Below are 54,943 nucleotides of genomic sequence, written 5' to 3'. Positions count from 1 at the left end.
CACGATGCGGGCCCCGTCCCGCTGGCCGAGCATGGCCGCCCGCAGCCGTCCGGCCAGCACGCTGATCCGGGTCTGCCAGTCCGCCTGCGGGAGCGGCCCGAGCGCGGCGGCGAGCACCGCGTCGGCCATCGCGTCCACCAGGGCGCCCTTGTCGCTGAACAGCCGGTACAGCGCGGGCGGTTGGGTCGCCAGAGCGTCGGAAAGCCGCCGCATGGTCAGCGACTCCAGACCACCGTGATTGACCAGGGCCAGCGCCGCGTCCACCACGGTGTCCGGCCGGACCGGCCCCTTGCGCGCCCCGGCGCCTCCACTCTCCCGCATTGACATGTTAACGACGTTATCACTAACGTCCACGCCAGCTTGTTAACACCGTTACTACCCATCGCTCACTGCCTACCACTCACCACTGCTCTCTTCGCCAGTTCACGAGAAGCAGCCCGTCAGAAGGAGGAGGAATGGCGACCCCGACCGCGCCCGCCACCGACCCACCGGCCCCCGGAACCGGACCGCAGGAGACCCCGGTGATCGTGCGGCAACTCCGCTGGGAGGCCACCGGAGTGGTCTCGGTGCTGCTGGCCAGGCCGGACGGCGGACCACTGCCCGCCTGGCAGCCCGGCGCCCACGTGGAACTGGTGCTGCCCACCGGCATCGCCCGGCAGTACTCACTGTGCGGCTCCCCCGACGACCCGTCCGGCTACCGCATCGCGGTACGGCGCGATCCCGCGAGCCGTGGCGGATCGGAGTACGTGCACTCCTTCCTGCGGCCCGGCCAGCCCCTGCGGATCCGCGGCCCCCGCAACCACTTCCCCTTCGAGCCGGCCGACTCGTACCTGTTCATCGCGGGCGGCATCGGCATCACCCCGCTCCTGCCGATGGTGCGCCGGGCCGCCGCGTCGGGCGCGAGGTGGCAACTCGCCTACGGCGGACGGTCCGCCGCCTCCATGGCGTTCCGCGACAAGCTGACGCCCCACCGCGACGCCGTCCGCCTCTACCCGGGTGACGAGTCCGGCCGCATACCCCTGGACGCGCTACTTGCTGAGGTTCGCCCCCGCACGGCCGTCTACGCCTGCGGCCCCGAACCCCTGCTGACCGCCGTGACCGACGGCACCGCACACCTGCCTCCCGAGGCCGTGCACATGGAACGGTTCAAGCCACGGACCAGGAAAGACACCCGCAACACCTCGGTGGAGGTGGTCTGCGCCAGGTCCGGCCGCACCGTCGACGTACCCGCGGAGCGCAGCGTGCTGGACGCGCTCACCGCCGCGGGCCTGCCGGTGACCGGCTCGTGCCGCCAGGGAGTGTGCGGCACCTGCGAGACCCGGGTGCTCGACGGCGTACCCGACCACCGCGACGACATCCTCTCCGAGGTGGACCGGGAAAAGGGCGACCGCATGTACCTCTGCGTCTCCCGGGCACGCACCCCCAGGCTGGTCCTCGATGTCTGATCCCACCCCCGCCACCGCCACCCCTGCCGCCGGCACAGGGGACGCAGCCGACGCATGGGACGCACAGGCCATGTGGGACGCCCGCACCCCCGCCCCCGAACACACCGCAGCCGACGCCTACCGCCCCATCGACATGGCACGCGTCCGCGAAATCATCGGCTACCCCGAACTCTTCATCACGGAGAAAAAGGAACCCTTCCTCGGCGACTTCATGCGCCGCTTCATCGCCCACAGCACGTTCTTCTGCCTGGCCACCGCCGACGACAGCGGAGGCGTGGACGCCAGCCCCAAGGGCGACCCGCCGGGCACGGTCCGCATCCTGGACCCCTGGACGCTGGCCCTCCCCGACCGTCCGGGCAACCGCACCGCCGACACCTTCGAGAACATCACCCGCAACCCGGCCGTGGGCATGGTCTTCTTCGTCCCCGGCGTACGGGAGACGTTCCGGGTGAACGGCGACGCGTTCCTCACCGACGACCCCGACCTGCTGGAACGCCTCGGAGCCGAGGGCAAACCGGCCGTCCTCGCCACGATCGTGAAGGTACGCGAGGCGTTCTTCCAGTGCGGCAAGGCCGTGATCCGCGCCGGCCTCTGGTCCGACGACCCCCGAAACCTGGCCGACTCCCTCACCGTCGGCACCAACTTCTACAACCAGGTAACCGCCCAAATGGCAGAAAAAATGGCCACCCACTTCGGCACCGGTCTCGGCTCCCTCGGCACGATCGTGGAAGAGCGTTACCGGGATGATCTGTTTTGATGGGAGTGGGGGTGGGGGGCTGGGCGGAGGGCTGCCCCACCCAGCCCAGGCAGCCAAGGGGGCAAAATGTGGTCGGGCAGACACGACAGTTACCTCGAAGCAACCGGAAAAGCGATCGCTGAGGAGATCCAGCGAAACCGCTCCGAACAGCGCGCCAGAGCCGCCAAATACGGCAGAGAGCAAGCGGAACAAAGCCGCAGGATCGCCCGCGCGACCGAAGCCGCCGAACTGGAACGCCTCGCGGTCCTCGGGCAGATCACACAGGCCGAATACAAGGCCCGCTTGGCGTCCCTGGAAGAAGGCGCCAATGAAGGAACCGGATAGCCCCAGGTCGATCATCTGCATCCCGTCCGTTTCCCTTGGCCAGGCCCGGATCGCGTTTTACCAGGCCCGGATCGCGCCAGTGTCTTGGTCGGCCGGTGCCACAGCCCGCGGCTTGCGGGCCTTTCCCGTACGGCGGCCGACCTTGAAGAACGGGCCCACGACCTCCATCAGCTTGTCGTAACTCTCCGGGTCGAGGCCGGTTTCGTACGCCACGCCAGCAGCGATGCGAGGGTACAGCGTGCTTCAACACGAAGCTCAGCGCGGAAGGCAGGTCTTCTGCCAATCCACCGACGACATGCTGAGAGCTGCCTCGGCAAGGGCCTGAGCCGAACCGGTCTTCAGCTTGCTGATGCTGCTGTCGATCCAAGGCTGCACGGTCGAGATGCCTTACTCACGGTATTCGACGGCCTGGATGAGGCATTCGAGCTTATCGGCATCGTGAGCGCAGACGACTTCGAGCGAATCGCCATGCTCATATTCCTGCACAATGCGCTTGGCCCCGGCCTGAACTGCCGGGTGGGCGGCGGAGACCTGATCCGCGGTGACCGTCTCGTTGGAAGCCGCATCCAAGTAGCGCCGACCGATGTGCGGGATGTCGCTCACCCGGGTTGACTGAAGGCCGAACTGTCGGGATCCATCACCAGTCGTTGGGTTCTCTTCCTCGCTTTCGATGAGGTTGGAGTCGTCGATCTGGAAGCCATACGGACCCAGGCCGCAGCGGCGCAAGTTCTCATTCTCCCTGCGCCCTACTGAAGGTCACAAATTCCTCCCAGGCCGATCGTGGGAAAGCCAGGGTGGCACCTTGACGGCGCTTGGAGTCCCGAACCAAGATCTTGACCGGGTGGTTATCAGCAACTTCGATGCAGCTTTCCGACCTTGTGTAGGTACTTGTGTGCCAGTTCGGCTCTTCAGCCATGTTTTCCTCCCGTCAGCGGTTGAAGTGATCGATAGCAGTCAGAATGAGTTCTCTGGCGGTACGCCCGTAGACCGCAGCACGCCGATGAAGCTCGAATGCCTTCATATAGGTCTCGATTTCCCCCGGTTGTGTCACGGACATCTCGGCGGAGTACGTCTCCACCATGACGAGCTTGTCGTCAAACATCGCAAATCCGTGCCCGGCCCAAATTTCGAGAGGTGCGGAGCGCGGGACGATACCCAGACTGAGCCGGGGAAGCGACAACGCGCCCATCAGCCGGTCGAGTTGCGCCCTCATGACCTCTGAACCACCGTGATTTGAGTACAGGGCCTGCTCACCGAGGAGTACGTTGAAGATCCGGTCTCCTTTGTAGAGGTATCCCTGCCGTTCGAGGCGCTTTGCCACAGCCGCATCGGTATCGCTCGGAGTCCCGTACAAGTTGGCCACCTCGCCGAAGACGGCCCCGGCATACTCAGCGGTCTGGACGGTGCCCCAAATGATATTGGGCTCCCAGATCCTGAAGACCTTGGTCTTTCGGTAGAGCGGCAGAGACTTCTTCTGACGGTTTTCAGATCCGGCCTGGAGCTGTCGGCGCCATTCTGACCACAGTTCGTTGATGTGGCGGACAGTCGCAATGAGGTCGCTGACGTCGGCCTCGCGCCCGGTCGTCTGACACCAGAGGCGTATGTCGTTCTCACTCGCGTTCTGCTTCCCGTTCTCGATACGCGAGACCTTCGACTCCTGCCAGTGGAGGGCACGGGCGAGCGCCCGGCCGCTCGCGAATCCGGCGTCCTTCCGAAAGCCGCGCAACCGGGCGCCCAACGCCTCACGCGTTTCCTGTGCTTGCGTACTCACCGAGGGATCAGAAACTTGTACTCGGTGTGAGGGATGGCAATGTCCCAGAGCAAGTTCCGGACGCGAACGCACTCGGCGACGGTGGCGGGTTCCTCGACCACCTCTGATCCCAGAACTCGGCCGTCCTCGCCGAAGTGCCCCACGGCCAGGAGGTGGTCACCCAGGAGCCACCAGTCGTTGCCACCCAACGGGAAGCCGATGTCGCTCGGCACCTGGTGGCGGGGAAGCCATCGGATGTCCTCGCCCGCCTTCAGGTTCTCCGCAGTGACCGCATGTTCCCACTGGATGTAGGGGCTGTGCGGCTCACTGACCACGCGGACTCGTCGCACCGCACACCCGGCTGCCACGACCCGCCGCACGAGTTGACCCCAGGTTCCGAACCATGAGAGATCGTTTGGCTCGCCCCGCTGCCAACTCGTGAACGGCGATTCTTCGTGCGGGACGGTGTAGTCGTCCCTCAGCTCCAGGTGGAAGGCGTCGTGCGCGAACCTCTCAATGAGCTGGTTGCGCTCGGCGCTGGAGATCAGCTCCACGTGGGTCCTCCAGTAGGGCAGTGATCGCGGCCTTGGGGACCTCGACCACAGTCTCGTAGTCCGGGATCGACATCTTCGACAGGGCCTCGGGGTCTGCCACCTCCAGGCCCTGAACGACGAACGTACCTTCTGGCGTCAGGATCATGAGCGGGTCCTCAAGACGCCTGATCTCCCCGGTCGGCAGGCCGTCCTTCGTCAGGTGCTCGAACAGTTCCGTCGGGACCTCCACAGCGGTCTGCCCCTCCGGGATGTCGAGCTGCATCAGCAGGTCGTTCGCGAAGATCCGCCACCCCTGCACCAGGTAGGTGTCCCGGTCGGTTGCGTAGAGGGTGGGGCAGTCCCCACTCGCGGAGTTCTTACCAAGGAACCGTAGCTTCATGGTCGTTCTCCTGTCGGATACCTTGCGCCACTTTGCGCGACACATCGATGGTCGACCTCACGCTCAGAGCCGTCAATCAACTTGCTGCAAACTCGCGCAATCTTCTTGGGAGTTCGTGTTGCCCAGGTCTACGTTCGTCTCCGCATCCTTGTAATGCCGCCGCTGTCCCGGGTCCTTCGGGCCAGGCTCCGGCAGCTCTGGAGGAGCCGGAGCCGACCCCGCCTCCAGGGCCGGGCGTTCCACCCCCCGGAGGGACAACCATGACCACGGCCGCGACGAGATCAGCCTCAACCGGCGTTCCGGCCTACAGCCAGACATACCCGCGTACGGCGCGATCCTCCGGACCCGCTCGTCGACTGGTGTCAACAGCCCTTCACACATGGACCCTTGACGCTTTCCTGGACGACGCCTCGTTGATCGTCGCCGAACTGGTGGCCAACGCGGTGCAGCACGGCAGTGGCCACTCACTGCGGGTCAGCATCAAACGCGTCGCCGCGCCTCGGGTGCGCATCGCCGTGACCGACAAGTCGCTTCAACTGCCCGTCATTCGGCGTCCGCGCGCCGATGATCCATCGGGCCGAGGAATCCTGCTGATTGACAGCTTGTCGGCCCACTGGGGCACCGACACCCGGTGCTGGGGAAAGGTCGTCTGGTCGGAACTCCTCATGACTGACGAGCACTTGTGACCGCCGACTTGCGCGGCACGCAGTGCGCGTGACCAGGAACTCACACCCCCCCTCAGGGACCTCGATCACGACCAACGACAAGGACACTGTGAACGTTCCGGAAAATGCTCGGCCGACCACCTCCCGACCTGGAGTTGGTGACGAGGTGGAATATCTGCCGGGCTTCCACGCGATTGTCACGGACATTCGCGAAGGCACCCTCTACCTGCGGGCCGGTCCGCGTGAATGGCCGGTTGAAAACACAGGTGCACTACGAGTCAAACGGCCCCGCACACAACGGATCGCGGAACGTGACATCTGGTGACCGACACGCGAGCGATTCCTCGCCGGTAGTTCAACCGGCGGGTCACCAGCAATGCCCTTTACAGGATGACGAGTTGATGCATATCCCACCCCCTCAGAGACTCCCCGAGCTGTTGCACCCACGCGAACCCTTCATCACCCCGGAGGACCTGACCCGCGCCGTTTCCGACCCTTCCTACGCCTCACGTTTCGTTGACCTCCTCATCGCGACAGGCCGAATGAAGGCTGTCTGCGGTGAGGAGCCTCCTCTCGCTCCGGAGCAGGAAGCTGCCGCACGCGCCATCATGGGAGGTCCTGGCGCTGACGAATACGCAGGCCCCTCTCGCTGCGCCCTATGGCCCCGCCATCCCAGGTCGCATTACGCGGCTCTGCGCCACCTCGACCCGCACACCTTGTGGATCAAGTGGCGGTATCCGATAGGCCAGTTGCTGATCCTGCCCGACTGCGACGCCGTGAACGACGGACAGGTCTGTACCCACTGGCTGCGCCATCCCGGCCCGCACAACTACCCTGGACAAGGGCCGTAGCGCTTTCCGAGACTCCGGCCCGAGAATCGGACGTGTCGGTGCCGGTTGTACTCGCCCGGACAGCTACAGCACGAGAAGGGAGGAAAGGAAGGCCGCTGGTACGGGCAAGACCCCGGCCAACCACCCACCCCACAAACTCCGGAAGGGAGAAGAGATGACCGTGAATGTCCACAACGACGGCGGCGACAAGCTCCCCGGCGAGCCTTACCCCGGCCCTCACCAGCCCCCGACCCCCGACGGCGGCCCCGGCACCCCCAACCCGCCCAAGGCCGCCTGACAGTGACCGCCCACGCGAACCAGGACCGCCCCGGCCTCAACGAGCTGGGGCGCGCTCTCATGGTCTCCGGCGCCCTCTCATCCGACTGGGCCCCCGCCTACGCCGCCGTGCCCCGATCCGCCGTCCTGCCCGACCTCATCTGGCCGTTCGACATGGCGGCCGGCACCAGCGTCCCCGTGTCCAAGGCCGAGGACCCCGACACGTGGCAGCAGTACGCGGACGCGGACGTCCCGATCGTCACCCAGTGGGACGACGGTGCGAACCCCGGCACCGAACCGGGCCATGTCCCCACCAGCTCCGCGTCCATGCCGTCCGTCGTCTTCCGCATGCTCCAGGACCTGGACCTCCACCCCGGACACAAGGTGCTGGAAATCGGCGCCGCCACCCTGTGGAACTCACTCCTCATGGCCCACCGCGCCGGGCCCGGCAACGTCACCGCCATGGAGGTGGACGAAGCCCTGGCCGCAGCGGCACGCACCACAGCAGGACGGTTCGGCGACGCCGTCCAGGTCGTCCACGGCGACGGATTGCAGGGTCACCCGGCAGGGGCGCCGTACGACCGGATCATGGCAACGTGCGGCCTGCGCGCCATCCCCTTCACGTGGGTGGAGCAGTGCCGGCCCGGCGGCCTCATCGTCGCGCCGTGGGGGACGAACTACAGCCACGTCGACGCCGTGGCCCGGCTGGTCGTGGCACCCGACGGCAACAGCGCATCCGGAAGGTTCACCGGGCCCGTGGAGTTCATGAAGCTCCGCGCCCAGCGCCTACAGGTCGGTGCACACTCCGACTACGTCACCGGCAGCGTGGCCGACGGCGACGAAACCTCCACAACGATCACGGAGGAACAGTTCGTCGGCCACCAATTCGGCCCCCAGCGCTTCGCCATCGGCCTCCGCGTCCCCCAGTGCTTCCACGTCGTGGCGGCCAAGGAGGACGGCGCACGCCCGGTCTGGTTCTACAGCCTCACCGACCGCTCCTGGGCCTGCGCCATGTTCCGCGACGGCGACACCGCGCGGGTCTGGCAGCACGGCCCCCGCCGCCTCTGGGACGACGCCGCACACACCTACCACTGGTGGGTCCGCCAAGGACACCCCGACCAAACCCGGTTCGGCCTCACCGTCACCCCCGACGGCGAACGCGTCTGGCTGGACGACCCGGCCAACTCCTGGGCGCTCTAACCGAACCCGCCCGCTACGACTTCCCGTACCGAGGCTGCCTGATTCACACGTCGATCCAACTCGCAGGGCGCAAGGCTCGCGCCCGTACTTGAACCAGAGTCTGAGTCCCGGCCACTGGCACCAGGGACGCGTGTGGTTGAGCTGATAACCGTTGTGAAGCGTTGGCGTTCACGCCCTTGGCAGCGCATGATGGAGATAGCGCTCTCACCCGCATGGACGCAGGAGAATGACAGCCTTCTCGGCTCTCATGTCCGTCCCAACACAAGTGGATGGTTGATGCCGATTCGAGTAGTGCATTACTCAGACACTCAAGTGGACGCATCACGGAACGAGGGATACCGTGGCTGTACTCAAGCTTTCACTCTTTTCGAACAACTTTCCCGAATTCTTCATCATCGATCACACCGGCCTTGCTGACATCGCCAAGATCGAAAACGAAGAGGATCGCCGTAACGCCACGTTCCAGTGGACCGGCCCCAGCCTGAATTTCGGCGAAAGAGGAATGCTGGTACGAGCAGTTGCGCCGGTGGGCTTCTGTCTGCGCATCGCGACGTTCGACAACTTCCGCATACACAGCAAATTCTTCACCGGAATCACGGACCCTCAGGTCAAAGCCGAAGTCATCGAGGAATCCACTTACGTCCTCGAACAGGCGGAAATCGACCCGAATCAAGCCTCGTTCCGTTCCGTGAAGTTCCCAGATCGATTCATCCGGCACAGGAACTTCGAACTCTTTGCCGAGCCGGTGGTAACCCCTCCCGAGCTGCAGTCCGCATGTTTCAGGATTGCCCAGCCACTCCACCCGGCCGATTTTTAGCCATGCCGGTGAGGTATCGCGGGTGCGCGGCGACAGCCGCGACCACCCGCTGAGGGGGTCGCCGCGTCACCGCACATCCCCCGCCCCACCCAGCACATCCAGCAACGCATCCACCAGCTCCCGGTCCCGTTCCTGGGTAAGGCAGTTGCGGGCCGCGGCCGGTGGTAGCCATATCACCCGGTCCACCTCGCGGTTGGGGATGAAGTTGCCGCCAGTGGCCTCGGCTGCCCAATAACGGACTTCTTTGGGACGACCGTCGACCAGGTACCGGACGGTAGGTAGTTCCGGCCCCAGCTCGCAGGTCATGCCGGTTTCTTCCAGGGTTTCGCGTACCGCTGCTTCCCTGAAGCCCTCGCCCCGCTTCAGCTTGCCTTTCGGGAGGGACCAGTCGCCGTACTTGGGACGGTGTACGAGGGCGATCTGCGGGCCGTCGCCGTCCGGGACGCGGCGCCAGAGTACGCAGCCCGCGGCGCGTATCGGCCGTGGGGGCGATACCGGCGCCACCGGCGGGCTCTGCGGCGCCACCGCGTCGTGCCGCGCGCCGCCCGTCACGTCGTGCCGCGCGCCGTCCGTTACGCCGTGCCGCGCACCGCCCGTCACGTCATGCCTCCCGTCGTGCGTCACGTGTCGCTCCTCTGCTGGGCCGGTCGGTGCGGGCTGCGGGACGGTCGCGTCAGCTCCACCGGCTCTCCGGGGCGGGGGCCGGCAGCCACAGGCGGCCGAAGGTGAAGCGGGCCGCTGCCACGTCGTGCCGCTGGTCGGCGTGGAGCACGCCCAGGGCGTAGGCGGTGGCGGGCGCGATGCGGGGGGTGCGGGCGGCGGAGGCCGCTGCCGTGGCGGCCTCGGCGGCGTCGCGGTGGTGTTCCAGGGCGCGGCCGGCCTCGGCGAGGCGGAGGTCGGTCCGGTCGGGCGCCACGACTTCCTGGGCGTAGCGGCTGAGCCGTACCAGCGCCCTCACCTGGTGCCAGGGGGTGTCGTGGCGGTGCTCGGCGCCGAGCGCGTCGGCGGGGTACGGGTGGCCGGCGCGGGCGAGCGGCAGGGCGGCGACGGCCTCGGTCAGCTGGTGGTGCGCGTGGTCGGCGAGCGGGTGGAGGGTCTCGGCGGCCGGGCCTGCCGCCGCCGCCCGGTCGAGCGGCGCCTCGGATGCCAGGACCGCCACGGCGTCGGCGAGGGCGTGGAAGCGGGCGGAGCCGAGTGCCTGGAGCGCCGCGGAGTGCGCGCGGGTGCGGGCGAGGGTGAGCTGCCGGTCGAGCAGCGCGGCGGCCCGCGCGGCACCAGCGGACAGCACGCTCTCGGCGTCCGGATCTGCGGCCTGCGCCGTGACGGCGGGACCGGAGGCGAACGGGCCGGTGGAGGCAGGAGGGCCGGTGGAGGCGGAGGAGTTGGTGGATGCGGACGGGCCGGCGGGTGCGGGGACGCCCGGCGCGATGGCCCCACCGGTGCGCCCGCCGCGCCCCGCGCTCCCCGTACGGTCGCCACCGCCCGCACGCTCGCCCCGCTCCGTCCCCCGCCCCCGCCCGGTGCGTTCCGTGGCGGCGGTCGTGCGGGTGCCGCGTTCGGGGCGGCCGGTGAGACGTTGCAGGGCGGCCATCAGGCGGTCGCGGCGCCTGGCGCAGGCGTGTTCGCGGGCCAGGGTGCCGGACAACCAGCCGAGTTCGGCGCGCAGTTGGTCGGCCCAGGTCTCCTCGGTCAGCGGGCGGAAGGTGTAGAGGGTGGCGCTGATCCGGCGGGCGGCGGCGCGCAGTTGCCTGGCGGCTGCCTCCGCGCCCTCCGCGTCGGAGCCGCTCTCGCGGTGCAGGCGGAGGCTGCGCAGGAACTCCGCGGACTGGCGGTGCAGGTAGGCGGCGAGTACGTCGCCGGCCGTGGCGTTCGCGGGCAGCGCGTCCCCCGGGGCGAACGCCCCACCGTGCTCGCGCGTCCCCCCGGCGCCGTACCGTCCCCCGGCCCCCTGTGGCCCCCCTGAGCCGAACGGTCCCACTGGTTCCTGCCATCCCCCCGTGTCCTGCGGGCCCCCCGGCCCGTCCACCACCGCGGCGCGGGCGCCGGGCGCCCCGCCGGGTCCGTATCCGTTGCCGGAGCCGGGCTCGTATCCGTTACCGATGCCGTTGCCGATGAGACCTGTCGGCCCCCCGGCCGGCAGGTCATGTCGCTGGGCCACGCCGGCGCCTCCGCGCGTCAATGAGCATTTCCTGTACGTTGCGCAGCGGCGCGCCCTCCGCGTCCACCGCGTGCCGGGTCCAGTTGCCGTCCGGGCCCAGGTGCCAGGAGGAAGTGGAGTCCGACATCCCGGTCTCCAGCAGCCGGTTGAGTGCGACGCGGTGCGCCGGGTCGCTCACCCGCACCAGCGCCTCGATCCGCCGGTCCAGATTCCGGTGCATCATGTCGGCGCTGCCCAGCCACACCTCGGGCTCGCCGCCGTTGCCGAAGGCGAAGACCCGGGAGTGCTCCAGGAAGCGGCCGAGGATGCTGCGGACCCGGATGTTCTCGCTGAGGCCGACGACCCCCGGTCGCAGGGCGCAGATGCCGCGCACCCAGACGTCGACCGGCACACCCGCCTGCGAGGCGCGGTAGAGCGCGTCGATGACGGCCTCGTCGACCATGGAGTTGACCTTGATGCGGACGTAGGCGGGGCGGCCTGACCGGTGGTGGGCGGTCTCCTTGGCGATGCGCTGCAGCAGCCCCTCCCGCAGCGACCTGGGCGCGACGAGCAGCCGGCGGTAGGTGCCCCGCCGCGAGTAGCCGCTGAGCCGGTTGAAGAGGTCGGAGAGGTCGGCTCCGACCTGCGGGTCGGCGGTCAGCAGCCCGAGGTCTTCGTAGAGCCTGGCGGTCTTGGGGTGGTAGTTGCCGGTGCCGACGTGGGCGTAGCGGCGCAGGATCTCGCCTTCCTGGCGGACGACCAGCGACAGCTTGGAGTGTGTCTTGAGGCCCACCAGTCCGTAGACGACGTGACAGCCGGCCTCCTCCAGCTTGCGGGCCCACTTGATGTTCGCCTGCTCGTCGAAGCGCGCCTTGATCTCGACGAGGACGAGGACCTGCTTGCCGGATTCCGCGGCGTCTATCAGGGCGTCGACGATCGGCGAGTCACCCGAGGTGCGGTAGAGCGTCTGCTTGATCGCGAGGACGTCGGGGTCGGCGGCGGCCTGCTCCAGGAACGCCTGCACGGAGGTGGAGAAGGAGTCGTAGGGGTGGTGCAGGAGGACGTCACGGGCCCGCACCGCGGCGAAGATGTCGGGGGCGGAAGCCGACTCCACCTCGGCGAGGTCACGGTGCGTCCCGGCCACGAACTTGGGGTATTTCAGCTCGGGCCGCTCCAGCGCGCCGATGCCGAACAGGCCGGTCAGGTCGAGGGGACCTGGCAGCGGGTAGACCTCGGCCTCGGAGACCTTCAGTTCCTGCACGAGCAGGTCGAGGACGGACGGGTCCATGGACTCCTCGACCTCCAGCCGCACCGGCGGCCCGAAGCGCCGCCGCATCAGCTCCTTTTCGAGCGCCTGGAGGAGGTTCTCCGCGTCGTCCTCCTCCACCTCCAGGTCTTCGTTGCGGGTGACCCGGAACATGTGGTGCGCCCGCACCTCCATCCCCGGGAACAGCTCCTCCAGGTGGGCGGCGATGACGTCCTCGATGGGGACGTAGCGCTGCGGGGACGCCTCCAGGAAGCGGGAGAGCAGCGGCGGCACCTTGACCCGCGCGAAGTGGTCGTGGCCGCTGACCGGGTTGCGGACGACGACGGCGAGGTTCAGCGACAGGCCGGAGATGTACGGGAAGGGGTGCGCCGGGTCCACGGCCAGCGGCGTGAGGACCGGGAAGATCTGCTGGCGGAAGAGGGTGAACAGGCGGGCCTGCTCCTTCTCGGTCAGCTCGGGCCAGCGGATGAGGTGGATCCCCTGGTCGGCCAGCTCGGGGGCGACGTCCTGCTGGTAGCAGGCGGCGTGCCGGGCCATGAGCTCGCGCGAGCGGGTCCAGATCAGGTCAAGGACCTCGCGCGGCTGGAGGCCGGACGCGGACCGGGTGGCGACACCGGTGGCTATCCGGCGCTTGAGTCCGGCGACCCTGACCATGAAGAACTCGTCCAGATTGCTGGCGAATATGGCCAGGAAATTCGCCCGTTCCAGGAGCGGGGTGGCCGGGTCCTCGGCCAGCTCGAGCACCCGCTCGTTGAACGCCAGCCAGCTGCGCTCGCGGTCCAGGAAGCGCCCGACGGGCAGTTCCTCGCCGTCCGCGCCGGGCACCCCGGTCTCTTCGTACGCGTCGGCGTCGGAGTCGAGGTCGGGTTCCAGCTCCGGTACCGTCGCGGCGACCGCGTTCGGGCGGTGGGCCGCGATGGACCCCACGGACGGCTGTGCCGAAACCCCGTTGACCTGCGACGACGCCGTGGAGGGCGCCGGGTCCTGCCCCTCGGTCCTGGTCTGGGCCTGAACGCTCGGCTGCTGGTTCATGTCCTCATTCTTCCGCGTCTGGGCGATTTCAGGCGCGTCGGACGGAGGCGGCGCTACACGGAGCCGCGGGTGGGGGACGTTCGGCACAGCGGGCTGCATCCGCCGATGCTCGCAAGCGAGTTTGAATGATCGGTAACGCGAACGTGGCGACGAGGCAAGCGGGGGGCTACCGGCAGGCGGCCGGGGCGGGAATCGGCAGGCAGAAGGCCGGGCCGGGGGCAAACACCCCCGGCCCGGCCTTCTCGTCCCCGCGGGGCCGGGCGGGTGACACCGCCGTCCCCGGCGCCCGGTGGCGCCCCTCCCGTCAGCCGTGCCTGCGCTTCATGACGCGGAAGGCGATCAACGTCAGTGCCACGGCCAGCACCAGCACGATGCCCGCCTCGGTCCAGGCCAGCTGCCAGTGGTGCGACACCGGGTGCTGGTCGACGTAGCTCGCCACGATGCCGCGGTCGTGCAGGCAGGATTCGTAGTCGGGGCCCGCTTTGCAGGCATCGCTGGACAGCCGGGATCCGGCGGCGTTGAGGCTCCCCTGGCCCAACGGCCAGGAATTGTCCGGGAGTTGCTGCGACTCCCCGCCCTTGAAGACCGCGGTGGCCGGCGCCATCAGGTACGGCCGGACCAGCTGGAGCACCGTGTTGACGACCACCATCACGCCGAGCGTCACGGCCATCGACATCACCGTCCGCCGCAGCAGCAGCCCCGCCAGCGTGCCGACGGCCAGGCCGAGCAGGCACTGTGCGACGGGTACCGGTCCGAGCGCGGCGTAGCCGGTCGTGGAGTACCAGTACGAGCCGGTCACCTCGTCGCCGCCGACCTGCCACATCCACAGGAAGACCGCCGCGAGCGCCGCGGAGGTGACCACCGCTGCGGCGGCCGGCAGCGCGATCTTCGCGGCCAGCCAGCGCAGTGCGCCGACCGACTGCGTCAGGACGAGCTTGTGGGTGCCCGCCTCGAACTCGCGGGCCATCAGCGGCGCTCCGACGAAGATGCCGATCAGGACGGGCAGCGTCAGCAGCCCCATCTCGGCGAGCCGGAACGGTGAGCCGTAGGAGGCGCGGAAGGCGTCCACCGCCTCCTGGGTGCCTTCACAGTGCGGGTCGAGGGAGATCGCCGAGCAGCCCGCGATGTGGTGCTCGTCGATGAAGCCGCTCATCTGGCCGCGCAGCACCGCCATATAGACGCAGCCCGCCACCAGCACGGTGAGCAACACCGCGAAAACCAGGCGGTGTTGGCGCCACACGAGCCATACCAGCCCGCCTGTCCGCGCCCTGCCCGCCCCCTGCGCGAGCTGCCCGCTCCCGGTCGCCCCAAGATCTGCCGTCGTACTCATGCCGCTGCTCCCTTACCCCTGCGCCCGCAGTTGTCACTGCCGCCGCCGTGGTCGAGGTGACCACTCGTGTCGCTCATGTCGCTCGCATTGCTCGTGTTGCCTGTGCCGCTCGTACCGCTCGCGTTGCCCGCACCTCTCGTGCCGATGCGCTGCCGCTGACTGTCGCCGTCCCCCCGGAGCCGCTGACCGTTGCGCGGCATCCCGGGGATGCCCGGCTTGTGCCGCAACCGCGTTCCCCACGGCCCGGCGCCAGGACCGGCCTCGGCGGGCGCGTGGGGCCTGCACGGGATCGGCTCGGCGCTCGGCGCGATCAGCGCTGGCACGCCTGGCGCCCGCAGATACGCGAGCAGCAGCTCTTCCAGGGAGGGCTCGACGGCCTCCCACGGCCCGTTCACCGGCCCCTGCCGCCGCACCATGGCCGTGAACTGACGGCCACTCACCTGCGCCTCGACGACGGCATGCGCGGCGATCCGGGACGGCAGCCCGGCCCCGGGACCGTTCAACTCGCCCATCAACAGACTGTGCGCACCGATGACGTCATCCACCTCACCCGCGAGTCGCACCCGCCCCTCCCCCAGCACCAACAGGTAGTCGCAGACCCCGTCCAGCTCGGCGAGCAGGTGCGAGGACATCACGATCGTGGTGCCGTGCTCGGCGGCCTGGGCCATCAGCAGGGCCGTGATCTGGTGCCGCACCAGCGGGTCGAGGTCCGCCAACGGCTCGTCGAGCAGGAGGATTTCGGGGCACCTGGCCAGGGTGAGGGCGAGCGCCACGCGGGTCCGCTGCCCTCCGGACAGACTGCCGACGCGGGCGTCCAGCGGCACCCGCCCCTCGCGCACGACCTGTTCGGCGCGCTCCTGGCACCAGCCGACGGGGTTCAGCGCGCGGCCCATCCGCAGCGTCTCGTCGACCGTCAGCCGCGGATAGAGCGGCTTGTCCTGGGTGAGGTACCCGATGCCCGTGCGCCCGGCGGGCTTGACGGGGTCGGCGCCGAAGACCCGCACGGCCCCTTCGGCGGGCCGGGCCAGGCCCGAGAACAGCGACAACAGCGTGCTCTTGCCCGCGCCGTTGGGCCCGGCGAGCGCGCAGATGCGGCCGGCCGGCAGCCGGAAGGTGCAGTCACGCAGTGCCCAGCGGCGGCGGTACCGCTTGCCGAGGCCGACCGCCTCGATCGCGGTGCGCCCCGAGGCCCGACCGGTCGGAACACCCATCGGCCGCATCCCCTCCCCAGCCATTCCACTAATTAAGTAGTGAAAGGGTGGGGGAAGTGGGCTGCGCCTGTCAACCTGCGCCGCATACGCTGCCCCGATGCCCGCCTCTCCCGCGCCCGCGCTCCCACCACTCCCCTACACGCCCGCCCACCCCCTGCGCACCGAACGCCTGGACCTGCGGCCCGTCACGCTCGACGACACCACCGCGATCCACGCCTACCGGTCCCTGCCCGAGGTCTGCCGCTACCTCTACTCGAACCCCATCGACGAGACGACGGCCCACGAGGCGGTCACCGCACAGGCGGCCCGCACCACCCTGCGGACCAGCGGCGACGTCCTCCAACTCGCCGTCGCGGTCCGCGAAACGGGCCACCTGATAGGCGACGTCACCTTCGTCCTGACCAGCACCACGCACCGCCAGGGCGGCATCGGCTACGTCTTCCACCCCGCCCACTCCGGCCACGGCTACGCCACCGAAGCCGCCCGAGCCCTCCTCAAAATCGGCTTCGAAGACCTCCGACTCCACCGCATCCAGGCCGAATTGGACGGCCGCAACACCGCATCGGCCCGCCCCCTGGAACGCCTCGGCATGCGCCGCGAGGGCCACCTGCGCGAGAACGAATTCCTCGACGGCGAATGGACCGACGAGGTCATCTACGCGCTGCTGGCCGACGAGTGGCGGGCGCTGCGGGCCCCGGAGGACCGGCGGCCACCCGCCCCATCGGCGCCCTGATCCCCTCCTCGGCTCACCTGGCCCAGGTCGGGCTCGCCCAGCGGGCACTCAGACCGGACGCCCCTCCGGTACGCCTCGCCCGCGCAGGCGGTCCATCTCGCGCCATTCCGGGCGTAGTCCGGCCAGGTTCGTCGTGAGGAAGTACGCGGCGCCACCGGCCAGCAGCACCGGCCCGAGCCCGACGGAGGTCACCGCCGCCCCGGCGATCAGCCCGCCGAGCGGAATGCCGGACCAGGCCAGCGAATCGCCCAGCGCATTGACCCGGCCCAGCAGTTGGCGGGGAACCCGCTCGAAGGATATGGCCCCCAGGATCGGGTTGAGGAAGCCCCCGCCGAACCCGCTGACGGCGAACACGGCGAGCACCGCCCACATCGGCGCGTGCAAGGCAAGGACCAGGAATCTCGGCGCCCCGGCGAGCAGGAACCCGGCGAAGAACACCACCCGTCGCCGCATTCTGTGCGCGACCGCCGCAGCCACCAGGCTCCCGGCAATCGCCGCGGCTCCCCCCACGCTGCTGTTCAGCCCGATAACCGCCGGCCCGTTACCGGATTCCTTCGCCCACACGGGCACGAGAACCGTACTGAACGCCGCATCCAGCAGGTTGGTGACCCCGATCGTCACGATGACGGTGAGCAGCAGCGGCTCGCTGCACAGAAAGGCGAATCCTTCGCCGAACCGCTGCCAGTACCCCGTATCCAACTCGCCCTGAGGCAATACCTGTTCTGTGACCGGCCGCCCATGCCCCGCGGCAGCGTCACCGCGATGATCAGCGATCCCAGCACGAAGCACCCCGCGGTGACAGCAAGGCCCGTCAGAGGGCCGAGCAGCGCCACCAGAGAACCACCAGCCGCTGGCCCAATGGTGGCGGCGAGCCGCTCGGTCACACCGGACAGGCCGGTGGCCCGCTCCAGCGGTACCCGGCTGCGTTCGGCCGCCTCCGGCACCATCACTTCCTTGGCCAGGTCACCGGGACCGCGTGCCGCGCCGATCAGCGCGACCAAGGGCAGCAGAAGGGGAAGGGAGAGCAGGTCCAGGGCGTGGAGCAGAGGTACGGTGCCGACGGCGGTCGCGCTGGCCAAGTCCGTGGACCAGGAGATGCCCCGGGGGCCGGCCCGGTCCACCAGCGGACCGGTTAACGCCTTGACCGCCACATAGGGCGCCATCTCACAAAAGGCCACCAGCCCGGTCTGGGTGGCGCTGCCGGTGGCGACCAGCACGAACCAGGGCAGTGCTACCGCCGAGATCCGGGTGCCGGTCAACGACACCGCTATCGCCGCGAGCACCCCGCCCAGCGGCCGTAAGGACCGCCGGGCGGCTGTCCCCCCGACGCCCGCGGCTTCTTTCGTCACGAGGTCTCCGCTCCATTCGCTTCGGCAGGACCCGACTCGCCCTCCGACGCGGAGCGCGCCGCCAACTCGGGCAGGACGTGCGTAATGACGGAAACCCTCTCGGCACCCTCGGGAGCCTCGGCCGCCCCCTGCGGCGTATCGCGCCGGTAGCGGGTGATGACCGCCCTCAGCTCCTCCTGCAGGGCCGCAGCCTCGGCGGGAGTGAGCCGCAGGGGCCAGTCGCTCATGTCGAACGTGTCGCGCCAGGTACGGGGCATCGTCTGCAGCTCGTTGAGCGCTCGCTGGGTGCGCAAGGTGTAAGTGGCGGCGACCGACTGCAAATAGGCCATCGTGGCCTCGGGCTCCCGCTCCGCAAGGTCCGGGTCGTTCAACCAGGTCGACTGATGGACCGAACGCCACCAGCGCTCCCGCGCGTTCCCGCGCTCCGCATCCTCCTCGACGAAACCTGCCGCGCCCAGCTGACGCAGGTGGTAGCTGGCCGTACCGGAATTGACGCCCAGCCGCTCGGCGAGCCGGGTGGCCGTAGACGGCCCGTGCTTCCGCAGCAGCCCGACCAACTGCACGCGCACCGGGTGCGCCAGGGCACGCAGCCCCTTCGCATCCAGGGCTGCTGCGTCCGCCTCGGTGTCCGGGTTGTACGGGCCCTCACTTGATTCACTCATGTCTCGCACCGTAAACCGCAAACAGTTCTTTGCGAAGACTTATTCGCGAAGAACTGTTTGCAATCGGTCCTGACCTTCGGGAGGAACCACTCATTGCCGTCGAAAAAGCGCCCACCCGGCACAGGATTCCGCCGGATCGTACGGTCAGACCCACCAACTTGTGGACATCCAGGGCGCGTTGGGGAATACAGCAGGAAACAGCCAGCCCCTCACCACGCCACCCGCAAACGGCTGAGCAGCACGCGCCGGGCATCGCCGAGCAGGCCGCAGGGCGAGGGGCGGACCTGGCGGATGATGCCGTGGCGGGGGAGCGCGGCGCCTTGGCGTTCCACGCCGCTCATGACCGGGTCGCAGCCCGCCAGGACGAGCCCGTAGACGAACTGTGTCGCGTCGTCCGCGTCTTCGAGGGCGGCGCGGGCCGCTGTCAGGGCGGTACGGGCCTTGGTCCGCATATGAGTGAGCAGGGCCCGCACGCCGCGGGTGTCACGGCCGGTCTCCAGGTCGGTGCGGCTGGCACCGAAGCGCAGCAGGTCGGTCTCGGGAATGGTGAGGAAGCCGCGCCGCAGGTCAGCGGCCAGGTCGGCCAGATCGTCCACCCGCTGGGCGGCATCCATGACCAGCCGTACCTGGCACTCGGGCACGGGCTCGGTGGCTGCCAGCCATACGGCGCACTGCATGCGTGCCGCCGGCATGCTGATGTGGTCGATGGTGTCGTCGTGGTCCTGTTCCGTGGCGTAGCCGGTGGTCCACAGCCGTTCGGCCTGGCCCACCAGGTAGTCCTCCACGTCGCGGTGCACGACGCTCCGGACGTCGACGGTGTGCAGGAACGCGCGCAGGAACGGCTGGTCGGTCTGCCCGGTGAGCAGCCCCCGGCGGACCTGTCCGGCCCAGGCGTGGAACCGCGACGGATCGCACTGCCGCACCGGCACGTCCACCAGGCAGTCGGCATACAGGGCGAAGGCCGACAGGGCGTAGAAGTGCGGTTGCCATGCCGGGGGGAACAGCAGGCGGATGACGGAGTAGAAGGCCGGATATCTGCGTGCCGTCAGGCGGGCGGCGGCGGTGTAGTCCTCGCGCAGAGCGCCGGACGGCACGCCGGCGACGCTCATCGTGAGCCGCCAAGGCGTGGCGTGCGAGGTCAGCGAACGGAACGTCGGCAGGGGCAACGCCCGGCCGGCGCGGGCCGGTTCACCGTACGGAGATCCGGACGAAGATCCGGACGGACATACGGGCGGCGTCATGACCATCGGTCCGGTCGCCGTTCGCCGGCCGTCTTGAGCCGGTCCAGCAGGCTGAGGCCCACGTGGGCGGCCAACTCACCGGGCAGGCTGAGCAGATCCGTCAGGCTGGGCAGGCCGTACAGGCCGGGTGTGGTGGGGGTGATGCGGTCGGGGGGATCGGAGAGTGGGGTGCCCGGCGGGGTATCGGCGTCCGCCGGTCCCGGCTGTTCGGGGATCAGGCCGCCGAAGCGGCGCTGGCGTTGCTGGTAGAGGTCCAGGGTGTGCCGGAAGTGCCCGGAGCGGAAGTCCGGCCACAGGACGTCGAGAAAGATGAGTTCGGCGTAGGCGCAGTGCCACAGCAGGAAGTTGGACAGCCGGTGTTCGCCTCCGGTGCGGATGAGAAGGTCGACGTCCGGGAGTTCGGGCCGGCAGAGGTGACGGGCGAAGGTCTCGGCGGTGATCTCGTCGGCGGGGGTTTGCTGTGCGGCCAGGGCGCGCGAGGCGTCGACGATGTCCTGGCGCCCGCCGTAGTCGAACGCGAGCGTCAGGTGCAGGGTGCTGTTGTCGCACGTCAGCTCCTCGGCGTCCCGCAACGCGGCCATCGTCGGCGCGGGGATGCGGGAGTCGGCCCGGCTCAGGATCCGGATCCGTACGCCCTGCCGGTGCAGACGCGACGCCTGCCGACTGATGATCTGCTGCGGGAGGACGTTCACCAGGAAGTGCACTTCCTCCTCCGGACGTGACCAGTTCTCGGTGGAGAAGGCGAACAGCGTCAGCCACTCGACGCCTTCGCTCAAGGCGCTGTCCACAGCCGAGTTGATGGCGAGCCTGGCCGCCAGATGGCCGTGCGTACGGTCGAGCCCGCGACGCTTGGCCCAGCGACCGTTGCCGTCCATGATGCAGGCGACGTGCCGAGGGGGAGTCTTCGACGCCATCCACGCTCCAGAGGTCACTTACCGCATTCACATGAATACGAAGAGGTGCATTCCCTGGGCAAGTCCGCCGCACTCCTTGCCCTCCCGCCTCTTCCGGGGGATGTCGCTCAGGGGCTGCGGCGGGCGGGAGTCCGAAGCCGGGAGGCCGTCACCCGGCCTCCGCCCCCAGGTCGACCACCGTGCAACGCCGCAGCTCCACGACGAGTTGGGAGGCCAGGAACCACGCCGCGTGCGGATGGCCGTAGGGCAGGTACCCGTCATCCGAAGCGGCCGACAGCGCCGTGCCGCGCGGCGCGTGGAAGCCGCCGAAGACGCCGCGCGGGCGGGGCTTTCGCACGCGGACGGCGACCGGCTCGGACAGGTGCGGGCAGTGCCGGACGGCGAGCGCGGCGCACGGCACGCAAACCGGCGGCTTGGTCCCGTACTTGCCCTCGGGCCAGCCCGGCGACCACTCGTCACCGTCGGGCCGCGGCAGGAGGAACAGCCACCCCCGCGACGTCCGCCCGGCCGGCCCGCCGCAGACCTGACACAGCCCTTCCAGCAACGCCCGCCGCTGCCGAACCGGGTGCACCTTACGGAAGTTGGGCTTCCCCTCCCCCGGCGCCTCGACGAGCCGACTCCACAGCACACCGTGCGCGTCCCGGTCGCCGGGCGTCTCGTCGCGGTAGCCGAGCCCCGCCCCGTCACGTCGAACGGTGAGCGACCTGACGCTGACCCGCTCCTCGCTCCAGGCGGTGATGTACGGGACGGGCACCTTGCCCTGCCGGTCGGAATGCAGCATGCCGTGGGCCTCCTCTTCACGTCGCACTCCCGGGTGAAGTCGCCTCGGGATGTGCTTAGTTGGGCACCATGGCAACGCGACGGGCAATGGAATGGCGTCACTTAAACGGCAATGCTGAAAGCGCTGACCTGCCGTAATGCTGACCGAGATCACTAGAACCAGAGGTCGCAGCATTGGACGAGATGACACCGCTGGAACGTTTGAATCCACTCCAGCGCTTCGGACTTGACGTCAAAAGGGTCCGCCTGGGCCGCAAGCTCACACAGAAGCAGTTAGGTACGGCTGTGGGTTACTCCTACGCGTACGTCAGCATGGTGGAGTCCGGGAAGGTGATGCCGAGCAAGAAGTTCGCCGAAGGATGCGACCGGGCGTTCGGCACCAACGGGCTCTTCGCGGGCATGTTGCGGAGGATCGACGAGGGGGACCATCCCTCGTGGTTCGTTCCGTACCTCAACTTGGAGCGCAAGGCGTCGCGAATCCTGGCCTACGAGACGAACCTCGTAGCAGGCATCATGCAGACAGAGGACTACGCACGGGCCGTCTTCCGCGTATCCAACCCCCAGGCGACGCCAGAAGGCATCGAGGACAAAGTCGCGGCACGCCTACGGCGACGTGAGGCGCTTGAGCAGGATGCCCCGCCGTTCCTGTGGGTCATCCTTCACGAAGCATGCCTGCGAACCGTCGTTGGTGGACCCGAGGTCATGGCCGGGCAGCTCGACTACCTGCTGAAAATGGCCCCATCGCATCGCATCAGAATCCAGGTCATGCCGTTTGCCGCAGGCATCCCCGCCACTTCCACGATGCCCTTCATCGTGTTGCGCTTCCCGGATTCCCCCACCGTGTTGTACACGGAGACCCGGGTAGGAGGCAGGATGCACGACTCCGCACAAACGGTCGAAGCTGCCCTGGATGACTATGATCTGCTCAGAGCACATGCGTTGTCCCCAGACCTGTCGCTGGCCCTGATCAAGACTCTGCTGAAGGAGTACCACGCATGATCCCCGACTTGGATCTCGTCACCGTCGAGTGGGCCAAGTCCTCCTACAGCGAGGGCAATGGCGGGGCCTGCATCGAGTTCTCCCCCGCCCTCACCCAAGCCCACGGCATCGTCCCCGTCCGGGACAGCAAGAACCCCGCCGGGCCCGCGCTCACCTTCCCGGCCAGCGGCTGGACTTCGTTCGTATCCGCCGTCAAGGGCGGGGAGTTCAGCGCCCGCTGACCGTGGCTACGGGCGGTGCGACGGGACCGGTCGGAGTCTGGGCCAGCGGGCGAGCATGCGGTGGCGCAGGTCCGTGCTGAGCCTGCTCAAGGCGCTCAGGTCGGGGCGGTCGGCAGTCAGGCGGCCGACGACGCCGAGTCGGTGGACGACCCGTTGGCGGGCGGTCGCGGTGCCCCACTTCCAGTCGCGGTGCGGGATGCGGGCCAGGTGGTCGGTGGCTCCACGGTGGGCCTTCTGGACCAGGGCGTCGCCCCGGAGCAGCCAGCCGGCGCACGCGTCGGCGAGGTCGTCGTGGAGTTCGGTGCCGGTCGCGGTGTGCCAGGCCGTGCGGTAGGCGGTCTCCGCCCGTTCCAGCAGCGGGTCGGCTGCGGTGGTGACGCACCAGCATGTGGGGAAGCCGATGCGCAGGTAGGCGAGTTCCATCAACCCACTGCCCAGTGACGCCTGTTCGAAGTCGATGAACCTGATGCCGTGGGCGGTGTGCAGGTCGTTGCCGGGGCAGGGATCGCCGTGGAGGAGGGCGTGTCCGGGTGCCTGGCCGAGGCGGTGCACGAGGTCGTCGAGCTGGCCGGACAGGCCGGGCGGGGCGGGGACCTCAAGTGCGTCGGCCAGGCCGGTGAAGGAGGCGACGTCCGCCGCGTCCGGGCCCTGCCAGCGGGGAAGTGTTCCGGCGTCCTCCGGGCGGGCGGTGGCGTGCAGTCTGGCCAGTGCCGCCGCGTAGCCGACGATCCAGTCGGCGGGCGGGCGTTGGTCGTCCAAGTGCTCCAGGACCAGCAGCCGTTCGCCGGGGTCGGTGGCGAGGAGGGCGGGTGCCACGGGGACGTCGGCGCGGGCGGCGAGCCGCAGGGCGGTCACCTCGCGGGCGTACCGCTCATCGGCGTCGGGACCGTCGACGAACTGCTTCACCACCGCCGGCGTCCCGGCCAGTTCCACGCGCCACACACGGGAGCGCGGACTGCTGTCCAGACGCCGGGCGCGCCCGGGGGCGCCCAGCTCTGCCCGTAGCTCGTCCCCGAAGGGCGGTTGTGACCGCATGGGCGCATCCTTCCATGGGAGTGGCCAACTCGGCGGCTGTGGGAGGGGAACAGCGAACGGCCCCGTGATCATGGATCGCAGTGCGCAGTGCGCAGAGCGCGGATCACGGGGCCGTCCGCCGGACCGGCACGGTGCTCGGCCGCTCCGTCGCTCACGTCTCCGAGCGGTACATCAGGTCCGTCTCGTGGGTGAGGAAGCCGAGGCGTTCGTAGACCGTGACGGCGGCCGTGTTGTCGGCGTCGACGTAGAGCATGGCCGTCGGCAGGCCCTGCGCGGCCAGGTGGCGCAGACCGATGGCGGTCAGGGCCTTGCCGAGGCCGCCGCCCTGCGCGCCCGGCCGTACGCCGAGTACGTAGACCTCGCCGATGCCCTCGTCGGCGTGCACCTTGGTCCAGTGGAAGCCGACCAGCCGGCCGTCCCGCTCGGCGAGGAAGAAGCCCTTCGGGTCGAACCAGCTCTCGGCCTTGCGGGCGTCCAGGTCGCGCTGGGTGAGGGAGCCCTGCTCGGGGTGGTGGGCGAACGCCTCGGCGTTCACCGCGAGCCAGGCCGCGTCATCGGCGCCCGGCTGGAAGGGGCGGATGGTCACGCCCTCGGGGAGGCGGGGTTCGGGCAGGTCCAGGTTGGTCAGGGGGCGGCGCATCTGCCGCAGCTCGCGGAACATCGTCAGGCCGAGGGTCTGGGCGAGGTGCCGGGCGGACGGGTGGCCGCCGTGCGCCCACACCCGCAGCCGCCTGCCGGACTGCTCCATCAGCTCGCCGCCGAGCGCCCGGCCGTGCCCACGGCCGCGGTGCGCCGGGTGCACGACCAGCTCGGCGGCCGGGGCCTCCACCGGGTCGGTGTCCTCCAGCTGCCCGTAGCCGACCAGTTCCTCGCCGTCGTCCGCCGGCACGTACACCAGCACGTGCCGTACGCCCTCCCTGGCCCCGCCGCGCAGTTGCAGCCGCCCCTGTTCGGACACGGCGGGCTGCCCGTCCGTCCGTGCGGCCTGCTCGATCAGTGCGAGGGCCGTGGCGGCCTCCTCCGGCGCCAGCTCGGCGGCCACCTGAATCCTGCGGCCGGTGCGGCCCGTCTCCTGTGCAGCGTCAGTCATGCTTCGAAGCGTACGGCGCCGGGGCGGGACACCGGGTGCCGACCGGGCAGCGCCACGGCCGTCGGCAGGCAACCGGCGGGCCGCCCGGCGCCCGGACCGCATCGACTCCCGGCCATCGGCCCGTCATCTTCCGGCCCCTGTTGCGCTACGCGCGTTGACCGTAGGCTGCCGTCCGCCCGGACTCGTCCCACGCGTCCCACGGACACGTACGGCCCGTCCCACGGACACGTACGGCCCGTCCCACGGACTCGTACGACGCATCCCACGGACACGTACGACGCGCACGGGCCGGCCGCCTCGCCCGCACGCACGGCGCCGCCACCCGACCGGCCCACGAAGGGGACCACATGCCAGCGACATCTCAACGGCGGCGCCGCATCCGCGGATTGACGGCCGGGGGCGCGGTGCTGGCCGCCGCCGTCGGCGTCACCGCGGCGGCCGTACCGGCCGGCGCGGGCCCGCGCACCGACCACCGCACGGACCACCGCGCCGACCGGTCGCATGGCCGCACCGTCGATGTCCAGCTGCTCTCCTTCAACGACTTCCACGGCAACCTCGAACCGCCGCAGGGATCGTCGGGGACGGTGGAGGAGGCGCAGCCGGACGGCGGCAGGAAGACGGTCGCGGCGGGCGGCGTCGAGCACCTCGCGCAGGCGCTGCGCACGGCCCGTAAGGGGCACCCGTACTCCGTCACCGCGGCGGCCGGCGACATGATCGGGGCCAGCCCGCTGCTCTCCGGGCTCTTCCACGACGAGCCGACCGTCGAGGCGATGAACAAGCTCGGCCTGGACGTCACCTCCGTCGGGAACCACGAATTCGACGAGGGCCGGGCCGAGTTGACCCGGATGCAGCGGGGCGGCTGCCACCCGAAGGACGGCTGCTTCGAGGACGGCAAGACCTTCAAGGGCGCCGATTTCCCGTACCTGACGGCCAACGTCACCGACGACAAAACGGGCAAGCCGCTGCTCAAGCCGTACACCGTCTGGAAGCACAAGGGCGTCAAGATCGGCTTCATCGGGGTGACCCTGAAGGGAACCCCCAACATCGTGAACGCCGAGGGAGTCAAGGGACTGAAGTTCCACGACGAGGTCGCCACGATCGACAAGTACGCCAAGGTCCTCGAACACCAGGGCGTGAAGTCGGTCGTCGCGCTCATCCACGAGGGCGGGATGCCCGCCTCCACCTCGTACAACTACGACTGCGACAGCCCGGGGCCAGGCGACGGCATCTCCGGGCCGATCACCGAGATCGCCAAGAAGGTCACCCCGAAGGTCGACGCACTGGTCACCGGACACACCCACCAGGCGTACGCCTGCACCATCCCCGACCCTTCCGGGACTCCCCGTACGGTTACGTCGGCCGCCTCCTTCGGCCGGCTCTACACCGACACCACGCTGACGTACGACCGCAGGACCCACGACATCGTGCGCACCCGCGTGCACGTGCCGGGCGCGGCCAACCACGTCGTGGACCGCAACCGGCCCAAGGCCGCGGACATGACGTCCCTGATCGCCCGCTGGAACAAGCTGGCCGCGCCGGTCGCCGGGCGGCCCGTCGGCCACATCTCCGCCGACATCGCGGGCCGCGGCGCGAACGCCCCCGAGTCACCCCTGGGCGACGTCGTCGCCGACGCCCAGCTGGCGGCCACCGCGGACACCGGCAAGGGCGGGGCGCAGCTCGCGCTGATGAACCCCGGCGGCATCCGCTCCGACCTCGCGTACGCGGCGTCCGGTGGTGAGGGTGACGGGGTGGTCACCTACGGGGAGGCGTTCACCGTCCAGCCGTTCACCAACATGATGCACGTCGTCGACCTCACCGGCGCCCGACTGATCGCCGGGCTCCAGCAGCAGGTCAGCGGCCCGAACGAGGGCTCGCCGAAGATCCTCCAGGTGTCCGAAGGGCTCACCTACACGCTGGACATGACCAAGTCGGGTGCCGCCCGCGTGGTCAAGGACTCGGTGAAGCTGAACGGCAAGGCCATCGACCCGGCCGCGACCTATCGCGTCGCCATGAACGAATTCCTGGCCGGCGGCGGCGACGGATTCCCCGCGTTCAAGGACGGCAGGAACCCTCACGTCGGCCCGTCGGACCTGGACGCCTTCACCGCCTACCTGACCGCGCACTCGACGGCCCAGAAGCCCCTGGACCCGCCCAAGGCGGACCGCATCACGGTGGTGAAGTAGGGAAAAGCGCAACCCCTTTCCGTCTTCCATCTTTCCCCGCGCGCAGGGGGAAGACGGAAGGCGGAAAGGCGGAACCGGAAAGGCGGAACCGGAAATCCGGCATGGGAAATACGGTACGGGGTACGGGGTACGCGACGTCCGGAAAATTTCGGCCAAGTCGACGCGACAATCTTCGCTTAACTCGCTTACCGCCGGTAGGACTTGCGTGCGAGGGTCCTGCGCATGGTGGGATGTGCGGATGCGAACCCCCACACGCATATCTTCACCCTCGGCGCACCGGGCGTCCGCGACACCAGCGGCGCCCTCGGCAGCCCTGCCCTCGTCCGACGCCCCGGAGCCCGCCGCACCGGGCCCCGACGACGAGTCGACCCGGGACACCCGCGAGTTCGCACCGGTCAACCCGTACGCGGACCTCGCCGCACTCGCCGACCCCGAGCCGGAGCCCGAGCCGGCCCCCGCCCCCACCGGGAGCCCCCTCGGCGAGCGCCGCAGATACCTCAACGAGCGTGACGACAGCGACGACCCGCTCGGCCTCGGCCTGCGCTCCGACGACGAGCGCGACGAGGAGTGGGTGGCGCCCAACCACCGCCGCACGAAGCGCGGCATCAGCCGCTTCGCCGCCGTGCCGCTCACCCTGAAGCTGCTGGTCGCCGTGCTGGTGTGCGCGGCGTTCCTCACCCTTTCCGACCGGTTCGCCGTCCTTTATGCGCAGAACAAGGCCGAGCAGCAGATCAAGAAAGCGATGCACCTCACAGCGGCACCGGAAGTCGAAATCAAGGGCTTCCCGTTCCTCACCCAGGTCGCCGACAAACACCTCGACCAGGTCGACGTCACCATTCCCGATGTGGCCGCCGACCGCGTCTCGCTGGCGAAATTCGAGGCGAGCGCCCGCGATATACAGCTGGACGGCGATCTGCCCAGTTCCATCAAGGGCGCCACGATCGGTTCCATGCATGGCAGTGTGCTGCTCGCTTTCGAGGACATGAATCGCGAACTGGGCGCATCGCAGGTGAAATTCAGCGAAATGGGGCCGAACGCGGTCCGCGCCGTCGGACAACTGCCGATCGCCGGGCACGAATTGCGCGTCCACGCCCAGGCCCGCATTCAGCAGGCGGGCGACCGCGGTGTCTCCACCCAGATCAGCAAGATGCGCCTGGACATCGGCGACGTCGCCGTCTACCGGCCGGGCACCGGCAAGGAAGAGGGCCTGCGGCTGACCCACAAGGCCGCCGACGAGCTGAGCCGGCAGGCCGCCAAGGTGAAGGCGATGCTGAGCGTCCCGGCCATCGCGGACCGCATCGGCATCCCGCAGGAGTACATCGACCAGGCCCTGCACAGCGAGGAGAAGCTGCACGAGCTGACCGGCGCACCGCGGTTCGTCGAGAAGCTCATGAAGGTCAACCTCGTCGACGTGGTCGTCGACCACCCCTGGCTGCTCCAGAAGGTCGGCATCGACCCGAAGGTGCTAGGCGCCCTGACCGGCCTGACCAAGCCGCAACTCGCCGACCAGCTGTCCCTCTCGTTCCGGCTGCCCAAGACACCGGGCGACGTCCGCCTCCGCCACATCTCCGTACAGGAGGACGGCATCCGCGCCGAACTGACCGGCTCCGACCTGCCGTTCGGCGACGCAGCGAAGAAGGCGGAACGGCAGCAGGGCGAGGACGAGCGGGCGAAGAAGGGCTGAGGGGCGCCGGGCGCCCTTTCTGCCGGCGGGGGGCGGCGATTGCCTCCATACCTCCGAAGGCAAAAAACACTCCAGCGTCCTCCCCGCCCGCCACTACGGTGCTCCCCATGGCTACCGACACCGATACCGCGACAGCGACCGCGACCGCGACCGCGATCAGGAACGTTCTGGAGAGGGAGTGCCCGGGGGTCCGCGTCACGTCGGTCCGTTCGCTCGACAAGGGCTACACCAGCAAGCAGTGGGTGGCCGCGACCGACGAGGGACGGCTGCTGGTCAAGGTGCCGCAGCGGGAGCGGGATCCCGAGCACCTGCGGCGGCTCGTCTCCAGTGCGCAGGTGGCGGCCGAGCACGGCGTCCCGGTGGTGCGGTACCGGCGGCTGGTGCCGCACGAGGCGGCCCTGGGCGGGCCGGTGCTCATCCAGGAGTACCAGGAGGGCGACGCGGCGGGCGAGGTGTGGGAATCCCTCGACGAGGATCAGCGGATGGTCCTGATCCGGGACCTCGGCGAGGTCACGGGGCGGTTGCACGCCATCGTCGGGCCCCGCTTCGGGGACGTGCTGGGCGGCGGGAAGGCGGCGACGCTTGAGGAGTCGGTCGAGGCCGAGGTGGAAGCGCTGCTTCCGCAGGCCGATCCCGGGCTGATCGGGCCTGCCGATGCCCTCCGGTCCGCGCTCGCCGCCGCCGTGGCGCGGCTGGCGGACGCGGCGAACGTCCCGGCCCTCACCCACGGCGACCTGTGGCTGCCGAACCTCCTGGTACGCGACGGCCGGATCAGCTGTGTCCTCGACTTCGAACACGCCACGTACGCGGACCGGTTCCGCGACTTCGGCAAGCTCGACGAGCACCTCTTCGACGCGTTCCCGGCCGGCCGCGACGTCTTCCTCGCGTCCTACGCCGCCGCGTGCCCGCTGCCGGACGACTGGGAGCTGCGCGTCGGCATCGGGCACGTGCTGCACGCGCTGAACATGCACGTCTACTTCCTGCGCTGGACCCCGCAGTGGGCGCCGCAGTACGCCCGGCAGGTGCGGGAGTGGCTCACGGAAAACGCGTGAGCCGGTCCTTCAGCCACCGGGCGCAGCGCCGCCTCCGCAGCCGGTCTACGACTCCCCCGGCAGATCGGGCGGCGGCGCCGGGGCCCCCGGAAGGGTGAGGACCGCTTCGGTGCCGCCGCCCGGTGCGGCGCGCAGCAGGACGCCGCCGCCCGCCTGCTCCGCCGTGCGGGCCACGATCGACAGGCCGAGGCCGCTGCCCGGCAGGCTGCGGGCGGACGGGGAGCGCCAGAACCGCGCGAAGACGTGCGGCAGTTCGTCATCCGCGATGCCGGGACCGTGGTCGCGTACGGTCAGTTCGCCCGCCGCGAGACGGACCTCGACGGTGCCGCCCGCGGGGCTGAACTTCACCGCGTTGTCGAGCAGGTTGACCACCGCGCGCTCCAGGGCCGCCGGTTCCGCGCGCACGTACCAGGGGTCGAGCGAAGCCGTCACGGTCAGCGAAGGGCCGCGCAGCCTGGCCCGCTCCAGCGCCGTGCCCACGGTCTCGTGCAGCGCCACGACCCGCACGGAGCCCGCGCTGCCGGGGCCCGCGTCGGGCGTGCGGGACAGTTCCTGGAGGTCGCCGATCAGCGCCGCCAGCTCCCCCATCTGCGCCTTGACCGAGCCGAGCAGCGCCTCCTTGTCGGCGGCCGGGATCTGCCGCCCGGACCGCTCGCTGCGCACCAGCAGGTCGATGTTCATCCGCAGCGAGGTCAGCGGGGTACGCAGTTCGTGGCCCGCGTCCGCGATCAGCTGCCGCTGGAGTTCGCGGGAGGCGGCGAGCGCGGCCGTCATGGAGTTGAAGGAGCGCGAGAGCCTGGCGATCTCGTCCTCGCCGTCCGCGGGGATGCGGATGGTCAAGTCCTCGGTGCGCGCGACGTGTTCGACGGCCTCGGTCAGCCGGTCGACGGGTTTGAGGCCGGCCCGCGCGACCCAGAGGCCCGCGGTGGCCGCGCCCAGCACGCCGACCCCGGCGACGATCAGCAGCACCAGCGCGAGCTGGTTGAGCGGCTGGGTGACCTGGTCCATGGGCGCGGCGACGGAAATCGCCAGCCGGTTGCCGCGCGCGTCGGTGATCGGCCCCGGGTAGCGCACCGTCGACACCCGCATCTCGGTGCCGTTGGCGGAGCGGGTGGTGTGCACCGTGCCGACCAGCCGGCCGTCGGCGACCGCGACGTCGGCCCGCTGGGCGGGGATCACGTCCTTCGCCGGCGAGGTGCAGACGTCGCCCGATGTCGATACCAGCTGGATGGTGTACGGCGTCGGCTGGAAAGTCACCCGGCCCTCAGCCGTGCCCGAGCAGGAGAACTTCAGCGCCTGGACATAGTCCTGGCCGACGTCGACGCTGCGCAGCGACGTGTCGAGCTGTTCGGTGAGCCGGTCGCGGGTGATCAGCCAGCAGGCGGCGGCCGACAGGGCGACCGCGACGGCGACCGCGACGGCGGTGAGCATCGCCAGCCGCGAGCGCAGCGGCAGCAGCCGGTAGCGGCGGACGGCCCGGTCGATGATGCCGGGGGCGGGAGCAGGGGCGGGGGCGGCCGTGGAGCCGCCGTCGGGCCCGTGCTCGCCCTGACCTGGCTCGCCCGGAGTGTGCGGGTCGTGCGGGGTGCTCATTCCGCGCCGCCGTCCGCCCGCAGCACATAGCCGACGCCGCGCACGGTGTGCACGAGGCGCGGCTCGCCGCCCGCCTCCGTCTTGCGGCGCAGGTACATCACGTAGACGTCGAGCGAGTTGGACGTCGGCTCGAAGTCGAAGCCCCAGACCGCCTTGAGGATCTGCTCGCGGGTGAGGACCTGGCGGGGGTGCGCGAGGAACATCTCAAGGAGGGTGAACTCGGTGCGGGTCAGCTCGACCGCCCGGCTCCCCCGGGTCACCTCGCGGGTCGCCAGATCCATCCGCAGGTCGCCGAAGGACAGCGTGTCGCCCTCCTCGGGCGGCGCGCCCGCGGCTGCCGCGTACGAGCTGCGGCGCAGCAACGCGCGGATACGGGCGAGCAGTTCGTCCAGCTCGAACGGTTTGACCAGGTAGTCGTCGGCACCCGCGTCGAGCCCGGTGACCCGGTCGCCGACGGTGTCGCGCGCGGTGAGCATCAGGATCGGCACGGTCACCCCGCTCGCGCGCAGCCTGCGGGCGGCGGTCAGCCCGTCCATCCGGGGCATCAGCACGTCGAGCACGATCAGTTCGGGGTCGTAGGCGGCGACCTTCTCGACCGCGTCGAGGCCGTCGACGGCCTGCTCGGTGCCGTATCCCTCGAAGGCGAGCGAGCGCTGCAACGCCTCGCGGACCGCTGGCTCGTCGTCGACGATCAGGATGCGGGCGGGCTGATCACCGTGCTCGGCGGGACTCATGTGTGTGACTACCTCGGGGTGCGGTACGGACGAAGGCCGGCTCAGACACAGGTGCTGGGCCTGCCCTCAGCCTTGCACGGTGCCGCGGTGTGCGCCGCCCGCGCACCGGGCGATGGCCGCAGCCAGCGCACGGCGCGCACGGTGGACCGGAACGGTGATCTTGTGGGGCACGGTGGCCTCCTGGTCGTACGGGGATGGTGCGGCCGGCGGCTCGCCGGCGGGGCTCAGATCCCGCTGTTGCTGCCGCCGCTGCCGCCGCCGCGCAGCCCGTCGAGGTCGGCCTTGACGGTGTTGATCGGGATGGCGAAGCCGAGGCCGACGCTGCCCGCCGTGCTGCTGGCCGCCGAACTCGGCGCGTACATCGCGGAGTTGATGCCGATGATCTGCCCCTGCATGTTGATCAGCGCGCCGCCGGAGTTGCCGGGGTTGAGCGAGGCGTCGGTCTGGATGGCCTTGTACGAGGTCTTGGACGAGCCGGTGTCGCCGTTGTACTGGTTGCCGCCGAACTCGAACGGCCACTCGTCGCCGCCGCCCTGGCCCTGGCCCCGCTGCCCCTGGCTCTCGCTCTTGGGGACGGTGACGTCACGGTTGAGTGCGGAGACGATGCCGCTGGTGACCGAACCCGTCAGGCCCTCGGGCGAGCCGATCGCCACGACCTGGTCGCCGACCGCGACCTTGCCGGAGTCGCCGAGGCTCGCGGCGGTCAGGCCCTTGGCGCCCCTGACCTTGATCAGCGCCAGGTCCTTGTCGGGGTCGGTGCCCACCACGTCGGCGACCTTCCGGCTGCCGTCGCTGAAGGTGACGGTCACGACGCGGGCGCCGGACACCACGTGGTTGTTGGTGACGATCTCGCCCTTGCTGGTGACGACCACACCGGAACCGGTGGACTCGCCCTCGGCCGACCGCGCCTGGATCTCGACTATCGCCGGGCTGACCGCCTTCGCCACTCCCGCGACGCCGCTGGTGGTCTGGCCCGCGTTGACCAGCGGCGTGGAGACGGTGGATCCGTTGTGCCCGGCCTTGCCCGCCAGCAGCGCCGCGCTGCCGCCGCCGATGAGACCGGAGGCCAGCGCCACCGCCGCGATCAGCGCGACCGGCCGACGGGCCCTGCGCCGCGGCGCCGCCTCCGGCTCGGGCCGCCGCGGATCCGCACCCGCGAACCCGGCGTACGCACCGTCGCCACCGTCCCCGCCGCCGTGACCTGCCGCGCCACTGCCGTCACCGGCACCGGCCTGGCCGGCCGGCGCGTACGGGGGCGGCGGCGGGAATGCCTGCTCGCCGCCCTGACGGGGCTCGTAGCCGTAACCGTACGGCCGGTCCTGGGGCATCTCGTCACCGCTGCGGCGGTAGCTCTCGGTCATGTGACTACTCTGCGAGCGGTCCATGAGAACGGTCTGAGAGTGTCCTGAGAGACCCGACAGAAGTGGGTATGCCCGGTATAAGGAACCCTCGCTTCCACTCCGGACCGCGACGGCCCGCGGGAGATCAGCCCCCGCAGCCGCAGGACCTGCGCACCACCAGACGCGAGGGGAACTGCCGCAGCCGCTCGCGGCGCGACCCCACCACCCGCAGCCCGTCGTCCAGCACGAGGTCGACGGCGGCCCGCGCCATCGCCTGGCGGTCGGACGCCACGGTGGTCAGCGGCGGGTCGGTCAGCCCGGCTTCCTTCACGTCGTCGAATCCCGCGACGGCCAGCTCGCCCGGCACGTCGATACGCAGCTCCCGGGCGGCCCGCAGCACCCCGATCGCCTGGTCGTCGGTCGCGCACATCAGGGCCGGCGGCCGGTCGGGGCCCGCCAGCAGCTCCAGCGCGACCCGGTAGGCGTCGTAGCGGTTGTACGGCGCCTGGAAGTAGCGCCCCTCCAGCGACTTCCCCGACTCCTGCATGGCCCGCCGCCAGCCTTCGACATGGTCGGTGACCGGGTCGCCCGACTTGGGCGTGGCCTCCGTACCGCCGAGGAAGGCGACGTACGGGTGGCCGTGCTCCAGCAGGTGCCGGGTGGCCAGCTGCGCGCCCCAGATGTCGTCCGTCATGACGGCGACGTCGTCGATGGCATCCGGCCTGCGGTGCAGCAGCACCACCCGGGCGTCCCAGGCGTCGATCTCGGCGGCGGCGTGCTCGCTGGGGCCCTGGCTGATCAGGATCAGCCCGGAGACCCGCATCCCGAGGAACGCGCGGAGGTAGTGCACCTCACGCTCATCCAGATAGTTGGCATTGCCGACCAGGACCATCTTTCCGCGCTCGGCGGCGGCCTGTTCGACGGCGTGCGCCATCTCCGCGAAGAACGGCTGCCTGGCGTCCGGGACGATCAGACCTATGAGGTCGGTGCGGCGGGACGCCATCGCCTGCGCGACCCGGTCCGGCCGGTAGCCGAGTTCCTTGATCGCGGCGAGGACCCGCTCGCGGGTGGCCGGGGCGACCGGCCTCGGTCCGTTGTTGATGACGTAACTGACGACGGCGGTCGAGGTACCCGCCAGCCTTGCCACATCATCCCGCGTCACCTTGGCCACGCGCGGCAGTCTACGCGGGTGGTGCCAGGCTGCTACCAGCAGTTCACGGACCGGATCGTGCGGCTTCCGCACCGCCCGATCGCGCGCCTCCGGGCGGGCCGGGCGGCGGCGGGCCCTTCCGGGCCACCGCCGGCCGCACCGGCCCCGTCATCTCCGCGCGTTCACCTCCTGGCGGACCGGCTCCCGGCCGCTTCCCTGGCGGCGGCCGGCTCGCTCCGGGCCGCCTGCTCCCGTGCGCCGTCCGCCGCCGGGCCCGCGGCCCGCTCCCCGGCCTTCGCCTTCGCCTTCTCCTTCGCCTTCGCCTCGGCCGCCGCGCGCTCGACCTTCTCCGGGGTCACGAAGCGGTAGCCGACGTTGCGGACGGTGCCGATCAGCGACTCGTGCTCGGGGCCGAGCTTCGCGCGCAGCCGCCTGACGTGCACGTCGACGGTCCTGGTGCCGCCGAAGTAGTCGTAGCCCCAGACCTCTTGGAGGAGCTGGGCCCGCGTGAACACCCGGCCCGGGTGCTGCGCCAGGTACTTCAGCAGCTCGAACTCCTTGAAGGTCAGGTCCAGGACCCGGCCCTTGAGCTTGGCGCTGTAGGTGGCCTCGTCCACCGACAGGTCGCCGTTACGGATCTCCATGGGGCTGTCGTCGGTGGTGATCTGCTGGCGCCCCATGGCCAGCCGCAGCCGGGCCTCGACCTCCGCCGGGCCCGCCGTGTCCAGCAGGACGTCGTCGACACCCCAGTCGGCGGTGACGGCCGCAAGCCCCCCCTCGGTGACGACCAGGATCAACGGACAGCCGGGGCCCGTGGACCGCAGCAGCTGGCACAGCGACCGCACCTGCGGCAGGTCGCGGCGGCCGTCGATCAGTATGACGTCGGCTCCAGGGGTGTCGATGAGGGCCGGGCCCTCGGCCGGGGCCACCCGCACGCCGTGCAGCAACAGGCCGAGCGCGGGCAGCACCTCCGTCGACGGCTGAAGTGCGTTGGTCAGCAGCAGGAGGGAACTCACTTCCGACCACCTGCCCGATACCCGGCCCGTTTGCTTCGGTACTGCTCGCTTCGCTCGCCCATGACGTCTGGTTCCTCCTCGGTCCCTGCGACGGGGGCACCACCCGGCCTCGGCCGGGGGAGTCTGCGGCACTGCTTCGAACGGTGCTTTCGGCCACGCTCGGGGGCCTGCCCGAAAGCACAAAAGGATCCGGGGGCAACGCTGCCCGGATCCTTCATGCCCAGCAGAATAACTCACATGACGTCCGGACCCGAGGCCGATCTTGAACGTTCCTGTGTTCCTTCGATCACGTCGCGTGGCCGCCGCGCGGCGCTGCTGACCGACGACGGCGTACGCATCGAGGCCGCGTACGAACCCAGAACACCCGGCGTTCCCGCTGGTCAGAACGGTGGGACCGACGGTCGCCCGGAGGACCTCGCGATCGTCCTGGCGCACGGCTTCACCGGAGCGCTCGACCGGCCGGCGCTGCGCCGCGCCGCCGCCGCCTTCCGTGAGCGGGCCGCCGTCGTCACGTTCTCCTTCCGGGGCCACGGCGGCTCCGGCGGACACTCCACCCTCGGCGACCGGGAGGTCGGTGACCTGGCCGCCGCTGTCCGCTGGGCCCGCTCGCTCGGGCACCGCCGGGTCGCCACCGTCGGCTTCTCGATGGGCGGTTCCGTCGTCCTGCGGCACGCGGCGCTGCACCGCCCCGGGGAGCGCAGGGGGCGCACGGACGCACACGCCGATGCGGTCGTCGCGGTGAGCGCCCCCGCGCGCTGGTACTACCGGGGCACTCCGTCGATGCGCCGCCTCCACTGGGTCGTCACCCGGCCCACCGGACGCCTGGTCTCCCGGCTCGGCCTGCGCACCCGGATCCACCCCGATGACTGGAACCCGGTGCCGCTCTCCCCCACCGACGCCGCCCCGCTGATCGCGCCGACCCCCCTGCTGATCGTGCACGGCACCCGCGACCCGTACTTCCCCCTCGACCACCCCCGCATGCTGATGGCCGCCGCCGACCCGGCCGCCACCGACCTGTGGATCGAGCCGGGCTTCGGCCACGCGGAGAACGCGGCCGACGCCGGGCTGCTCGGCCGGATCGGGGACTGGCTCACCGAACGGCCGCCCGGCACGGCCACGGGCTGAGCCGGGGCGGCGGCCACCGCCCCGGCGCCGGCCGTCACTCCGTTTCCGCCACCGCCTCGGCGAACTGCGCCGCGTACAGCCGGGCATACGCCCCGTCGGCCGCCAACAGGGCGTCGTGGCTGCCCTGTTCGACGATGGCGCCGGACTCCATCACCAGGATCAGGTCGGCGTCGCGGATGGTCGACAGGCGGTGCGCGATGACGAAACTGGTGCGCCCCGTGCGGAGCTGGGCCATGGCGTGCTGGATGAGCACCTCGGTGCGGGTGTCGACCGAGCTGGTGGCCTCGTCGAGCACCAGGATCGCGGGCTCGGCGAGGAACGCGCGGGCGATGGTGATCAGCTGCTTCTCGCCGACCGATACATTGCCGCCCTCGTCGTCGATGACGCTGTCGTAGCCGTCGGGGAGGGTCCGCACGAAGCGGTCGACGTGGGTGGCCTTCGCCGCCTCGACGACCTTCTCGAACGGCGTGCCCTCGGGGGCGCCGTACGCGATGTTCTCGGCGATGGTGCCGCCGAACAGCCAGGTGTCCTGGAGGACCATGCCGATCTGGGCGCGCAGTTCCTCCCGCGGCAGCTCGGCGATGTCGGTGCCGTCGAGGGTGATCCGCCCGCCGCTGACCTCGTAGAACCGCATCAGGAGGTTGACGAGGGTGGTCTTGCCCGCGCCGGTCGGGCCGACGATGGCGACGGTCTGTCCTGGCTGGACGGACAGCGACAGGTCGTCGATGAGCGGCTTGTCCGGCTCGTAGCGGAAGGACACCTTCTCGAAGGCGACCCTGCCGTCGGCGCGCACCGCGTCCGCGCGGGCGCCTGGCGGCCGGGTGTCGGGCTGCTGCTCGTCGGCGTCGAGGAGTTCGAAGACCCGTTCGGCCGACGCGACGCCTGACTGCACGAGGTTGGCCATCGAGGCGACCTGGGTGAGCGGCTGGCTGAACTGCCGCGAGTACTGGATGAACGCCTGCACGTCACCGATCGACAGGGCACCGGCGGCGACCCGCAGCCCGCCGACGACCGCGACCAGCACATAGTTGATGTTGCCGATGAACATCATCGCGGGCTGGATGATGCCGGAGATGAACTGCGCCTTGAAGCCGGCGGCGTGCAGCGCGTCGTTCTGCTCGCGGAACAGCGCCGCGGCCTCCCGCTGCCGTCCGAAGACCTTCACCAGCGCATGGCCGGTGTACATCTCCTCGATGTGCGCGTTGAGCTTGCCCGTCGTCTTCCACTGCTGGACGAACTGCGGCTGCGCCCGCTTGCCGATCTTCGCCGCGACGACCACCGAAACCGGCACCGTGAGCAGCGCGACCACCGCCAGCAGCGGCGTGATCCAGAACATCATGGCGAGCACGCCGACGATGGTCAGCAGCGAGGCCAGGATCTGGCTCAGGGTCTGCTGGAGCGTCTGCTGGATGTTGTCGATGTCGTTGGTCGCCCGGGAGAGCACCTCGCCGCGCTGCTGCGTGTCGAAGTAGCTCAGCGGCAGCCGGGACAGCTTCTCCTCGACCTGCTCGCGCATCCGGAAGACGGCGCGCTGCACGACGCGGGTGGCGATCCTGGCCTGGAGGAAGCCGAAGAGCGCGGCGAACACGTAGATCAGCGTGACGCCGAGGAGTACCGTGCCGATCGCGCCGAAGTCGATGCCGTGGCCGGGGACCACCGGCATCGCGCCGACCATGTCGGCGAGCCCGCCCTGGCCGTGCGCCCGCAACTGCGCGGCGGCCTGCTCCTTGGTGAGACCGGCCGGCAGCTTGCGGCCGATGAGCCCGGAGATAACCAGGTCCGTGGCGTGCCCGAGCACCTTGGGCCCCAGGACGTTCAGCGCCACGCTCACCACGCCCAGCGCCATCGCGACGGACATGATGCCGCGCTCGGGCCGCATCTGCGACAGCAGCCGCAGGCCGGAGCGCTTGAAGTCCATCGACTTCTCCGGCGGCCCGCCCATCATCCGGCCAGGTCCCGCCGCGGGCGCCGGGCCACGGCGCGGCGCCGCCGCAACTGGGGTCTCGGTACGGGAGGCCGTTCCCTTGTCCGGGGTGGTCACGCCGCCTCCTGCTCGGTGAGCTGGGAGAGCACGATCTCCCGATAGGTTTCGTTCTCCGCCATCAGCTCGGTGTGGGTACCGGTGCCGACGATCCGGCCCTCGTCCAGGACGACGATCCGGTCGGCGCCGCGGATCGTGGCGACCCGCTGCGCGACGATGACGACGGTCGCCCGGTCGGTCTCCCGGGACAGCGCGGCCCGCAGCGCCGCGTCCGTCGCGTAGTCGAGCGCCGAGAAGGAGTCGTCGAAGAGGTAGATCTCCGGCTTGCGCACCAGCGCGCGGGCGATGGCGAGCCGCTGCCGCTGACCGCCGGAGACATTGCCGCCGCCCTGGGCGACGGGCGCCTCCAGGCGGCCTTCCATGCGCTCGACGAAGTCGCGTGCCTGCGCGATCTCCAGCGCGTGCCACAGCTCTTCGTCGGTGGCGTCCGGATTGCCGTAGCGCAGGTTGCTCGCGACGGTCCCGGAGAAGAGGTACGGCTTCTGCGGGACCAGGCCGATGGCGCCGGCCAGCGTCTCCTCGTCGAGGGTGCGGACGTCCTCGCCGTCGACCAGGACCTCGCCGCCGGTCGCGTCGAAGAGGCGGGGCACGAGCCCGACCAGGGTGGACTTGCCGCTGCCTGTGGAGCCGATGACGGCGGTGGTCTCGCCGGGGCGTGCGACGAGCGAGATGTCCTTGAGCACCGGCTGTTCGGCGCCGGGGAAGCGGAACTCGACGTTGCGCAGCTCCAGTTCACCGCGGGTGCGCAGGGCGGTGACCGGGTTCTGCGGCGGCGTGACGCTGGTGTCCGTCGCCAGCACTTCCTGGATGCGCTCGGCGCAGACCTCGGCGCGCGGCAGCATCATCACCATGAACGTCGCCATCATGATCGACATGAGGATGTACATCAGGTAGCTGAGGAACGCGGTCAGCGCGCCGATCTGCATGGCCCCGCTGTCGATCCGGTGCCCGCCGAACCAGACCACGGCCACGCTGGAGAGGTTCACGACCAGCATGACGAGCGGGAACATCGTCGACATCAGCCGCCCGGCCCGCACCGACACGTCGTACAGGTCGGTGTTGGCCTCGGCGAACCGCTCCTGCTCGTGCCGGTCGCGCACGAAGGCGCGGATCACGCGGATGCCGGTGATCTGCTCGCGCAGCACGCGGTTGACGGTGTCGATCCGCTCCTGCACCCCGCGGAAGATCGGACGCATCCGGCGCACGATCAGCGAGACGAGGATCCCGAGCACCGGGACGATGATCAGGAGGAGGCCGGAGAGCGGCACGTCCTGATTGAGCGCCATGACGACGCCGCCGACGCACATGATCGGCGCCGAGACCATCATCGTGAACGTCATCAGGACCAGCATCTGGACCTGCTGGACGTCATTGGTGGTGCGGGTGATCAGCGAGGGGGCGCCGAACGTGCCCATTTCCCTGGCCGAGAAGGACTGCACCCGGTCGAACACCGCGGCCCGGATGTCACGGCCCAGCGCCATGGCCGTCCGCGCGCCGAAGTAGACGGCGCCGATGGCGCACAGGATCTGCAGCAGGGTCACGGCGATCATGAAGCCGCCGGTGCCGAAGATGTAGCCGGTGTCCCCCTTGACGACGCCGTTGTCGATGATGTCGGCGTTCAGGGTGGGCAGATAGAGGGTGGCCAGCGTCTGTACGAGCTGGAGGAGGACGATCAGGGATATCGAGCGCCTGTGGGGCCGCAAATGCGCCCACGCGAGTCGGACCAACACCTTTCGACCCTATGCGAACGATTGCCCGCGGCAATCGAATATCCGAAGACGTGCAGGACGGCCCCGGGAGCCTTTGCCAGAACTTGCCCGAGCCGGACCGGCCACGGCGTGCGCCATCATGGACGACGCATCACCACACATCACGACGTAAACGACGCACACAACGAAGAGGCCGCCGTGACAACAACTGGCACCGTGCGCTACTGGGCAGCCGCCAAGGCCGCCGCGGGCACGGCCGAGGAGCCCTACGCGGCGGCGACGCTCGCCGAGGCGCTGGACGCGGCACGCGCCGCGCACGCCGCGGAACCTGAGTTCGCCCGCGTCCTGCTGCGCTGCTCGTTCCTGGTGGACGGCAATCCGGTCGGCAGCCGCAGCCACGCGGACGTGCCGCTGGCCCAGGGCGGCACGGTCGAGGTCCTGCCGCCGTTCGCGGGAGGGTGAGGACACGACCATGAGCGACCAGCAGCCCCGGAACCCGTACGGGCAGCAGCCGTACACCGACCAGCAGTACGGCACCCAGGCCCCGTACGACCCGCCCCCGCACGGGCAGGACCCCTACGGCCAACCCGCATACGAACACCAGCCACAGCAGCAACAGCCGTACGCACCACCGCAGTACGGGCAGCCACAGCAGCAGTACGGGCAGCAGCAGCACCCGCACGCACAGCCGCAGTACGGGCAGCAGCAGTACGGGCAGCAGCCGCACGACCAGGCGGCGTACGGCACGCAGACGTACGACCAGCAGGCGTACGCCGCGCAGGCGGCGCACCCGCCCGCCGCACCCGCCGCACCCGTCGCGCCCGCGCCCGAGGCCGCCGCCCCGGCGCCCGCCGCGCCGCTCGCGCCGAACCAGCGGGCCCGCGCCGAGGGCCGGTCGCCGATCATCCCGCCCGGTATCCAGCCGGCCGCGCTGACCGCCGTCCTCGCCCTGCTGCTCGCGCTCGCCGCACCGCTGGGACAGCCGGCGCTGTGCGTGCCCGTGGTGCTGCTCCAGGCGGTCACGGCCGCGGGCTGGTTCCGGCTGAACGGCATGTGGCCCGCCCGCCAGGGCATCGCGCTGGCCTTCCTCGCGGGGGTCACGACCGACGTCGCGCTGCTGGTCACCGACCACGGCAGCGCCCCCCTCGTCGCCATCGCCACGCTCGGCGTGTGGTGCCTGTTCGTCCTCGTGCTCCAGCTCCGCAACCGCAGCAGCGCCGACGAGCGGATGTCCGCGCTGACCGCCGGGCTGACCGCCACCGCCCTCGCGGTGCTCGCGTCGGGCCAGCTCGCGGCCCAGGCGGACGCGGTGACGGCCGGCGCCGCCGCGGTCGCGGTGGCCGCGCTCGTCCGCGCGCTGCCGCTGCCGTCCGCCGCGACCCTGGTCCTGGCGCTGCTCGCCGCGGCGGGCGCGGGCTACGGCGTGGGACAGCTGGGCGGACTGGACACGGCCGGTGCCCTGCTGGGCCTGGCGGCCGGCGCCTGCGCCCTGATCGGCCTGCGGGTGGCCAGCTACGACTACCCGTCCCGCTTCGTCCACCTGACGGCAGGCGTCGCCCTGCCGCTGGCGCTCGCCGCCCCCGCCGTCTACTTCCTGGGCGACGCCCTGGGCTAGCCGGAACGGGCGCCGCACGAACGGCCGCCGGAGCGCGTACCCGCGCCTCCGGCGGCCGTTCAGGTCGGTGGCGGCACGCTCTCGTTTAGGCTCGCCGTGCGGCGTGGGCGAGGGGGCCCTGCCGTACGGACAGAAGCGAAGCGGCCGGCATCCGGCCAGGTGTGGGGGTAGTGGTTCGATGCGTGCACTCAGGTGGCTACTGGTCATCGTCATCGTCATCGGCGGTCTTTTCGTGGCCGCCGACCGGGTCGCGGTGAACATCGCCGAGGACAAGGCCGCGGACAAGATCCGCAGCAGTCAGGGGCTCTCGGCCGCCCCGACCGTCTCCATCGAGGGCTTTCCGTTCCTGACCCAGGTGGCGGGCCGCAGCCTGGACGAGGTCCACGCCGAGCTGGACGGCATCGAGGCCAACGCCGAGGGGCACACGCTGCGCATCGACAAGCTCAGCGCGACCTTCCACGACGTGGCCCTGTCCAGCGACTTCTCCTCGATCGAGAACGCCGCGAGCGCCACCGGCACCGCCAAGATCTCGTACGCGGACCTGACCAAGGCGTCAGGCGCGAACGTCAAGGTGAGCTACGGCGGCCAGAAGGACGGCCACAGCCAGGTCAAGATCTCGCCGAGCATCCCGCTGCTCAGCTCGCTGGAGGTGACCGGCACGATCTCGGTCTCCGGCGGCGACACGCTGCGGCTGCGCGCCGACCGGATCCCGGCCATGTGCGGGGCGATCCCCGGCTGCACGGACAAGGTCCGCGGCCAGACCGACCACGAGTGGAAGCTGGACCAGCTGCCGGGCAACCTGAAGCTGGACAAGGTCACCGCGGGGTCGGGCGGCATCTCGATCTCCGCATCCGGCAAGGACGTCAAGCTCCCCGGCTGACGCCGTTCCGGTTGGCCGCCCCCACACCGTCCAATCGCTGAGACATCGCGTTCCGTAAGCCGACCCCCCACCCGCGCAGCGCCGCCCGGCACCCGTCACACACGGCCGGGCGGCGTTTGTCGTCTCGGATCACGGACAATCACGTCTCATCATCCGACACACCGGTGACAGGCCCCGGTGTGCGTCCCTACGATCGGCAGCATGCAGAGCGCATTGAGCGGTCTCCGTTTCCGGGGACAGGCGAACCTCACGAAGCGGCGGGCAGTTGATCTGTGCCGCGTCGCCGCCATGCTCTGTCGCCCTGTCTGACGGGCCCCGCACCCGTCCCGCCGCCCGGACTTCCGGGGCCGGCCCTTCCGCACCTCCCCCGCGCAGCGCCGCGCGCAGCAGTCCGCCGCGCACACCCGGCACAACCGCGTGCACGACCGCAATCACCCCCCGTAACTGCCCCGGAGGAAGAACATGAGCCGTAGTGACGTTCTGGTGGACGCCGACTGGGTCGAGGCCCACCTCAACGACCCGAAGGTGGTCATCGTCGAGGTCGACGAGGACACCTCCGCGTACGAGAAGAACCACATCACGAACGCCGTCCGGATCGACTGGCAGAAGGACCTCCAGGACCCGGTCCGCCGCGACTTCGTCGACCAGGCCGGCTTCGAGAAGCTGCTGTCCGGGAAGGGCATCGCCAACGACGACACCGTCATCCTCTACGGCGGCAACAACAACTGGTTCGCGTCCTACGCCTACTGGTACTTCAAGCTCTACGGCCACGACAGCGTGAAGCTGCTCGACGGCGGTCGCAAGAAGTGGGAGCTGGACTCCCGCGACCTGGTCGCCGAGGTCCCGCAGCGCGCCGTGACCCAGTACCGGGCGAAGGCCCAGGACACCTCCATCCGCGCCTTCCGTGACGACGCCGTCGCCGCCATCGGCAACAAGAACCTCGTCGACGTGCGCTCCCCCGACGAGTTCAGCGGCAAGCTGCTCGCGCCGGCGCACCTCCCGCAGGAGCAGTCGCAGCGCCCCGGCCACATCACCGGCGCCCGCAACATCCCGTGGTCGAAGAACGCCAACGACGACGGCACCTTCAAGTCCGACGAGGAACTGAAGGCCCTGTACGAGGACGAGGGTGTCGACCTGGCCAAGGACACCATCGCCTACTGCCGCATCGGTGAGCGTTCCGCGCTCACCTGGTTCGTGCTGCACGAGCTGCTGGGCCAGGCCAACGTCAAGAACTACGACGGCTCCTGGACCGAGTACGGCTCGCTCGTCGGCGTCCCGATCGAGCTCGGCGCCGCCAAGTAACCCGCGCGCCAGCGCCCTCCTTCGAAACCCCTCAAGGAAGTACGTCATATGTGTGGAGCACAGGCCGGCGGCCCCGACGCCTCGACCATCAAGCCCGGTGAGACCACGATCCAGGGCAGCGTGACCCGCGACGGCGAGCCCGTCACCGGCTACGTCCGTCTCCTGGACAGCACCGGCGAGTTCACCGCCGAGGTCCCGACCTCCGCGACCGGGCAGTTCCGCTTCTACGCGGCCGAGGGCACCTGGACGCTGCGCGCCCTCGTCCCCGGCGGCACCGCCGACCGCACCGTCGTCGCCCAGCAGGGTGGCCTGGCGGAGGTCGCCATCGCCGTCTGACGGCATCATGGAACGGTCCGCGCCCGGCTCCGCCGCCGCGGAACGTACGGCCGGAGGGCCGCACCCCGGGGTTTGGACGCCTTGCGCGGGGTGCGGCCCTCCGCGCTTGCCAGGCGCCCGCCGTCCGGACTTCTTTCCGGCGGCGGGCGGACTTACCGTGGACTTATGCACGCGCCTCGTTGGCTGCCCCCACAACGCCGTCATCGCTGGTACTTCACGATGATGGGCGTCTGCCTCACGCTCTTCATCCTGGCCTGGAGCGTGGTGCGGCTGTGGTCGGTCACGGCGGCTGTGGTGATGTGCCTGGTGGCGATGGTGATCCCGCCGGTCGCGGCGATCGTCGGCAACCGGCGGGGCCCGCAGGAGCGCTGGTGGGACGAGTCCGGCGACCCGGAGTCCGACCGCTGGTGGCGCGAGCTGGACGACCGGGACGACCGGCACTCGAAGTAGCCGCGGGCGGGCGGCTCAGTAGACCAGCGCCTGCACGCCGTCCGGCATGATCTCGCTGACGAAGAACTGCGAACCGGCGATCCCGGCGCCCTCGATGAGGTCCTTCTGCTCGATGCCGCGGCGCGCCGCGCACTGCGTGCACAGGGTGATCGCGCCGCCGCCCGCGAGGATGCCGTCGATCAGCTCGGGCAGCGGTGCCGCGTGCGGCAGCTCGAACTCCGCCGCCCGGCCCGGCAGCGCGAACCACGCCGCTTCCCCCGTCAGCCACAGGGACACCTCGACGCCGCTGGCCACCGCCACCGCCGCCACCGTGAACGCCTGCGAGCACCGCTCGGGCGCATCGGCGCCCGCCGTCACCTTGATCACGAGCTTCTTCGCCATGGGGCCACCCTAGAAGACCTGTGGCGGCCCCGGCAGCTCACCGCTCCCCTGCGTACACCGTCTCCAGGAACTCGTCGACCGCGCGGTTGAAGGCGTCAGGGCGCTCCATGTTGGGGTAGTGGCCCACGCCTTCGATGGTCACGGTGCGGCCGTCGGCGACGCCGCAGGCGAGGCTTTCGGTCATGGCGAGGAGACCGGGCGCGTCGAGGGCGCCGTTGACGGCGAGGAGCGGCACGGCGATGCCGGCCGCGCGGGCCGCCGCGTCCCGCACCGGTATGTAGTGGTCCGGCTCGTCGACGGTGTGCTTGGCGACGGTCCTGGCGCTCGCCTCCCGGATCCGCCGCACGATGCCGGGGTCGACCTCCTCGCGTGTGCGGTGCGGGCCCGCCACCCAGTCCGCGATGTTGTCGAGCCAGCGCTCGATGTCGCCTGCGGCCAGGGCGTCGTCGGACCGCGGGTCGTTGACGGGACCGTCGAGCACGCCGCCGCCGCTGATCACCAACGCCCGGACGAGACCGGGGTGTTCCAGCGCGGTGTCGACGGCGGTGATCGCGCCCATCGACAGGCCGACGAGGGTCGCGGGTCCTGTGCCGAGGTGGCGCAGCAGCGCGGCGAGGTCGTCGGCGGGGCGGAACGGGCGGCTCGCGTTGGCGGATCCGCCGTGCCCGCGGGCGTCCGGCGCGATCACCCGGTAGCGCTCCGCGAGGACCGGCACCTGGTCGTCCCACACCGTGTGGTCGGCGAAGCCGCTGTGCAGCAGCACCACGGGCGGGCCGCTGCCGGTGTCGCGGTAGGCGAGGTGCCCGTCGTCGGACGCGAACGTGAAGAGGTCGGAGGCGTCAGTCATGGCCATCAAGGTGCCATGACACACGGACTTTGACAACCAAGTTGTCACTATCGCCGACATGGCAACCCAGGTGTCACCATGGCCGGGTGACCGACCACGAGGACCCGCCCCTCCCGCCCGACGCCGTCGCCGACCGGCTCACCGAGGTGTTCGCCCTGGTCGGACCGCTCTACCGGCGCGTGCAGCGCAAGGTGGAAACGGACGCGCCTGGCCAAGGGCTCTCCGTCGGCATCCGCGCCGTCCTCGACCTGCTCCGCGAGCACGGCCCCCTCACCGTCCCGCAGATGGGCCGCGCCCAGGCCCTGAGCCGCCAATTCGTCCAGCGCATGGTCAACGACGCCGTGGCCCGCGACCTCGTCGAGACCCGTCCGAACCCCGCCCACCAGCGCTCCCCGCTCATCCAACTGACCGGCCGGGGCCGGGCGGCCATCACCGCCGTCACCACCCGCGAGCGCGCCCTGCTGCGCCAGATCGAAGGCGACCTCACCGACGCCGACGTCACCGCCTGCCTCCGCGTCCTCGCCCGGATGCTGGACCTCTTCGACGACGTCGACGTGAACTGACGCGGAACGGCGGCCCGTCCCCTGGCCCGGCGGCGGGCGGGGAACCTCACAGCGCCACCCCGAACGGCGACGACTAGACTCGGACCCGGTCCGTATCACCTCACTCCGTCCAAGGAGCGCGCTCGTGCTTGAGGCAGTCTTCACCACCCTGCTCGTCCTCGTCGGCGTCGGCGTGATCGCCTTCGCCGGTCTGACCTGGAAGAAGCTGTACCAGGGCCAGCGCTGAACCGCTCCTGACCGTCTCCTGAATCCTCTACAGATCGCCTGAGCTCATGATCGAGATCCCGTCCGACCTGAATCCGGCCCTCGTCCCCCTGGCCTTCCTCCTGGGCAACTGGGAAGGCGCGGGTGTCGCGGAACTGTTCGACGCAGACGGTGGCCCCGGCACCGAGAAGTGCAACTTCGGCCAGGAAGCCACCTTCACCCACGACGGCCGCGACTTCATCGAGTACACCTCGCACAGCTGGGTGCTCGACGGCGAGGGCAAGAAGGTCCGCCCGCTGGAGACCGAGAGCGGCTACTGGCGCATCGACAAGGACCGCAAGGTCGAGGTCGTGATGATCCGCGACCAGGGCATCGTCGAGGTCTGGTACGGCGAGCTGGCCGACCAGAAGCCGCAGATCGACCTGGCGACCGACGCGGTGGCCCGTACCGCGGCTGCCGGGCCGTACAGCGGCGGCAAGCGGCTCTACGGCTACGTCAACAGCGACCTGATGTGGGTCGGCGAGAAGGCCACCCCCGACATGCCGCTGCGCCCCTACATGTCCGCGCACCTGAAGAAGGTCGCCGACCTCAAGGAGTGGGCGGAGAGCCTGCCGGAAGACACCCCGGACGGAGTGTCGTTCTTCAACGCGGACGGCACGCCCTACCAGGGCTGATCCGTACCACCCAGCACAACGCGCCCCGCGGGGGAAGTCCGGTGAGAATCCGGCGCTGACCCGCAACGGTAAGCGGAACCACCCTTCCGCAAGCCCGATCACCCGCGGCGGCGCCGATCCTGACAACTCGCCGTGGACTGCGAGGGGACGCCACCGGTGCCACCCGCTCCGGGCCGTGCCTCCATCCCTAGGACGGCCCGAGCCGAAGGCGGACCGCCCGTGGCACCGACCACCCAGGCCGCGCCCCGCGCACCGAGCCCGCCCGACGGGCCCGGTGCGCACCCGCGCCGGATACCCGTACCGCCCCTGATCGCCGTGGCCGCCGTAGTGCTGGCCGGCTCCGTGCTGTGCGGCGTCGGCCTCGGCGCGTCCGGACTCGGCTGGGGCGAGGTGCTGCACTACCTCGGCGCCGGACTGACCGGCGGCACCCTCTCCCCCGACGAGGTCTCCCGCTACACCATCGTGTGGGAACTGCGCTTCCCCCGCGCCCTGTTGGCCGCCATCGTGGGCGCAGGACTGTCCGCCATCGGCGTCGCCGTCCAGGCGCTGGTCCGCAACGCGCTCGCCGACCCGTTCGTCCTCGGCATCTCGTCCGGCGCCGCCGTCGGCGCCAACGCCGTCCTGATCTTCGGCGCGGCCGGTGCGCTGGGCGTCTGGGCGCTGTCCGCCTCCGCCTTCGTCTGCGCGCTGCTCGCCATGATCCTGGTGTACGCCGCGGCCCGCACCGCGCACGGCCTCACCCCGCTCCGGCTGGTCCTGACCGGCACCGCGATGTACTACGGCTTCTCCGCCATCACCACCCTGATGGTGTTCTCCGCCGACCGCGGCGAGGCGGCGCGCTCGGCCATGATGTGGCTGCTCGGCAGCCTGAGCGGAGCCGGCTGGGCGTCCCTCCCCGTCGCCGCCCTCGCGGTGGCCGCCGCACTGGCCTACCTGCTGCTCTCGGCCGGCCGGCTGAACGCGCTGGCCATGGGCGACGAGACCGCCGCCGCCCTCGGGGTGGACGCCGCCCGGCTGCGCCGCGAACTGTTCGTCGTCGCGGCGGCGGTGACCGGCGCGGTGGTCGCGGTCAGCGGCGCGATCGGCTTCGTCGGCCTGATGGTGCCGCACATCACCCGCATCCTGGTCGGCTCCGACCACCGCAAGGTCCTGGCCGTCGCCCCGCTGCTGGGCGCCATCCTGCTGGTGTGGGTGGACATCCTCTCGCGGGTGCTGCTGGCCCCCGTCGAACTGCCCGTCGGGGTGCTCACCGCGGTGATCGGCGTGCCCTGCTTCGTGCTGCTGATGCGGCGGCGCGGCTACAGCTTCGGAGGCGGCGCCTGATGCGGATCGACATCGAGAACCTGGCGGTCGAGATCGCCGGGCAGCGGCTCGTCCACGACGTCGCGCTGACGGCGGGCAGCGGCCGGCTGATCGGCCTCGTCGGCCCGAACGGCAGCGGCAAGTCCACCCTGCTGCGCTGCGTCTACCGCGCGCTGCGCCCGGCGGCAGGCAGCGTCCGCCTGGACGGTGACGACCTGCACGCCATGACCGCCAAGGAAGGCGCCAGGCGCCTGGCCGCGCTGCCCCAGGAGTCGAGCGGCACCTTCGACTTCACGGTCTCCGAGGTCGTCGCGATGGGCCGGCTGCCCCACCAGCACGGCTCCGGACGGGCCGACGCCACCGACACCGGGATCTGCGCGCGGGCCCTGGACCGGGTCGGCGCCGCGCACCTGGCGGGCCGCGGCTTCCTCAGCCTGTCGGGCGGCGAGAAGCAGCGGGTGCTGATCGCCCGCGCGCTCGCCCAGGAACCGCAGGTCCTGGTGCTCGACGAACCCACCAACCACCTGGACATCGCCCAGCAGTTGGAGGTGCTCGCGCTGGTCCGCGACAGCCGGCTGACGGTGCTCGCCGCGCTGCACGACCTCAACCTCGCCGCCGTGCACTGCGACGAGCTGTACGTCATCGACGGCGGCCGGATCGTCGCATCAGGGCCGCCGCACGACGTGCTGACCCCCGACCTGCTCGCCGAGGTCTTCGCGGTCCGCGCCCACCGCGTACGGCACCCCGAATCCGGCGCCGTGCAGCTCCTGTTCGACCGGCTGCCGGCCCCCGCGACCCCCGCCCCTTCCGCCTCCGCGCCCGCCTCCTGAGGATCGTCATGCCCCGCCGTACCGCCGCCCTGCTCTCCGTCCTCGCGCTGTCCCTCACGGGCTGCGGCGCACAGATCGCCCACGACGACACCCCGGCGAAAGCGGCCGGCTACCCGGTCACCGTCAAGAACTGCGGAAAGCCGCTGACCTTCGACAGAGCGCCTTTGCGGGTCGTCACCAACGACGTGAACATCGCCGACCTGATGTTCGCGCTCGGCCTGGAGAACCACATGGCCGGCTACGTGATGCCCACCTACAAGGGCGACCTCGACAAGGTCGCCTGGCGGGACGCCTACGACAAGGTCCCGTGGCTGTCCAAGAAGGCGATCACCAAGGAGATCGCCCTGGACGCCAAGGCCGACCTCGTCTTCGCGGGCTGGAGCTACGGCTTCGGCGAGGGCGACGACCTCACCCCCGCCTCCCTCAAGAAGCTCGGCATCGGCAGTTACGTCCTGACCGAGTCCTGCCGCAACGGCGGCTCCGGCAGCTCCCGCGGCGTGATGCCGCCCCTGGAAGCGCTCTACACCGACCTGGAGAACCTCGGGAAGATCTTCCACGTCGAGGACCGCGCCACGAAGCTGATCAAGGACTACCGCCGGCAGATAGCCGACGTCCGCGCCAAGATCCCCAAGGGCGGCCACCGGCCATCCGTCTTCCTCTACGACAGCGGCCAGGACAAGCCGATGACCGCCGGCGCCTTCGCGGCACCGGACGACATCATCACCAAGGCGGGCGGCGACAACCTCACCAAGGACGTCAAGGACTCCTGGACCACCGTCGGCTGGGAGACCGTCGTCGAGCGCGACCCCGACGTCATCGTGATCAACGACTACGGCACGCCGTCCGCCGCGCAGAAGAAGAAATTCCTGCTCTCCTACCCGCCGCTGGCCGACGTCTCGGCCGTCAAGAACCACCGGATCTTCGTCCTCGACTACGCCGACCTGGTCGAAAGCCCCCGCAACCCCGCCGCCGTCACCGCACTCGCCCGCTACCTCCGGACGGTCCACACCGACTGACGCCCCGCCCCGGCGCCGCGCCCTCCTACACTGGGGGCGTGGTGACCACCGACTGGCAGAGCGACCTCCGCAGGCGCGGCTACCGCCTGACCCCCCAGCGCCAGCTCGTCCTGGAGGCTGTGGACAGGCTGGAGCACGCCACCCCCGACGACATCCTCACCGAGGTCCGCAAGACCGCGGGCAGCGTCAACATCTCCACGGTCTACCGGACCCTGGAGCTGCTCGAAGAGCTGGGCCTGGTCAGCCACGCACACCTCGGGCACGGCTCCCCGACGTACCACCTCGCCGACCGGCACCACCACATGCACCTGGTGTGCCGGGACTGCACGGACGTCATCGAGGCGGACCTGTCGGTGGCCGAGCCGTTCCGTTCCCAGCTGCGCGAACAGTTCGGCTTCGAGACGGACATGAAGCACTTCGCCATCTTCGGCCGCTGCCGCGGCTGCACGGCCAAGGCCGCCCGCACCGACTCCTGAGACAGCCGGGCCGTAGGCTGACAGCATGAAGAGTTCCCTGCTGTCGCTGCCCGGCGCCGTCCCCGCCGAGGCCCCCGACGAAGGCGTCGCCGCGCACTACGGCGATCTGTTCCGGGAGCAACGCGCGCTGGCGGACGGTGCCGGCTTCGTGGACCTCTCGCACCGCGGCGTCGTCGCGGTCACCGGCACCGAGCGGCTGAGCTGGCTGCACCTGCTCCTCACCCAGCACGTCAGCGAACTCCCGCCCGGCCGGGCCACCGAGGCCCTGATCCTCTCCTCGCACGGCCACATCGAGCACGCGCTCTACCTCGTCGACGACGGCGAGACGACCTGGATGCATGTCGAACCCGACACCCAGGAGGCGCTGATCGCCTACCTGGAGAGCATGAAGTTCTTCTACCGCGTCGAGGTCGCCGACCGCACCGCCGAGACCGCCGTGGTGCACCTCCCGGCCGGCTCGATCACCGAGGTGCCGCAGAACGCCGTCGTCCGCGAAACCCCGCACGGCCGCGACCTCTTCCTGCCCCGCGCCGAGCTGGAGACCTTCGCCGCCGCCCACGGCCCGGCCATCGGCGTCCTGGCCCTGGAGGCGCTGCGCGTCGAGGCGCACCGCCCGCGGCTCGGCCTGGAGACCGACCACCGCACCATCCCGCACGAGCTGGGCTGGATCGGCACCGCCGTGCACCTCCAGAAGGGCTGCTACCGCGGCCAGGAGACCGTCGCCCGGGTCCACAACCTCGGCAAGCCGCCGCGCCGCCTGGTCTTCCTGCACCTGGACGGCAGCGAGGTCCACCTGCCGCCGCACGGCACCCCCGTACGGCTCGCGGCGGACGGCGAGGAAGGCCGCCAGCTCGGCTTCATCACCACATCCGCCCGCCACCACGAGCTGGGCCCGATCGCCCTCGCCCTGGTCAAGCGCAACGTCCCGCTGGACGCCCAGCTCAGCGCCGCCGGCACCGCAGCCGCCCAAGAGGTCGTCGTAGCGCCGTAGCCGCACCGGAGACCGGCGGGCCGGGCCCTAGACCTCCACCAACACCGTGAACGGCCCGTCATTCGTCATCGACACCTTCATGTCGGCGCCGAACCTGCCGGTCTCCACCCGCGCACCCAGCGCCCGCAGCTGCGCGACGACCTCGTCGACCAGCGGCTCGGCGACCGGCCCGGGTGCCGCCGCGTTCCAGGTGGGCCTGCGCCCCTTGCGCGCGTCACCGTAGAGAGTGAACTGGCTGATCACCAACAGCGGCGCCGACGTGTCCGAGCAGGACTTCTCGCCCTGCAGAATGCGCACCGACCAGAGTTTCCTGGCCAGCTGCGCCGCCTTCTCCCCGGTGTCCTCGTGCGTGACGCCGACCAGCACGCACAGCCCCTCGCCGACGATCTCGCCGACCGTTTCCCCGTCCACGACGACGGACGCGCCGTCGACTCTCTGCACCACAGCTCGCATACGCGCCATCATGCACCGCCCCGCCCGGCCTTCGGACACCCGTACCCATCCGAGGGCCGTTCGGGTGTCATGGCCCTGCATACGGACCGCCCAGAGTGGCACGATGCGTGCACGTGGTGCGTTTCATGGACAACATGCCCTGGATGCCGCACCGGACGAGGGGACGGAACGATTCATGAGCACTGCCGGCGCCGGTCGGATTCCCGGCCCCGTACCACCCGCCCGTTCGACGACCACGGCAACGGCTCCCGCTGAGCCCGGCCGCACCAAGGAGGGCCCCATGCTCCAGGCAGGCCGGGCACCGCACCGCCCACCGCAGCAACGCGACCGCTTCCAGCCGGTCGTCCAGCCCGATCTGACCGCCCAGAGCCTGCCTGACCTGCGCGTACTGCGCCGTGACGCCCAGCAGGAGGAGGCCGACCTCAGCTATCTGCGGCGGCTGCTCCAGGGCCGGATCGACATCCTGCGCGCCGAGACCGCCCGCCGTACAGGGCCGCTGTCGCCACTGCTCGACCGCCTGCCGGAGATCCTCACGGACGTACCGTCCAGCCACCGCTCGTCGGCCCGGCACGTCACGCTCGGCCCGCCGCACAGCGAGGAGTACCGCAGGCTCGCCGACGAGATGCTGGGTGAGGTCGAACTGTCCGACCTCACCGCCCGCACGGACCCCGAGCTGCAAGAAGGCATGGCCCGCCTGGTCCGCTACGAACAGCAGGTCTCGCACCGCCGCCAGTCCCTCCAGCGCATGGCCGACGATTGCAGTACCGAAATCACCCGCAGGTACCGTGAAGGCGAAGCGCAAGTAGACGACCTGCTGTCCTGACCCGGCCACCGGCCTCCGGGACCGCGGATCACTTCCCGGAAGGCCGCCGATGACCTCGCCCCGCCCGATATCCGAGCCGACCCCGGCAGACACCCCCCTGTCCCCGGTCCTCGCCGAGGTCGTCCGCTCCGGCTTCGTCGAGGGACGGCACCGCGGCTCGCTGGTCGTGCTGGCCGCCGACGGCAGCGTCGAGACGGCACTCGGTGACGTCACCGCCCCGGTCTTCCCCCGCTCGACGAACAAGCCGATGCAGGCCGCCGCGGTCCTGCGCGCGGGCCTCGACCTCGCCGACGAGCGCCTGGCCCTGGCCGCAGCCAGCCACTCGGGCGAAGCCTTCCACCTCGACCTCGTCCGCACCATGCTCGACGAGTTCGGCCTCCGCGCCGACCAGCTCGGCACCCCGCCCGACCTCCCCCTCGACCCGGAGGAGGCCGAGCACTACCTGGCGGCGGGCCAGGTACGCGACCGGATCACCATGAACTGCTCCGGCAAGCACACCGCCATGCTGGCCGCCTGCGCCCGCAACGGCTGGCCCCTCGACTCGTACCTCGACCAGGACCACCCGCTCCAGCAGCTGATACTCGAAGGCGTCCGCACGGCAGGCGGCGAGGACGTCGCCCACATCGGCACGGACGGCTGCGGCGCCCCCCTCATGTCCCTCTCCCTCACCGGCCTCGCCCGCGCCTTCCGCCACTTCGTCACCGCCGCCCCCGGCACCCCCGAACGCCGCGTCGCCGACGCCATGCGCGCCCACCCCGAGTACGTGGCCGGCACCCGCCGCCCCGACACCTGGCTGATGCGCGAACTCCCCGGCGTCCTGTCGAAGATGGGCGCCGAAGCCGTACAGGCCCTGGCCCTGCCCGACGGCCGCGCCCTCGCCTTCAAGGTCGACGACGGCGCCACCCGCACCCTGGGCCCGATCCTGGCCCGCACCCTGCGCCTGATGAACGTCGAATCCGACGTCCTGGCCCGCATAGAAGACGCCCCCCTCCTGGGCGGCGGCACCCGCGTGGGCTCCATCCGAGCAGCCTTCTGACCCACGCCAACGAGGCCCGAAGGGCGAGGCGAGGACAGGGAGCGCCCACCGGCGGTCAGCCGCGTACGAGACCGGGTGGGTCGGAGGGGCCGCACCGGGTCGCTCCCCGCAGCGACAGGTGCCAACACCGGCAGCCTCT

Annotated in this window: 58 protein-coding genes, 1 pseudogene and 1 riboswitch (1 of these 60 cut by a window edge); of the genes and pseudogenes, 30 read left to right on the top strand and 29 right to left on the bottom strand. The window is 70.5% G+C overall.

From position 1 onward, the window contains the following. Positions 1-327, bottom strand: the 5' portion of a protein-coding gene (locus tag ACGFNI_RS30565) for a TetR/AcrR family transcriptional regulator C-terminal domain-containing protein (RefSeq protein ID WP_393688135.1). Its footprint begins 321 nt before the window's first position; 327 of the gene's 648 nt are visible here — the first part of the coding sequence; its start codon is at positions 325-327; its stop codon lies beyond the left edge, outside the window. A 128-nt stretch (positions 328-455) separates the two neighbouring features. On the opposite strand from ACGFNI_RS30565, the gene ACGFNI_RS30560 reads away from it, so the two are divergent. The 3 genes from ACGFNI_RS30560 (at position 456) to ACGFNI_RS30550 (ending at position 2,526) form a co-directional block, all read left to right on the top strand. After that, positions 456-1,445 carry a PDR/VanB family oxidoreductase gene (locus ACGFNI_RS30560; protein WP_393688131.1) on the top strand — a complete coding sequence of 330 codons (990 nt, stop codon included), beginning with the start codon at positions 456-458 and terminating at the stop codon, positions 1,443-1,445. Further along, positions 1,438-2,202, top strand: coding sequence for an MSMEG_1061 family FMN-dependent PPOX-type flavoprotein (locus tag ACGFNI_RS30555; protein ID WP_393688129.1), 765 nt, complete (start codon positions 1,438-1,440; stop codon positions 2,200-2,202). Before ACGFNI_RS30560 ends, ACGFNI_RS30555 begins: the two co-directional genes overlap by 8 nt. A gap of 66 nt (positions 2,203-2,268) precedes the next feature. Further along, complete coding sequence (locus tag ACGFNI_RS30550) at positions 2,269-2,526, top strand: hypothetical protein (protein ID WP_393688127.1); 258 nt, start codon at positions 2,269-2,271, stop codon at positions 2,524-2,526. A gap of 57 nt (positions 2,527-2,583) precedes the next feature. Here the strand turns inward: ACGFNI_RS30550 and ACGFNI_RS30545 are convergent, their stop codons facing one another. From ACGFNI_RS30545 to ACGFNI_RS30520, 6 genes are all read right to left on the bottom strand, one after another. After that, positions 2,584-2,739, bottom strand: a complete 156-nt coding sequence (locus ACGFNI_RS30545; RefSeq protein WP_393688125.1) for a hypothetical protein — start codon at positions 2,737-2,739, stop codon at positions 2,584-2,586. A 174-nt stretch (positions 2,740-2,913) separates the two neighbouring features. Further along, positions 2,914-3,252 carry an HD domain-containing protein gene (locus ACGFNI_RS30540; RefSeq protein ID WP_393688123.1) on the bottom strand — a complete coding sequence of 113 codons (339 nt, stop codon included), beginning with the start codon at positions 3,250-3,252 and terminating at the stop codon, positions 2,914-2,916. 4 nt (positions 3,253-3,256) lie between these two features. Further along, positions 3,257-3,442, bottom strand: coding sequence for a DUF397 domain-containing protein (locus ACGFNI_RS30535; protein WP_393688121.1), 186 nt, complete (start codon positions 3,440-3,442; stop codon positions 3,257-3,259). A gap of 12 nt (positions 3,443-3,454) precedes the next feature. After that, the gene (locus ACGFNI_RS30530) at positions 3,455-4,297 is read right to left on the bottom strand and encodes a helix-turn-helix domain-containing protein (RefSeq protein WP_393688119.1); all 843 of its coding nucleotides are present in this window, start codon (positions 4,295-4,297) and stop codon (positions 3,455-3,457) included. Further along, positions 4,294-4,830 (bottom strand): DUF6879 family protein, encoded by a 537-nt coding sequence (locus ACGFNI_RS30525; protein ID WP_393688118.1) that lies wholly within the window; start codon positions 4,828-4,830, stop codon positions 4,294-4,296. The genes ACGFNI_RS30530 and ACGFNI_RS30525 overlap by 4 nt, the downstream gene beginning before the upstream one ends. Then, complete coding sequence (locus tag ACGFNI_RS30520; protein WP_393688116.1) at positions 4,790-5,209, bottom strand: hypothetical protein; 420 nt, start codon at positions 5,207-5,209, stop codon at positions 4,790-4,792. The genes ACGFNI_RS30525 and ACGFNI_RS30520 overlap by 41 nt, the downstream gene beginning before the upstream one ends. Positions 5,210-5,256: 47 nt before the next feature. Between ACGFNI_RS30520 and ACGFNI_RS30515 the strand changes: the two genes are divergently transcribed. The 4 genes from ACGFNI_RS30515 to ACGFNI_RS30500 all read left to right on the top strand — a co-directional run bounded on the left by ACGFNI_RS30515 (position 5,257) and on the right by ACGFNI_RS30500 (position 8,997). Continuing rightward, positions 5,257-5,895, top strand: a complete 639-nt coding sequence (locus ACGFNI_RS30515) for an ATP-binding protein (protein ID WP_393688337.1) — start codon at positions 5,257-5,259, stop codon at positions 5,893-5,895. A 984-nt stretch (positions 5,896-6,879) separates the two neighbouring features. Further along, positions 6,880-7,002 carry a hypothetical protein gene (locus ACGFNI_RS30510; RefSeq protein WP_393688114.1) on the top strand — a complete coding sequence of 41 codons (123 nt, stop codon included), beginning with the start codon at positions 6,880-6,882 and terminating at the stop codon, positions 7,000-7,002. Positions 7,003-7,061: 59 nt separating this feature from the next. Continuing rightward, the gene (locus tag ACGFNI_RS30505; protein WP_393688335.1) at positions 7,062-8,180 is read left to right on the top strand and encodes a protein-L-isoaspartate(D-aspartate) O-methyltransferase; all 1,119 of its coding nucleotides are present in this window, start codon (positions 7,062-7,064) and stop codon (positions 8,178-8,180) included. Between the two features lie 340 nt (positions 8,181-8,520). Beyond that, complete coding sequence (locus ACGFNI_RS30500) at positions 8,521-8,997, top strand: AbfB domain-containing protein (RefSeq protein WP_393688112.1); 477 nt, start codon at positions 8,521-8,523, stop codon at positions 8,995-8,997. Positions 8,998-9,063: 66 nt separating this feature from the next. On the opposite strand, the gene ACGFNI_RS30495 is transcribed toward ACGFNI_RS30500, so the two are convergent. From ACGFNI_RS30495 to ACGFNI_RS30475, 5 genes are all read right to left on the bottom strand, one after another. Next, positions 9,064-9,522 (bottom strand): NUDIX hydrolase, encoded by a 459-nt coding sequence (locus ACGFNI_RS30495; RefSeq protein WP_393688333.1) that lies wholly within the window; start codon positions 9,520-9,522, stop codon positions 9,064-9,066. A 148-nt stretch (positions 9,523-9,670) separates the two neighbouring features. Then, entirely contained in the window at positions 9,671-11,155 is a 1,485-nt protein-coding gene (locus tag ACGFNI_RS30490; RefSeq protein WP_393688111.1) for a CHAD domain-containing protein, read from the bottom strand. Beyond that, positions 11,139-13,433 (bottom strand): RNA degradosome polyphosphate kinase, encoded by a 2,295-nt coding sequence (locus ACGFNI_RS30485; protein ID WP_393688109.1) that lies wholly within the window; start codon positions 13,431-13,433, stop codon positions 11,139-11,141. Before ACGFNI_RS30485 ends, ACGFNI_RS30490 begins: the two co-directional genes overlap by 17 nt. A 304-nt stretch (positions 13,434-13,737) precedes the next feature. Then, positions 13,738-14,763 carry an ABC transporter permease gene (locus ACGFNI_RS30480; RefSeq protein ID WP_393688107.1) on the bottom strand — a complete coding sequence of 342 codons (1,026 nt, stop codon included), beginning with the start codon at positions 14,761-14,763 and terminating at the stop codon, positions 13,738-13,740. Next, positions 14,760-15,974 carry an ABC transporter ATP-binding protein gene (locus tag ACGFNI_RS30475; RefSeq protein WP_393688105.1) on the bottom strand — a complete coding sequence of 405 codons (1,215 nt, stop codon included), beginning with the start codon at positions 15,972-15,974 and terminating at the stop codon, positions 14,760-14,762. Before ACGFNI_RS30475 ends, ACGFNI_RS30480 begins: the two co-directional genes overlap by 4 nt. 97 nt (positions 15,975-16,071) lie before the next feature. On the opposite strand from ACGFNI_RS30475, the gene ACGFNI_RS30470 reads away from it, so the two are divergent. Next, entirely contained in the window at positions 16,072-16,707 is a 636-nt protein-coding gene (locus ACGFNI_RS30470) for a GNAT family N-acetyltransferase (protein WP_393688103.1), read from the top strand. A 48-nt stretch (positions 16,708-16,755) separates the two neighbouring features. Here ACGFNI_RS30470 and ACGFNI_RS30465 read toward each other — a convergent pair. The 5 genes and pseudogenes from ACGFNI_RS30465 to ACGFNI_RS30445 all read right to left on the bottom strand — a co-directional run bounded on the left by ACGFNI_RS30465 (position 16,756) and on the right by ACGFNI_RS30445 (position 21,654). Then, a pseudogene (locus ACGFNI_RS30465) lies at positions 16,756-18,056 on the bottom strand (MFS transporter). Beyond that, a complete protein-coding gene (locus ACGFNI_RS30460) occupies positions 18,053-18,718 on the bottom strand; it encodes an ArsR/SmtB family transcription factor (protein ID WP_393688101.1) in 666 nt (221 codons plus the stop codon). Before ACGFNI_RS30460 ends, ACGFNI_RS30465 begins: the two are co-directional and overlap by 4 nt. Positions 18,719-18,927: 209 nt before the next feature. Next, positions 18,928-19,827, bottom strand: a complete 900-nt coding sequence (locus ACGFNI_RS30455; protein WP_393688099.1) for a squalene/phytoene synthase family protein — start codon at positions 19,825-19,827, stop codon at positions 18,928-18,930. Positions 19,828-19,955: 128 nt separating this feature from the next. Next, positions 19,956-20,873 carry a polyprenyl diphosphate synthase gene (gene uppS, locus ACGFNI_RS30450; protein ID WP_393688097.1) on the bottom strand — a complete coding sequence of 306 codons (918 nt, stop codon included), beginning with the start codon at positions 20,871-20,873 and terminating at the stop codon, positions 19,956-19,958. A 148-nt stretch (positions 20,874-21,021) separates the two neighbouring features. Continuing rightward, on the bottom strand, positions 21,022-21,654 hold the full coding sequence (locus tag ACGFNI_RS30445; protein WP_393688095.1) for a hypothetical protein: 633 nt from the start codon (positions 21,652-21,654) through the stop codon (positions 21,022-21,024). A gap of 173 nt (positions 21,655-21,827) precedes the next feature. Between ACGFNI_RS30445 and ACGFNI_RS30440 the strand changes: the two genes are divergently transcribed. Further along, positions 21,828-22,652, top strand: coding sequence for a helix-turn-helix transcriptional regulator (locus ACGFNI_RS30440; protein ID WP_393688093.1), 825 nt, complete (start codon positions 21,828-21,830; stop codon positions 22,650-22,652). After that, positions 22,649-22,873 carry a DUF397 domain-containing protein gene (locus ACGFNI_RS30435; protein WP_393688091.1) on the top strand — a complete coding sequence of 75 codons (225 nt, stop codon included), beginning with the start codon at positions 22,649-22,651 and terminating at the stop codon, positions 22,871-22,873. Before ACGFNI_RS30440 ends, ACGFNI_RS30435 begins: the two co-directional genes overlap by 4 nt. Before the next feature lie 6 nt (positions 22,874-22,879). On the opposite strand, the gene ACGFNI_RS30430 is transcribed toward ACGFNI_RS30435, so the two are convergent. Continuing rightward, a complete protein-coding gene (locus tag ACGFNI_RS30430; protein WP_393688089.1) occupies positions 22,880-23,908 on the bottom strand; it encodes a phosphotransferase family protein in 1,029 nt (342 codons plus the stop codon). A 151-nt stretch (positions 23,909-24,059) separates the two neighbouring features. Then, positions 24,060-24,998: a mycothiol synthase gene (mshD, locus tag ACGFNI_RS30425; protein ID WP_393688087.1), complete on the bottom strand. Its 939-nt coding sequence runs from the start codon at positions 24,996-24,998 to the stop codon at positions 24,060-24,062. A 347-nt stretch (positions 24,999-25,345) separates the two neighbouring features. Here mshD and ACGFNI_RS30420 point away from each other — a divergent pair, with 347 nt between their 5' ends. The 3 genes from ACGFNI_RS30420 (at position 25,346) to ACGFNI_RS30410 (ending at position 29,917) form a co-directional block, all read left to right on the top strand. Next, a complete protein-coding gene (locus ACGFNI_RS30420; protein ID WP_393688085.1) occupies positions 25,346-27,181 on the top strand; it encodes a bifunctional metallophosphatase/5'-nucleotidase in 1,836 nt (611 codons plus the stop codon). Between the two features lie 238 nt (positions 27,182-27,419). Further along, a complete protein-coding gene (locus tag ACGFNI_RS30415) occupies positions 27,420-28,865 on the top strand; it encodes a DUF2993 domain-containing protein (protein ID WP_393688083.1) in 1,446 nt (481 codons plus the stop codon). A 107-nt stretch (positions 28,866-28,972) separates the two neighbouring features. Continuing rightward, the gene (locus ACGFNI_RS30410; RefSeq protein WP_393688081.1) at positions 28,973-29,917 is read left to right on the top strand and encodes a phosphotransferase family protein; all 945 of its coding nucleotides are present in this window, start codon (positions 28,973-28,975) and stop codon (positions 29,915-29,917) included. A 45-nt stretch (positions 29,918-29,962) separates the two neighbouring features. On the opposite strand, the gene ACGFNI_RS30405 is transcribed toward ACGFNI_RS30410, so the two are convergent. From ACGFNI_RS30405 to ACGFNI_RS30385, 5 genes are all read right to left on the bottom strand, one after another. Continuing rightward, the gene (locus ACGFNI_RS30405) at positions 29,963-31,510 is read right to left on the bottom strand and encodes a sensor histidine kinase (RefSeq protein ID WP_393688079.1); all 1,548 of its coding nucleotides are present in this window, start codon (positions 31,508-31,510) and stop codon (positions 29,963-29,965) included. Next, positions 31,507-32,244, bottom strand: a complete 738-nt coding sequence (locus tag ACGFNI_RS30400; protein ID WP_393688077.1) for a response regulator transcription factor — start codon at positions 32,242-32,244, stop codon at positions 31,507-31,509. Before ACGFNI_RS30400 ends, ACGFNI_RS30405 begins: the two co-directional genes overlap by 4 nt. A 224-nt stretch (positions 32,245-32,468) precedes the next feature. Continuing rightward, the gene (locus ACGFNI_RS30395) at positions 32,469-33,605 is read right to left on the bottom strand and encodes a S1C family serine protease (RefSeq protein ID WP_393688075.1); all 1,137 of its coding nucleotides are present in this window, start codon (positions 33,603-33,605) and stop codon (positions 32,469-32,471) included. A 124-nt stretch (positions 33,606-33,729) separates the two neighbouring features. Further along, positions 33,730-34,755 carry a LacI family DNA-binding transcriptional regulator gene (locus ACGFNI_RS30390; protein WP_393688073.1) on the bottom strand — a complete coding sequence of 342 codons (1,026 nt, stop codon included), beginning with the start codon at positions 34,753-34,755 and terminating at the stop codon, positions 33,730-33,732. 161 nt (positions 34,756-34,916) lie between these two features. Continuing rightward, the gene (locus ACGFNI_RS30385; RefSeq protein ID WP_393688071.1) at positions 34,917-35,750 is read right to left on the bottom strand and encodes a winged helix-turn-helix domain-containing protein; all 834 of its coding nucleotides are present in this window, start codon (positions 35,748-35,750) and stop codon (positions 34,917-34,919) included. A gap of 237 nt (positions 35,751-35,987) precedes the next feature. Between ACGFNI_RS30385 and ACGFNI_RS30380 the strand changes: the two genes are divergently transcribed. After that, positions 35,988-36,875 (top strand): alpha/beta hydrolase family protein, encoded by an 888-nt coding sequence (locus ACGFNI_RS30380; protein ID WP_393688069.1) that lies wholly within the window; start codon positions 35,988-35,990, stop codon positions 36,873-36,875. Between the two features lie 34 nt (positions 36,876-36,909). On the opposite strand, the gene ACGFNI_RS30375 is transcribed toward ACGFNI_RS30380, so the two are convergent. Next, a complete protein-coding gene (locus tag ACGFNI_RS30375; protein WP_393688332.1) occupies positions 36,910-38,820 on the bottom strand; it encodes an ABC transporter ATP-binding protein in 1,911 nt (636 codons plus the stop codon). Between the two features lie 92 nt (positions 38,821-38,912). Further along, the gene (locus tag ACGFNI_RS30370; protein WP_393688068.1) at positions 38,913-40,646 is read right to left on the bottom strand and encodes an ABC transporter ATP-binding protein; all 1,734 of its coding nucleotides are present in this window, start codon (positions 40,644-40,646) and stop codon (positions 38,913-38,915) included. A gap of 195 nt (positions 40,647-40,841) precedes the next feature. Between ACGFNI_RS30370 and ACGFNI_RS30365 the strand changes: the two genes are divergently transcribed. From ACGFNI_RS30365 to ACGFNI_RS30335, 7 genes are all read left to right on the top strand, one after another. Next, on the top strand, positions 40,842-41,087 hold the full coding sequence (locus tag ACGFNI_RS30365) for a MoaD/ThiS family protein (protein ID WP_393688330.1): 246 nt from the start codon (positions 40,842-40,844) through the stop codon (positions 41,085-41,087). A 10-nt stretch (positions 41,088-41,097) separates the two neighbouring features. Next, entirely contained in the window at positions 41,098-42,240 is a 1,143-nt protein-coding gene (locus ACGFNI_RS30360) for a hypothetical protein (protein ID WP_393688066.1), read from the top strand. Positions 42,241-42,418: 178 nt separating this feature from the next. Further along, complete coding sequence (locus ACGFNI_RS30355; protein ID WP_393688064.1) at positions 42,419-43,120, top strand: DUF2993 domain-containing protein; 702 nt, start codon at positions 42,419-42,421, stop codon at positions 43,118-43,120. Between the two features lie 201 nt (positions 43,121-43,321). Beyond that, positions 43,322-43,429 (top strand): Ms5788A family Cys-rich leader peptide, encoded by a 108-nt coding sequence (locus ACGFNI_RS30350; RefSeq protein WP_393688062.1) that lies wholly within the window; start codon positions 43,322-43,324, stop codon positions 43,427-43,429. 153 nt (positions 43,430-43,582) lie between these two features. Further along, on the top strand, positions 43,583-44,422 hold the full coding sequence (locus ACGFNI_RS30345) for a sulfurtransferase (protein ID WP_393688061.1): 840 nt from the start codon (positions 43,583-43,585) through the stop codon (positions 44,420-44,422). A gap of 48 nt (positions 44,423-44,470) precedes the next feature. After that, positions 44,471-44,758, top strand: coding sequence for a DUF1416 domain-containing protein (locus ACGFNI_RS30340; protein ID WP_030085405.1), 288 nt, complete (start codon positions 44,471-44,473; stop codon positions 44,756-44,758). A gap of 165 nt (positions 44,759-44,923) precedes the next feature. After that, positions 44,924-45,208, top strand: coding sequence for a DUF3099 domain-containing protein (locus tag ACGFNI_RS30335; RefSeq protein WP_393688059.1), 285 nt, complete (start codon positions 44,924-44,926; stop codon positions 45,206-45,208). Positions 45,209-45,223: 15 nt separating this feature from the next. On the opposite strand, the gene ACGFNI_RS30330 is transcribed toward ACGFNI_RS30335, so the two are convergent. Further along, a complete protein-coding gene (locus ACGFNI_RS30330; protein ID WP_393688057.1) occupies positions 45,224-45,589 on the bottom strand; it encodes a DsrE family protein in 366 nt (121 codons plus the stop codon). A 37-nt stretch (positions 45,590-45,626) separates the two neighbouring features. Further along, complete coding sequence (locus ACGFNI_RS30325) at positions 45,627-46,436, bottom strand: alpha/beta fold hydrolase (protein ID WP_393688056.1); 810 nt, start codon at positions 46,434-46,436, stop codon at positions 45,627-45,629. Between the two features lie 86 nt (positions 46,437-46,522). Between ACGFNI_RS30325 and ACGFNI_RS30320 the strand changes: the two genes are divergently transcribed. The 7 genes from ACGFNI_RS30320 (at position 46,523) to ACGFNI_RS30290 (ending at position 52,492) form a co-directional block, all read left to right on the top strand. Further along, positions 46,523-46,999, top strand: a complete 477-nt coding sequence (locus ACGFNI_RS30320; RefSeq protein WP_393688054.1) for a MarR family winged helix-turn-helix transcriptional regulator — start codon at positions 46,523-46,525, stop codon at positions 46,997-46,999. Between the two features lie 272 nt (positions 47,000-47,271). Next, positions 47,272-47,877 carry an FABP family protein gene (locus ACGFNI_RS30315; RefSeq protein ID WP_393688052.1) on the top strand — a complete coding sequence of 202 codons (606 nt, stop codon included), beginning with the start codon at positions 47,272-47,274 and terminating at the stop codon, positions 47,875-47,877. Positions 47,878-47,907: 30 nt separating this feature from the next. Then, positions 47,908-47,981, top strand: a riboswitch (cobalamin riboswitch). Between the two features lie 115 nt (positions 47,982-48,096). Next, positions 48,097-49,200, top strand: a complete 1,104-nt coding sequence (locus ACGFNI_RS30310) for a FecCD family ABC transporter permease (RefSeq protein WP_393688050.1) — start codon at positions 48,097-48,099, stop codon at positions 49,198-49,200. Beyond that, positions 49,200-50,009, top strand: a complete 810-nt coding sequence (locus tag ACGFNI_RS30305) for an ABC transporter ATP-binding protein (RefSeq protein WP_393688048.1) — start codon at positions 49,200-49,202, stop codon at positions 50,007-50,009. Before ACGFNI_RS30310 ends, ACGFNI_RS30305 begins: the two co-directional genes overlap by 1 nt. A gap of 8 nt (positions 50,010-50,017) precedes the next feature. Continuing rightward, the gene (locus tag ACGFNI_RS30300; RefSeq protein ID WP_393688046.1) at positions 50,018-51,025 is read left to right on the top strand and encodes an ABC transporter substrate-binding protein; all 1,008 of its coding nucleotides are present in this window, start codon (positions 50,018-50,020) and stop codon (positions 51,023-51,025) included. Between the two features lie 38 nt (positions 51,026-51,063). Then, positions 51,064-51,501, top strand: coding sequence for a Fur family transcriptional regulator (locus tag ACGFNI_RS30295; RefSeq protein WP_393688044.1), 438 nt, complete (start codon positions 51,064-51,066; stop codon positions 51,499-51,501). A 25-nt stretch (positions 51,502-51,526) separates the two neighbouring features. Continuing rightward, complete coding sequence (locus ACGFNI_RS30290; protein WP_393688043.1) at positions 51,527-52,492, top strand: YgfZ/GcvT domain-containing protein; 966 nt, start codon at positions 51,527-51,529, stop codon at positions 52,490-52,492. A gap of 27 nt (positions 52,493-52,519) precedes the next feature. Here the strand turns inward: ACGFNI_RS30290 and dtd are convergent, their stop codons facing one another. Further along, positions 52,520-52,945 (bottom strand): D-aminoacyl-tRNA deacylase, encoded by a 426-nt coding sequence (dtd, locus tag ACGFNI_RS30285; RefSeq protein WP_393688041.1) that lies wholly within the window; start codon positions 52,943-52,945, stop codon positions 52,520-52,522. 175 nt (positions 52,946-53,120) lie between these two features. On the opposite strand from dtd, the gene ACGFNI_RS30280 reads away from it, so the two are divergent. Together ACGFNI_RS30280 and ACGFNI_RS30275 are read left to right on the top strand one after the other, a co-directional pair. Beyond that, complete coding sequence (locus ACGFNI_RS30280; protein WP_393688039.1) at positions 53,121-53,768, top strand: ABC transporter substrate-binding protein; 648 nt, start codon at positions 53,121-53,123, stop codon at positions 53,766-53,768. Between the two features lie 49 nt (positions 53,769-53,817). Next, a complete protein-coding gene (locus ACGFNI_RS30275; RefSeq protein ID WP_393688037.1) occupies positions 53,818-54,804 on the top strand; it encodes an asparaginase in 987 nt (328 codons plus the stop codon). Positions 54,805-54,943 lie beyond the last annotated feature (139 nt).

It is taken from the genome of Streptomyces sp. NPDC048644, from assembly GCF_043199105.1.
GTDB lineage: Bacteria > Actinomycetota > Actinomycetes > Streptomycetales > Streptomycetaceae > Streptomyces.
This window is presented reverse-complemented; position numbering and strand designations above follow the sequence as displayed.

Bases quoted from the DNA above. Each gene is read 5' to 3' on its own strand.
- ACGFNI_RS30560 (WP_393688131.1), top strand. From the start codon at position 456: ATGGCGACCCCGACCGCGCCCGCCACCGACCCACCGGCCCCCGGAACC.
- ACGFNI_RS30435 (WP_393688091.1), top strand. From the start codon at position 22,649: ATGATCCCCGACTTGGATCTCGTCACCGTCGAGTGGGCCAAGTCCTCC.
- ACGFNI_RS30460 (WP_393688101.1), bottom strand. From the start codon at position 18,718: ATGAGTGAATCAAGTGAGGGCCCGTACAACCCGGACACCGAGGCGGAC.
- ACGFNI_RS30520 (WP_393688116.1), bottom strand. From the start codon at position 5,209: ATGAAGCTACGGTTCCTTGGTAAGAACTCCGCGAGTGGGGACTGCCCC.
- ACGFNI_RS30535 (WP_393688121.1), bottom strand. From the start codon at position 3,442: ATGGCTGAAGAGCCGAACTGGCACACAAGTACCTACACAAGGTCGGAA.
- ACGFNI_RS30420 (WP_393688085.1), top strand. From the start codon at position 25,346: ATGCCAGCGACATCTCAACGGCGGCGCCGCATCCGCGGATTGACGGCC.
- ACGFNI_RS30360 (WP_393688066.1), top strand. From the start codon at position 41,098: ATGAGCGACCAGCAGCCCCGGAACCCGTACGGGCAGCAGCCGTACACC.
- ACGFNI_RS30485 (WP_393688109.1), bottom strand. From the start codon at position 13,433: ATGAACCAGCAGCCGAGCGTTCAGGCCCAGACCAGGACCGAGGGGCAG.
- ACGFNI_RS30395 (WP_393688075.1), bottom strand. From the start codon at position 33,605: ATGACCGAGAGCTACCGCCGCAGCGGTGACGAGATGCCCCAGGACCGG.
- ACGFNI_RS30415 (WP_393688083.1), top strand. From the start codon at position 27,420: ATGCGAACCCCCACACGCATATCTTCACCCTCGGCGCACCGGGCGTCC.
- ACGFNI_RS30350 (WP_393688062.1), top strand. From the start codon at position 43,322: ATGCAGAGCGCATTGAGCGGTCTCCGTTTCCGGGGACAGGCGAACCTC.
- ACGFNI_RS30505 (WP_393688335.1), top strand. From the start codon at position 7,062: ATGGTCTCCGGCGCCCTCTCATCCGACTGGGCCCCCGCCTACGCCGCC.
- ACGFNI_RS30280 (WP_393688039.1), top strand. From the start codon at position 53,121: ATGAGCACTGCCGGCGCCGGTCGGATTCCCGGCCCCGTACCACCCGCC.
- ACGFNI_RS30475 (WP_393688105.1), bottom strand. From the start codon at position 15,974: ATGGGTGTTCCGACCGGTCGGGCCTCGGGGCGCACCGCGATCGAGGCG.
- ACGFNI_RS30400 (WP_393688077.1), bottom strand. From the start codon at position 32,244: ATGAGTCCCGCCGAGCACGGTGATCAGCCCGCCCGCATCCTGATCGTC.
- ACGFNI_RS30375 (WP_393688332.1), bottom strand. From the start codon at position 38,820: ATGATGGGCGGGCCGCCGGAGAAGTCGATGGACTTCAAGCGCTCCGGC.
- uppS (WP_393688097.1), bottom strand. From the start codon at position 20,873: ATGGCGTCGAAGACTCCCCCTCGGCACGTCGCCTGCATCATGGACGGC.
- dtd (WP_393688041.1), bottom strand. From the start codon at position 52,945: ATGCGAGCTGTGGTGCAGAGAGTCGACGGCGCGTCCGTCGTCGTGGAC.
- ACGFNI_RS30325 (WP_393688056.1), bottom strand. From the start codon at position 46,436: ATGACTGACGCCTCCGACCTCTTCACGTTCGCGTCCGACGACGGGCAC.
- ACGFNI_RS30290 (WP_393688043.1), top strand. From the start codon at position 51,527: ATGAAGAGTTCCCTGCTGTCGCTGCCCGGCGCCGTCCCCGCCGAGGCC.
- ACGFNI_RS30455 (WP_393688099.1), bottom strand. From the start codon at position 19,827: ATGAGCGTCGCCGGCGTGCCGTCCGGCGCTCTGCGCGAGGACTACACC.
- ACGFNI_RS30515 (WP_393688337.1), top strand. From the start codon at position 5,257: ATGGTCGACCTCACGCTCAGAGCCGTCAATCAACTTGCTGCAAACTCG.
- ACGFNI_RS30445 (WP_393688095.1), bottom strand. From the start codon at position 21,654: ATGCTGCATTCCGACCGGCAGGGCAAGGTGCCCGTCCCGTACATCACC.
- ACGFNI_RS30430 (WP_393688089.1), bottom strand. From the start codon at position 23,908: ATGCGGTCACAACCGCCCTTCGGGGACGAGCTACGGGCAGAGCTGGGC.
- ACGFNI_RS30300 (WP_393688046.1), top strand. From the start codon at position 50,018: ATGCCCCGCCGTACCGCCGCCCTGCTCTCCGTCCTCGCGCTGTCCCTC.
- ACGFNI_RS30380 (WP_393688069.1), top strand. From the start codon at position 35,988: ATGACGTCCGGACCCGAGGCCGATCTTGAACGTTCCTGTGTTCCTTCG.
- mshD (WP_393688087.1), bottom strand. From the start codon at position 24,998: ATGACTGACGCTGCACAGGAGACGGGCCGCACCGGCCGCAGGATTCAG.
- ACGFNI_RS30345 (WP_393688061.1), top strand. From the start codon at position 43,583: ATGAGCCGTAGTGACGTTCTGGTGGACGCCGACTGGGTCGAGGCCCAC.
- ACGFNI_RS30315 (WP_393688052.1), top strand. From the start codon at position 47,272: ATGATCGAGATCCCGTCCGACCTGAATCCGGCCCTCGTCCCCCTGGCC.
- ACGFNI_RS30355 (WP_393688064.1), top strand. From the start codon at position 42,419: ATGCGTGCACTCAGGTGGCTACTGGTCATCGTCATCGTCATCGGCGGT.
- ACGFNI_RS30335 (WP_393688059.1), top strand. From the start codon at position 44,924: ATGCACGCGCCTCGTTGGCTGCCCCCACAACGCCGTCATCGCTGGTAC.
- ACGFNI_RS30480 (WP_393688107.1), bottom strand. From the start codon at position 14,763: ATGAGTACGACGGCAGATCTTGGGGCGACCGGGAGCGGGCAGCTCGCG.
- ACGFNI_RS30410 (WP_393688081.1), top strand. From the start codon at position 28,973: ATGGCTACCGACACCGATACCGCGACAGCGACCGCGACCGCGACCGCG.
- ACGFNI_RS30555 (WP_393688129.1), top strand. From the start codon at position 1,438: ATGTCTGATCCCACCCCCGCCACCGCCACCCCTGCCGCCGGCACAGGG.
- ACGFNI_RS30275 (WP_393688037.1), top strand. From the start codon at position 53,818: ATGACCTCGCCCCGCCCGATATCCGAGCCGACCCCGGCAGACACCCCC.
- ACGFNI_RS30550 (WP_393688127.1), top strand. From the start codon at position 2,269: ATGTGGTCGGGCAGACACGACAGTTACCTCGAAGCAACCGGAAAAGCG.
- ACGFNI_RS30510 (WP_393688114.1), top strand. From the start codon at position 6,880: ATGACCGTGAATGTCCACAACGACGGCGGCGACAAGCTCCCCGGCGAG.
- ACGFNI_RS30405 (WP_393688079.1), bottom strand. From the start codon at position 31,510: ATGAGCACCCCGCACGACCCGCACACTCCGGGCGAGCCAGGTCAGGGC.
- ACGFNI_RS30340 (WP_030085405.1), top strand. From the start codon at position 44,471: ATGTGTGGAGCACAGGCCGGCGGCCCCGACGCCTCGACCATCAAGCCC.
- ACGFNI_RS30470 (WP_393688103.1), top strand. From the start codon at position 16,072: ATGCCCGCCTCTCCCGCGCCCGCGCTCCCACCACTCCCCTACACGCCC.
- ACGFNI_RS30330 (WP_393688057.1), bottom strand. From the start codon at position 45,589: ATGGCGAAGAAGCTCGTGATCAAGGTGACGGCGGGCGCCGATGCGCCC.
- ACGFNI_RS30305 (WP_393688048.1), top strand. From the start codon at position 49,200: ATGCGGATCGACATCGAGAACCTGGCGGTCGAGATCGCCGGGCAGCGG.